61 protein-coding genes and 1 other RNA gene (2 of these 62 only partly in view) are annotated in these 55,308 nt (G+C 57.8%); 18 read left to right on the top strand and 44 right to left on the bottom strand.

The window, feature by feature from the left end; all coding sequences use genetic code 11:
- Positions 1-271, bottom strand: the beginning of a protein-coding gene (gene ctrA / locus GOW60_RS07080; protein WP_152457936.1) for a response regulator transcription factor CtrA. 446 nt of this gene lie to the left of the window's left edge; the window shows 271 of its 717 coding nt (coding positions 1-271); it begins with the start codon at positions 269-271; its stop codon lies beyond the left edge, outside the window.
- A gap of 86 nt (positions 272-357) precedes the next feature.
- Complete coding sequence (locus GOW60_RS07075) at positions 358-651, bottom strand: DUF1153 domain-containing protein (protein ID WP_170344350.1); 294 nt, start codon at positions 649-651, stop codon at positions 358-360.
- A gap of 128 nt (positions 652-779) precedes the next feature.
- Here GOW60_RS07075 and mnmA point away from each other — a divergent pair, with 128 nt between their 5' ends.
- Positions 780-1,925: a tRNA 2-thiouridine(34) synthase MnmA gene (mnmA, locus tag GOW60_RS07070; protein ID WP_171228731.1), complete on the top strand. Its 1,146-nt coding sequence runs from the start codon at positions 780-782 to the stop codon at positions 1,923-1,925.
- Here the strand turns inward: mnmA and GOW60_RS07065 are convergent.
- The 19 genes from GOW60_RS07065 to GOW60_RS06980 form a co-directional block, all read right to left on the bottom strand.
- Positions 1,922-2,467 carry a carboxymuconolactone decarboxylase family protein gene (locus tag GOW60_RS07065; RefSeq protein ID WP_171228730.1) on the bottom strand — a complete coding sequence of 182 codons (546 nt, stop codon included), beginning with the start codon at positions 2,465-2,467 and terminating at the stop codon, positions 1,922-1,924. The genes mnmA and GOW60_RS07065 overlap by 4 nt on opposite strands.
- Before the next feature lie 99 nt (positions 2,468-2,566).
- Complete coding sequence (locus GOW60_RS07060; protein ID WP_171228729.1) at positions 2,567-3,142, bottom strand: hypothetical protein; 576 nt, start codon at positions 3,140-3,142, stop codon at positions 2,567-2,569.
- A complete protein-coding gene (gene lpxB, locus GOW60_RS07055) occupies positions 3,135-4,301 on the bottom strand; it encodes a lipid-A-disaccharide synthase (protein WP_171228728.1) in 1,167 nt (388 codons plus the stop codon). The genes GOW60_RS07060 and lpxB overlap by 8 nt, the downstream gene beginning before the upstream one ends.
- On the bottom strand, positions 4,301-5,095 hold the full coding sequence (locus tag GOW60_RS07050; protein ID WP_171228727.1) for an LpxI family protein: 795 nt from the start codon (positions 5,093-5,095) through the stop codon (positions 4,301-4,303). The genes lpxB and GOW60_RS07050 overlap by 1 nt, the downstream gene beginning before the upstream one ends.
- Positions 5,096-5,099: 4 nt before the next feature.
- The gene (lpxA, locus tag GOW60_RS07045; protein ID WP_171168239.1) at positions 5,100-5,885 is read right to left on the bottom strand and encodes an acyl-ACP--UDP-N-acetylglucosamine O-acyltransferase; all 786 of its coding nucleotides are present in this window, start codon (positions 5,883-5,885) and stop codon (positions 5,100-5,102) included.
- On the bottom strand, positions 5,882-6,355 hold the full coding sequence (gene fabZ / locus GOW60_RS07040) for a 3-hydroxyacyl-ACP dehydratase FabZ (protein WP_152457928.1): 474 nt from the start codon (positions 6,353-6,355) through the stop codon (positions 5,882-5,884). The genes lpxA and fabZ overlap by 4 nt, the downstream gene beginning before the upstream one ends.
- Before the next feature lie 73 nt (positions 6,356-6,428).
- Positions 6,429-6,950 (bottom strand): OmpH family outer membrane protein, encoded by a 522-nt coding sequence (locus GOW60_RS07035; RefSeq protein ID WP_171228726.1) that lies wholly within the window; start codon positions 6,948-6,950, stop codon positions 6,429-6,431.
- Positions 6,951-7,013: 63 nt separating this feature from the next.
- Entirely contained in the window at positions 7,014-9,266 is a 2,253-nt protein-coding gene (bamA, locus tag GOW60_RS07030; RefSeq protein ID WP_371813332.1) for an outer membrane protein assembly factor BamA, read from the bottom strand.
- Between the two features lie 235 nt (positions 9,267-9,501).
- Positions 9,502-9,630, bottom strand: coding sequence for a hypothetical protein (locus GOW60_RS21310; protein ID WP_256367495.1), 129 nt, complete (start codon positions 9,628-9,630; stop codon positions 9,502-9,504).
- A gap of 78 nt (positions 9,631-9,708) precedes the next feature.
- Positions 9,709-11,061, bottom strand: a complete 1,353-nt coding sequence (gene rseP, locus GOW60_RS07025) for an RIP metalloprotease RseP (protein WP_171228724.1) — start codon at positions 11,059-11,061, stop codon at positions 9,709-9,711.
- 4 nt (positions 11,062-11,065) lie between these two features.
- A complete protein-coding gene (dxr, locus tag GOW60_RS07020) occupies positions 11,066-12,238 on the bottom strand; it encodes a 1-deoxy-D-xylulose-5-phosphate reductoisomerase (protein WP_171228723.1) in 1,173 nt (390 codons plus the stop codon).
- Positions 12,238-13,020 carry a phosphatidate cytidylyltransferase gene (locus GOW60_RS07015; protein WP_171228722.1) on the bottom strand — a complete coding sequence of 261 codons (783 nt, stop codon included), beginning with the start codon at positions 13,018-13,020 and terminating at the stop codon, positions 12,238-12,240. The genes dxr and GOW60_RS07015 overlap by 1 nt, the downstream gene beginning before the upstream one ends.
- Positions 13,017-13,748 carry an isoprenyl transferase gene (locus tag GOW60_RS07010; RefSeq protein ID WP_171116012.1) on the bottom strand — a complete coding sequence of 244 codons (732 nt, stop codon included), beginning with the start codon at positions 13,746-13,748 and terminating at the stop codon, positions 13,017-13,019. Before GOW60_RS07010 ends, GOW60_RS07015 begins: the two co-directional genes overlap by 4 nt.
- 9 nt (positions 13,749-13,757) lie before the next feature.
- Positions 13,758-14,321, bottom strand: a complete 564-nt coding sequence (gene frr, locus GOW60_RS07005) for a ribosome recycling factor (protein ID WP_152457921.1) — start codon at positions 14,319-14,321, stop codon at positions 13,758-13,760.
- Positions 14,322-14,503: 182 nt separating this feature from the next.
- Positions 14,504-15,499, bottom strand: a complete 996-nt coding sequence (acuI, locus tag GOW60_RS07000) for an acryloyl-CoA reductase (protein ID WP_171228721.1) — start codon at positions 15,497-15,499, stop codon at positions 14,504-14,506.
- An 89-nt stretch (positions 15,500-15,588) separates the two neighbouring features.
- Positions 15,589-16,692, bottom strand: coding sequence for a dimethylsulfoniopropionate demethylase (locus GOW60_RS06995; protein ID WP_171228720.1), 1,104 nt, complete (start codon positions 16,690-16,692; stop codon positions 15,589-15,591).
- Positions 16,693-17,223 (bottom strand): DinB family protein, encoded by a 531-nt coding sequence (locus tag GOW60_RS06990; protein ID WP_371419736.1) that lies wholly within the window; start codon positions 17,221-17,223, stop codon positions 16,693-16,695.
- The gene (locus GOW60_RS06985; RefSeq protein ID WP_152457918.1) at positions 17,220-17,924 is read right to left on the bottom strand and encodes a DUF1326 domain-containing protein; all 705 of its coding nucleotides are present in this window, start codon (positions 17,922-17,924) and stop codon (positions 17,220-17,222) included. Before GOW60_RS06985 ends, GOW60_RS06990 begins: the two co-directional genes overlap by 4 nt.
- A 4-nt stretch (positions 17,925-17,928) precedes the next feature.
- The gene (locus tag GOW60_RS06980; RefSeq protein ID WP_171228884.1) at positions 17,929-18,693 is read right to left on the bottom strand and encodes a DUF2182 domain-containing protein; all 765 of its coding nucleotides are present in this window, start codon (positions 18,691-18,693) and stop codon (positions 17,929-17,931) included.
- A gap of 115 nt (positions 18,694-18,808) precedes the next feature.
- On the opposite strand from GOW60_RS06980, the gene GOW60_RS06975 reads away from it, so the two are divergent.
- The 10 genes from GOW60_RS06975 (at position 18,809) to GOW60_RS06930 (ending at position 26,458) form a co-directional block, all read left to right on the top strand.
- Positions 18,809-19,540 (top strand): FadR/GntR family transcriptional regulator, encoded by a 732-nt coding sequence (locus tag GOW60_RS06975; RefSeq protein ID WP_171116021.1) that lies wholly within the window; start codon positions 18,809-18,811, stop codon positions 19,538-19,540.
- A gap of 117 nt (positions 19,541-19,657) precedes the next feature.
- Entirely contained in the window at positions 19,658-21,058 is a 1,401-nt protein-coding gene (locus GOW60_RS06970) for a selenium-binding protein SBP56-related protein (RefSeq protein ID WP_171228719.1), read from the top strand.
- Between the two features lie 13 nt (positions 21,059-21,071).
- On the top strand, positions 21,072-21,725 hold the full coding sequence (locus GOW60_RS06965) for a hypothetical protein (protein ID WP_171228718.1): 654 nt from the start codon (positions 21,072-21,074) through the stop codon (positions 21,723-21,725).
- A gap of 59 nt (positions 21,726-21,784) precedes the next feature.
- A complete protein-coding gene (locus tag GOW60_RS06960; RefSeq protein ID WP_171228717.1) occupies positions 21,785-22,435 on the top strand; it encodes a TenA family protein in 651 nt (216 codons plus the stop codon).
- A 17-nt stretch (positions 22,436-22,452) separates the two neighbouring features.
- Positions 22,453-22,815: a DUF4345 family protein gene (locus tag GOW60_RS06955; protein WP_171228716.1), complete on the top strand. Its 363-nt coding sequence runs from the start codon at positions 22,453-22,455 to the stop codon at positions 22,813-22,815.
- Positions 22,816-22,851: 36 nt separating this feature from the next.
- Positions 22,852-23,199, top strand: a transfer-messenger RNA (tmRNA) gene (gene ssrA / locus GOW60_RS06950).
- A gap of 101 nt (positions 23,200-23,300) precedes the next feature.
- Positions 23,301-23,732 (top strand): ester cyclase, encoded by a 432-nt coding sequence (locus GOW60_RS06945; protein ID WP_171228715.1) that lies wholly within the window; start codon positions 23,301-23,303, stop codon positions 23,730-23,732.
- Positions 23,733-23,857: 125 nt separating this feature from the next.
- Positions 23,858-24,673: a sulfurtransferase/chromate resistance protein gene (locus tag GOW60_RS06940; protein WP_171228714.1), complete on the top strand. Its 816-nt coding sequence runs from the start codon at positions 23,858-23,860 to the stop codon at positions 24,671-24,673.
- A complete protein-coding gene (gene chrA, locus GOW60_RS06935; protein ID WP_171228713.1) occupies positions 24,670-25,923 on the top strand; it encodes a chromate efflux transporter in 1,254 nt (417 codons plus the stop codon). Before GOW60_RS06940 ends, chrA begins: the two co-directional genes overlap by 4 nt.
- Positions 25,924-25,999: 76 nt before the next feature.
- Positions 26,000-26,458 (top strand): SspB family protein, encoded by a 459-nt coding sequence (locus GOW60_RS06930; protein WP_171228712.1) that lies wholly within the window; start codon positions 26,000-26,002, stop codon positions 26,456-26,458.
- A 27-nt stretch (positions 26,459-26,485) separates the two neighbouring features.
- On the opposite strand, the gene GOW60_RS06925 is transcribed toward GOW60_RS06930, so the two are convergent.
- On the bottom strand, positions 26,486-27,049 hold the full coding sequence (locus GOW60_RS06925) for a hypothetical protein (RefSeq protein WP_171228711.1): 564 nt from the start codon (positions 27,047-27,049) through the stop codon (positions 26,486-26,488).
- Positions 27,050-27,254: 205 nt separating this feature from the next.
- On the opposite strand from GOW60_RS06925, the gene fumC reads away from it, so the two are divergent.
- The 4 genes from fumC to GOW60_RS06905 are packed head-to-tail and all read left to right on the top strand — an operon-like array spanning position 27,255 to position 29,704.
- The gene (fumC, locus tag GOW60_RS06920) at positions 27,255-28,649 is read left to right on the top strand and encodes a class II fumarate hydratase (protein WP_171228710.1); all 1,395 of its coding nucleotides are present in this window, start codon (positions 27,255-27,257) and stop codon (positions 28,647-28,649) included.
- Positions 28,649-28,825, top strand: coding sequence for a DUF4169 family protein (locus GOW60_RS06915; RefSeq protein WP_171228709.1), 177 nt, complete (start codon positions 28,649-28,651; stop codon positions 28,823-28,825). Before fumC ends, GOW60_RS06915 begins: the two co-directional genes overlap by 1 nt.
- Positions 28,822-29,043, top strand: a complete 222-nt coding sequence (locus GOW60_RS06910) for a ribbon-helix-helix domain-containing protein (RefSeq protein WP_152457905.1) — start codon at positions 28,822-28,824, stop codon at positions 29,041-29,043. Before GOW60_RS06915 ends, GOW60_RS06910 begins: the two co-directional genes overlap by 4 nt.
- Before the next feature lie 58 nt (positions 29,044-29,101).
- Entirely contained in the window at positions 29,102-29,704 is a 603-nt protein-coding gene (locus GOW60_RS06905; protein WP_171228708.1) for a DNA-3-methyladenine glycosylase I, read from the top strand.
- Between the two features lie 4 nt (positions 29,705-29,708).
- On the opposite strand, the gene GOW60_RS06900 is transcribed toward GOW60_RS06905, so the two are convergent.
- The 4 genes from GOW60_RS06900 to GOW60_RS06885 form a co-directional block, all read right to left on the bottom strand.
- Positions 29,709-30,590, bottom strand: coding sequence for a fructose bisphosphate aldolase (locus GOW60_RS06900; protein ID WP_171228707.1), 882 nt, complete (start codon positions 30,588-30,590; stop codon positions 29,709-29,711).
- A gap of 73 nt (positions 30,591-30,663) precedes the next feature.
- Complete coding sequence (locus GOW60_RS06895; protein WP_171228706.1) at positions 30,664-32,019, bottom strand: cytochrome P450; 1,356 nt, start codon at positions 32,017-32,019, stop codon at positions 30,664-30,666.
- Complete coding sequence (locus tag GOW60_RS06890) at positions 32,016-33,218, bottom strand: hypothetical protein (protein WP_171228705.1); 1,203 nt, start codon at positions 33,216-33,218, stop codon at positions 32,016-32,018. The genes GOW60_RS06895 and GOW60_RS06890 overlap by 4 nt, the downstream gene beginning before the upstream one ends.
- A gap of 62 nt (positions 33,219-33,280) precedes the next feature.
- Positions 33,281-34,033, bottom strand: a complete 753-nt coding sequence (locus GOW60_RS06885) for a cytochrome c biogenesis CcdA family protein (protein ID WP_171228704.1) — start codon at positions 34,031-34,033, stop codon at positions 33,281-33,283.
- Between the two features lie 106 nt (positions 34,034-34,139).
- Here GOW60_RS06885 and GOW60_RS06880 point away from each other — a divergent pair, with 106 nt between their 5' ends.
- The gene (locus GOW60_RS06880; RefSeq protein ID WP_171228703.1) at positions 34,140-34,373 is read left to right on the top strand and encodes a sulfurtransferase TusA family protein; all 234 of its coding nucleotides are present in this window, start codon (positions 34,140-34,142) and stop codon (positions 34,371-34,373) included.
- 49 nt (positions 34,374-34,422) lie between these two features.
- Here GOW60_RS06880 and GOW60_RS06875 read toward each other — a convergent pair whose 3' ends face one another.
- From GOW60_RS06875 to purC, 8 genes are all read right to left on the bottom strand, one after another.
- Entirely contained in the window at positions 34,423-37,293 is a 2,871-nt protein-coding gene (locus GOW60_RS06875; protein ID WP_171228702.1) for a ribonuclease E/G, read from the bottom strand.
- A 508-nt stretch (positions 37,294-37,801) separates the two neighbouring features.
- Positions 37,802-39,136 carry a sigma-54 dependent transcriptional regulator gene (locus GOW60_RS06870; RefSeq protein ID WP_050603452.1) on the bottom strand — a complete coding sequence of 445 codons (1,335 nt, stop codon included), beginning with the start codon at positions 39,134-39,136 and terminating at the stop codon, positions 37,802-37,804.
- A 12-nt stretch (positions 39,137-39,148) separates the two neighbouring features.
- The gene (locus GOW60_RS06865; protein WP_371813335.1) at positions 39,149-40,831 is read right to left on the bottom strand and encodes an ATP-binding protein; all 1,683 of its coding nucleotides are present in this window, start codon (positions 40,829-40,831) and stop codon (positions 39,149-39,151) included.
- Positions 40,832-40,963: 132 nt separating this feature from the next.
- Positions 40,964-41,632, bottom strand: coding sequence for a phosphoribosylformylglycinamidine synthase subunit PurQ (gene purQ / locus GOW60_RS06860; protein WP_171116059.1), 669 nt, complete (start codon positions 41,630-41,632; stop codon positions 40,964-40,966).
- Positions 41,633-41,643: 11 nt separating this feature from the next.
- A complete protein-coding gene (locus tag GOW60_RS06855; RefSeq protein WP_171228700.1) occupies positions 41,644-42,687 on the bottom strand; it encodes a zinc-dependent alcohol dehydrogenase family protein in 1,044 nt (347 codons plus the stop codon).
- Positions 42,688-42,691: 4 nt separating this feature from the next.
- Positions 42,692-42,922, bottom strand: coding sequence for a phosphoribosylformylglycinamidine synthase subunit PurS (gene purS, locus GOW60_RS06850; protein WP_171228699.1), 231 nt, complete (start codon positions 42,920-42,922; stop codon positions 42,692-42,694).
- A gap of 115 nt (positions 42,923-43,037) precedes the next feature.
- Positions 43,038-43,703, bottom strand: coding sequence for a MarC family protein (locus GOW60_RS06845; protein ID WP_171228698.1), 666 nt, complete (start codon positions 43,701-43,703; stop codon positions 43,038-43,040).
- A gap of 139 nt (positions 43,704-43,842) precedes the next feature.
- On the bottom strand, positions 43,843-44,598 hold the full coding sequence (purC, locus tag GOW60_RS06840; RefSeq protein WP_117869044.1) for a phosphoribosylaminoimidazolesuccinocarboxamide synthase: 756 nt from the start codon (positions 44,596-44,598) through the stop codon (positions 43,843-43,845).
- A 187-nt stretch (positions 44,599-44,785) separates the two neighbouring features.
- Between purC and GOW60_RS06835 the strand changes: the two genes are divergently transcribed.
- Positions 44,786-45,103 carry a DUF1476 domain-containing protein gene (locus GOW60_RS06835; RefSeq protein ID WP_152457893.1) on the top strand — a complete coding sequence of 106 codons (318 nt, stop codon included), beginning with the start codon at positions 44,786-44,788 and terminating at the stop codon, positions 45,101-45,103.
- Positions 45,104-45,224: 121 nt separating this feature from the next.
- Complete coding sequence (gene bmt / locus GOW60_RS06830; protein ID WP_171228697.1) at positions 45,225-46,238, top strand: betaine--homocysteine S-methyltransferase; 1,014 nt, start codon at positions 45,225-45,227, stop codon at positions 46,236-46,238.
- Positions 46,239-46,249: 11 nt separating this feature from the next.
- Here bmt and GOW60_RS06825 read toward each other — a convergent pair whose 3' ends face one another.
- The 10 genes from GOW60_RS06825 to GOW60_RS06780 form a co-directional block, all read right to left on the bottom strand.
- Positions 46,250-47,026, bottom strand: coding sequence for an enoyl-CoA hydratase-related protein (locus tag GOW60_RS06825; protein WP_171228696.1), 777 nt, complete (start codon positions 47,024-47,026; stop codon positions 46,250-46,252).
- 75 nt (positions 47,027-47,101) lie between these two features.
- Positions 47,102-47,557, bottom strand: coding sequence for a cytochrome c-type biogenesis protein (locus GOW60_RS06820; protein ID WP_171116069.1), 456 nt, complete (start codon positions 47,555-47,557; stop codon positions 47,102-47,104).
- A complete protein-coding gene (locus GOW60_RS06815) occupies positions 47,554-49,518 on the bottom strand; it encodes a heme lyase CcmF/NrfE family subunit (protein WP_171228695.1) in 1,965 nt (654 codons plus the stop codon). The genes GOW60_RS06820 and GOW60_RS06815 overlap by 4 nt, the downstream gene beginning before the upstream one ends.
- Before the next feature lie 75 nt (positions 49,519-49,593).
- On the bottom strand, positions 49,594-50,172 hold the full coding sequence (locus GOW60_RS06810) for a holin family protein (RefSeq protein WP_171228694.1): 579 nt from the start codon (positions 50,170-50,172) through the stop codon (positions 49,594-49,596).
- Entirely contained in the window at positions 50,163-50,774 is a 612-nt protein-coding gene (locus GOW60_RS06805) for a holin-associated N-acetylmuramidase (protein ID WP_171228693.1), read from the bottom strand. The genes GOW60_RS06810 and GOW60_RS06805 overlap by 10 nt, the downstream gene beginning before the upstream one ends.
- A gap of 118 nt (positions 50,775-50,892) precedes the next feature.
- Positions 50,893-51,339: a cytochrome c maturation protein CcmE gene (gene ccmE / locus GOW60_RS06800; protein WP_171116077.1), complete on the bottom strand. Its 447-nt coding sequence runs from the start codon at positions 51,337-51,339 to the stop codon at positions 50,893-50,895.
- Between the two features lie 7 nt (positions 51,340-51,346).
- The gene (gene argC, locus GOW60_RS06795; protein ID WP_171228692.1) at positions 51,347-52,375 is read right to left on the bottom strand and encodes an N-acetyl-gamma-glutamyl-phosphate reductase; all 1,029 of its coding nucleotides are present in this window, start codon (positions 52,373-52,375) and stop codon (positions 51,347-51,349) included.
- Positions 52,376-52,469: 94 nt separating this feature from the next.
- A complete protein-coding gene (locus GOW60_RS06790) occupies positions 52,470-53,279 on the bottom strand; it encodes a glutamate racemase (RefSeq protein WP_171228691.1) in 810 nt (269 codons plus the stop codon).
- An 8-nt stretch (positions 53,280-53,287) separates the two neighbouring features.
- Positions 53,288-54,166, bottom strand: coding sequence for a lysophospholipid acyltransferase family protein (locus tag GOW60_RS06785; RefSeq protein WP_171228690.1), 879 nt, complete (start codon positions 54,164-54,166; stop codon positions 53,288-53,290).
- Between the two features lie 78 nt (positions 54,167-54,244).
- On the bottom strand, positions 54,245-55,308 hold the 3' end of the coding sequence (locus GOW60_RS06780; protein WP_171228689.1) for an indolepyruvate ferredoxin oxidoreductase family protein. 2,356 nt of this gene lie beyond the right edge of the window; only the last 1,064 of its 3,420 coding nucleotides appear in the window; its start codon lies off the right edge, out of view; the stop codon is at positions 54,245-54,247.

Raw genomic sequence — 55,308 nt, 5'->3', positions numbered from 1 at the left:
ATCCCTTGATCTTGCTTTCGGTATCATCAGCACCGGACAAAATCAGAATCGGCGTTTCCACCCTGGCGATCCGCAACTGGCGCAGAACCTCATGCCCGTTCATGTCCGGCAGGTTCAGATCCAGCAAGATCAGGTCGTAATCATAGAGTTTCGCCAGATCAATTCCTTCTTCGCCAAGATCCGTCGCATAGACGTTCAGGTTCGCATGCGTCAGCATCAGTTCGATGCTTTTGGACGTGGTCGGATCATCCTCGACAAGAAGTATGCGCATTTTTCACTGCTCCAATTCGGGTCAATAATTCCAATTAAAATTAAACCTGACCAAGAATGGTTAATCTGACGTTATCGTTGAATCATTTATTCACGCTCTCCTTTAGGTTGTCGATACTTTTTTAGCGCCGTCGCCTTCAACGCCTCGACGCCGTGTTCCGCGACCAAAGAAACCCAACCGTTGAATTCTTCGTCGCTCAGGCCGTATTTCTTTTTTGCGTCAGACAGGCTGATCAGCCCGTAAAGCACGCCACGCACGACAAGAATCTTGCGTGACGCCACCCATCGCCTTGTGTTCGCGGGCGGTAAATCCGCATGCGTCAAAATGGATCCATCCGGCAGAGCAACAGACCTTGGCCCTTCAACTTTGTGCAAATACATCGCTTTACCCTTCTTGCTGCACCAAAGCTGCCCTCAGCCTACTTAAAGTCGCGTGAAACCGCCCCTTGAGAGTGTGTAGAATTTTCCTATATTCTGCCGGTCTTTCTTAACCCGGACTGGAATCTGCAATGGCCCTCGATACCGAGACCCCGCTGAACTCGCTTGGCTTTGCCAAACCACCCTCGGAAACGCGGGTCGTTGTGGCGATGTCGGGGGGCGTCGACAGTTCCGTTGTCGCGGCCTATCTGGCCGATCAGGGCTATGATGTGGTCGGTGTGACTTTGCAGCTATATGACCACGGCGCGGCATTGGCCAAGAAAGGTGCCTGTTGCGCTGGAATCGATATCCATGATGCGCGACGCGTGGCGGAAGAGCGGGGATTTCCGCATTACGTTCTGGATTACGAGAACATCTTCAAGGATGCCGTGATCGACGAGTTTGCCGACAGCTATCTGGCAGGCGCGACGCCGGTTCCCTGCATCCGCTGCAACGAACGCGTGAAATTCAAGGACCTTCTGGAAACCGCCAAGGATCTCGAGGCAGACTGTATGGCCACCGGCCATTACATTCAACGCAAGATGGGCGCCAAAGGACCGGAACTGCACAGCGCCGAAGACGCCAATCGCGATCAGTCCTATTTCCTGTTTTCGACCACGCCAGAGCAACTGAGTTTTCTGCGCTTCCCGCTGGGCCACCTGCCGTCAAAAGACGCAACGCGCGAGATGGCGGCGCAGTATGGGCTATCGGTGGCGGACAAGCCCGACAGCCAGGATATCTGCTTCGTGCCCGACGGCAACTATGCCAGCGTCATCGAAAAACTGCGCCCCGGAGCCGCGGAACCCGGCGAGATCGTTCACGCCGATGGCCGCGTACTGGCGCAGCACAACGGCGTGATCCACTATACGATCGGGCAACGTCGCGGTCTTGGCATCGGCGGCCTCAGCGAGCCGCTTTACGTCGTCAAACTGGACGTCGACAAAAAGCAGGTCGTTGTCGGCCCGAAAGAGATGCTGGCAACGCGCGTCGTTCCGGTGCGCGAGATCAACTGGCTGGGCGATGAACCCTTTTCGTCACGCGATGAATGGCATCTGTCCGTCAAAGTCCGCTCGACCCGCCCGCCGCGCGAGGCAATCATTCGGCCGCTGTCGGACACCACGGCCGAGGTCGAACTGCTGACCCCCGAGGAAGGCATCTCGCCCGGGCAGGCCTGCGTATTTTACGCAAACGAAGGCAGTCGCGTGTTCGGCGGCGGCTGGATCTGGCGTGGGTATTAGGCTGAAACCGGCTCGACCTCGGGTTCGATCTGAATCTGCAATGCATCGTTGAACCGATTGAACGCACCGCACAAGGCGATGCGCCAAGTTAGCTCGACGATCTGGGCATCGGTGAACCATTCCCTCAGATCCGCCACTTCGGCATCCTTCATACGGCCCGACCGGATCGTCACGGCTTCGGCATAGCGCACGACCGCCTTGTCACAGGCATCCAGCTCCGGATGATCCTCGACGTCCGGCAGACGCGCCGCCCCTTCGGGGCTCAGCCCCGCCACGGTCAGCAGCGGTGTGTGATGCGAGACGCAATAATCGCAGGAATTCAGTTTTGAAACCGTCACCATCGCCAGCTCCAACGCACGGCGCGGCAGGTTTTCCTGCTCTCGCAGGGTTGTCAGCATTCCCGTGACATGGTTCAGAACCGGAGGGCAATACGCTGCGACGCGGGCCCAGTTGTCAAATGGTCCATAGGCGCCCAATGCAGCGTGGGACGCGCGCGTGTCGGCGGTCATTTCCTGATCCGACAAAGTGGGGATGCGGGTCATGTCGAAAACTCCTTTTCTGGGTCACGATACCTTGGACCTGCGCCCCAGCAACAGACCTTGCAGGTCACATATGCGAGACGAAGCGCTCTCTTTGTCGGGTCACAACATATCGGTGGGAGAATTGAAGAGAATATAGAGCCCGACGCAGACCATTATATAGGGCGCAATCCGATCCAGCCGGGCAACGCGCGGGCCAAGGCTTTTGGCGTGGGGTGCCCCCCATGCCGCAACAACAACCAGCAAGGCGGCCGCGCCGGCGGCACCGATCAACGCCACGACCCGAAAAGACGGCGCCGAATCCGCAAGCAGAGGGGTCATTACCGCAAAACTGTCTATCGAGAGGCTCAGGAAAAGCGTCACCACCGAAGTCACCGCCCCTTTTGACTCCGCACCTTCGGCGTCCGCCTCGCGAAACTGATGCCAGATTCCGCGCAACCCAAACACCAGTGGGACAAGGCCAAGATAGCCGATCCAAAACGGAAGGCCGCTCTGGTTCAGGCCCACGGCCACGGTCATGGCCAGGGATAGTACGATCGTCTGAGCGACGGCAAAGCCCACGATCGCACGGCGCTGTTCCATCACCAGAATCAAGCCCAACAAGACAGCCAGATTGTCCAGATTGGTAGAGATCATCGCGATCCCGGCAGAGACTGCAAACAGCGCGTGATCAAGCATTGCGTGGCTGCATTCTGTTCAAAACCGCCCGCGCCGCGCGCAAGCCGGGTGCTTCGCCCCCACGCCCCAACCTGTCCATGGTCAGGTTCATGGCTTGCTGTTGCGCATCGGGGGCGTCGGCGACATTTCGCAAGGCTTCGGCGATTTTTTGAGGCTGACAATCATCCAGCAGACATTCCGGCACGGCGCGTGTTTCCGAAACCAGATTGACCAATGTAACGGTGTCAAGCTTGACCATCCGTTCCGCCATTTTCTGCGTCAGCCAGTTGAGTTTGTACGCAATGACCATCGGCGTATTCTGCGCCGCAAGTTCCAGCGAAACCGTTCCCGAAGCAGCAAGGGCAAGATCTGCGGCGCCAAAGGCGGCTCGTTTGTCGGCCATGGCTTGTTCTGCACCCACCTTGCGGGGGTCCAGCACCACGGGGGTGCCTGGCCATTCTGGTACCAAGTCGTTTATCAGATCGGTTGTCGCACCTACGGTCGGGATCACCACGCGGTAATTCGGGTGGTCATCGAAAAACAACCGCAACGCGCCGCCGAAAGACTCTGCCAGACGTTCGATCTCACCCCGCCGAGACCCGGGCAAGGCCAGCAGGATCGGCGCATTACCCAGATCAAAGCGGTGGCGGAAGGCGGCGATCTCGTCAGGTGTTGCAATCGGTTCGCCAACCACTGGATGGCCGACAAAGTCGCATTCCATCCCTGCCCGCTCCATGTACGGAGGTTCAAAAGGAAGAAGCGCCAGCACATGGTCGATGACCTTTGCCATCTTGTCCGCACGCCCGGGGCGCCAGGCCCAGACACTGGGGGCAACATAATGCACGGTTCGGATGTTGCTGTTGGCTTTTACGATTTTGGCGACGCGCAAGCTGAAATCCGGGCTGTCTATGGTGATTAGAACATCCGGTTTCGTGTCCAGCACCGCCTGTGCCGTCTCGGATATCCGCCGTTTCAGGTGGAAAAACTTCGGCAGCACTTCGACAAGCCCCATGACCGAGAGTTCGGACATCGGGAACCGGCTGCGAAGGCCCTGCGCTTGCATCAGCTGGCCTCCCACACCGTCGAATTCAACCTCGGGCACCAGGGTTTTCAACCCCTCCATCAGCGCGCCGCCCAACCGGTCGCCCGAAGGTTCACCGGCGACCAGAAAGACACGCATCAGACCGCCCGCTCGCGGATATAGAGAAACAGACCCAGACGGTTGCATTCAGCGATGACACGCTCTTTTTCCAGAACCAGTACACCGCCTTTTTCCAAAACGATCCCGGACAAACCTGCCGCAACCGCGTCGGCAACGGTTTCCGGCCCGATGGCGGGCAAATCGGCGCGCCGATCCTGATCGGGTTTGGGGCCTTTGAACAGAATGCCCCCGCCAGCGTCGGGGCGTTGGGTCAGGGATTGCAGCATCCACGCAGTACCGAACACCCCCTCGATGGCCAGCGCCTGCCCTTTGGACACGGCACAGGCCTGCCCCGTATCCGCCGCCCCCATTGCCCGAAGAATCCCGGCGGCGCGGTCAGCGTCGGCCATGTCGGCGTCCGAGGGCTGGGCTTCGGTCAGACATCCCACAGGCGGCAACAAACCGGGCGCGATCTCATGCGCGGCCCTGAGGGTGAGGCCGGCCCCTTCAAGAATTCCGATCACCGCGCGCAAAGCTCCGTCATCCCCGGACAGGATGGCCTTTTGGATGATCGGAACCAATGGCAGCGTCGCGGCGTCGATGCGCGATGGGTCGATTGGCGGGCGCCGAACAGCGCCGGCCAGACAGATATCGGTCACGCCCCGCGCCTTCAGGTCAGCGATGAAACTGCCCAGCTGTTCCAGAGCAAACACGACATCCGCGCTCAGGGTGTCCGGCAGAACCCCCTCCATCGCGCAGATCAAAGGGCGTTCTGTCAACTGCGCAACAACTTCGGTTGGCAGCGCCCCGGTTCCCGCAATCAACGCAAGCATGACCCTATTTCCTCGGGGTCAGGAAGGATCGGTCACTGTGGCCGGTGACGAAATCCACGATCTGCTGCACATAGTCGCTTTCGTTGCCTTCACCGATCCGGCTGGCGCGATCCATAAAGGTGCCTTCGCCGTCGGACAATTCCTTGAAGGCCGCGCGCAGCGCCGAGATATCTTCACGCGATACACCCTTGCGCTTGAGACCGACGAGGTTCAGGCCATCCAGCTCACCCCTCGACGCCTGTACCAGACCGTAAGGAATAACATCTTTCGGCACCATGGTCAGCGCGCCAATAATGGCCCCGCGTCCAACGCGCACCCATTGATGCAACCCCGAAATGCCACCGACGATTACGTCGTCTTCGACGATGCAATGCCCCGCCGCGCCGGCATGGTTCACCATGATCACACGGTTGCCGATCTGAACGTCATGGGCCACGTGAACACCCGCCATCAACAAGCAGTCGTCACCGATCCGCGTGACCCCTCCGCCACCTTCCGTACCGGTATTGATTGTAACATGCTCGCGAATGCGGTTGCGTTTGCCAATCTCAAGCCGGGTGTTTTCACCGCTGAATTTCAGATCCTGAGGGATCTCACCAATCACCGAGAAATTGAACACAACGGTATCGTCGCCGATAGAGGTGTCGCCCGTCACGACCACATGCGATTTCAACTCGACCCGATCGCCCAGTTTCACCTGTGGGCCCACGTGGCAGAAGGGACCGATGATACAATCCTGTCCAATCTGCGCGCCATCTTCAATAATTGCGCTGGGATGGACTCCGTTCATGTTGTTTTTTCCATATCCCAGTCGACATATGCCGAGAATTCCGCCTCGGCGGCGACTTCGCCTTCGACAGTTGCACGGCCGCTGAATTTGAACAGCTTTCCGCCTTTTTTCCCACGCACGGTTTCCACATGCATTTCCAGCACATCACCGGGCACGACCTTGCGGCGGAATTTGCACTTGTCGATGCTCATGAAGTAAATCAACAACTCGGTGTCGATGACGTCCATTCCCACACCCAGCATCACACCGGCGGTCTGCGCCATTGCCTCGACAATCGTGACACCCGGCATGATAGGCGTACCGGGGAAATGCCCCTGAAAATGCGGTTCGTTCATGGTGACATTCTTGATTCCGCGCGCCGACTGATAGCCCGAGATATCTACCACCTTGTCGACCAGCAAAAACGGATAGCGGTGCGGCAGGATCCTCTGGATCAGCTGAATGTCTGCGCTTTTGGTTTCAGTGCTCATGATGCAGATATCCCGTTTTGGATGTTTCTTTTTTTGCGTGGTTAGCAATACAGCAATGCAAGGGCAAGCGAACCTATTCGCCCTGCCCCTCTTGCAAATCGCTTCCGTCACCTATCGCAGCGTTTATTCGGATGATTGCGGCTTCGGTGATGTCGGACGTGCTGACGACGACATTGGATCGCTCGATCATCACGCTGGCCCCAATTTCGCGCAACAGATCGACAAGCACCGGGCGCACAATCTCGGAAAAGGTCTGCTGGGCTTCTTCGCTGCGACGGGCCAGAACGTCCAGCTTTGCCCTTTGCCCCTCGCGATGGGACTGAACCTTGAGATCAAACGCCTCGGCCAGGGGGCGGAACTCGTCGGCCGACATGGTGGCGCGCTGCTTGGTGAGTTCTTTTTCTTCGCGGCTCAGTTCCGCGACAATCCGTTGGTTTTCTTCGGCCAGTAGGGCGCTTTCCTTTTCAATTTCGCGAAAAACGCGCTGTCCAAAGGCGGACTTGGCAAACAGCTCTTCACTGGACAGGGTGACAACACTGGCTTGTGGCACACCAAGCTGCTGTGCATTTGCCAAAGGCGCCGAGACCATCGTCATAAATGCACACAGGGCCCAAAGCGGGCCCCGTGTTCTGCCAAGCAATCTGTTCAGCATCGCGGATCAGAACCGGGCCTGGATCGTGAAGTCAAAGTTCTGCTCCTTGTCGAAAGATTCTTTCTTGAGAGGCTGCGAAAAGTTGAACTGCAACGGCCCGAATGGAGTTTCCCAGAGCACCGAAATCCCAATCACGTGCCGGATCGATCCGTTTGCACCAACAATAGTTGCACCTGCCGTATTGACGTTGTCGATGTTGTAGAGATTGCCAACATCATAGAACAAGCCACCGCGCAGACCGAGTTCCTCGGGAAGACCCAGCGGGAAGTCGGTTTCGAAACGGGCAACCCAGTAGTAATTGCCCCCGATCGCGTCATCCTGACCGTTGGACAGGTCACGCGGTCCGATACCCGCAGGTTCGAAACCCCGGAAAGTATTGGGGCCCAGCACAAACCGGTCAACGGTACGGCTGAAATCGTTTCCGCGCCAGTGCAGAGCGCCCAGTTCCATAGTTGCCCGAAGCACCACCTCTTCGTTCCAAACCCGGGTTTGCGCGATGCCTCGTGCCGTGGTCTTGAAGAATTTGTTGTCCCCACCAAGTCCAGCGGCATCAACACCTACTTCAAACAGAACGCCAGTGTTGGGGTCCAGGCCGCCGAGACGGCTGTCATAAATGTAGGACAGTCCCAATGAACTGGACGTCCGTTTGCCCTGCGCAATTTCAGAAGAAATCACCGCACCGTTAACTTCATTGTCCTGCTGCGTCATCTCGCTGCGGTCCCAGCCATAGCGAACCCGCAGAGCCGACAATTCACCAATCGCGTAGGTCAGCTGCGGTGCAAAGAAAAGACTGCTTGTGTCGTAGCTTGCAAAGCCGGAATTGGTAGCCGACAGCCCCAGACCAAGGTCAAAGCGCAGCTTGCGGCCCAGCAGATAGGGCTCTGTAAAGCTGAGCGTATATTGTTCCGAGTCCTGCGCGGTGGAGATCGAGACACCAAGGTTCTGGCCACGGCCCAGGAAGTTGGATTCGTTCAGACCAATTGCAATCCCGAAACCGTCCGTAACCGAGTAGCTGCCTCCGAGGCTCAGCGAGCCGGTGGGTTGTTCTTCAACGTCTACATCCAGAATGACCTGGCTAGGCGACGATCCCTCGCGTGGTTCGACTTCGGCAACAGCAAAGAAGCCCAAGGCATTGATACGCTCCGCAGCCTGACGGATTTCGCGTGGATTGAACGGGTCGCCTTCGACAGTGTCAAACTGCCGGCGGATCACTCGGTCCAGGGTGGTTGTGTTGCCTTCAATATCGATCCGCTCGACAAAGATCCGAGGACCTTTAGTCAGAACAAATTCGACATCCAAAGTCAGATCGCGGTCATTGCGCGTAACACGTGGTTCCACCCGAAGGAAATCCACGCCTTGCTTCAGGCCCAGTCGCTCTTGTCTTGTAATCGAGTTTTCAACAAGCGTCGGCGTATATGTCACGCCGGGTTTGATCTTCAGCGCGTCCTGATAAGGTGCCGGATCGACGCCCGGAATCTCACTGACGGTCGTGATTTTACCGAACGAGAATTTTTGGCCCTCGGTTACATTCATTACCAGAAAAAACGCATCCCTTTCACGGGTAAACTCGACGTTGGCGCTGTTCACACGGAAATCGACATAGCCTCGTGAAAGGTAGAAATCCCGAATGACTTGCTTGTCGAACTCGATACGATCGCCGATGAACGTGTCGTTCCGGAAGAACGTCCGCAGGAAGGTTGCCTGCTTGGTTTCCAGAACACGGCGCAAACGACGGTCCGAAAAGGCACGGTTGCCAACAAAACTGACACGTTCCACTTCAATGGTCGTGCCTTCTGCCACTTCAAAAACCAGATCAACTCGGTTGTCGCTACGGCGGATAATCCGAGGGATTACGGTCGCGGCAACTCGGCCTTGGGCTGAATACACTTCAGCAATCATGTCAGCGTCAGACTCGGCCAACTGCGGGGTAAAGACGCGGCGCGGCTGAGATTCGATAGCGTCCAACAACACGTCGTCTTTGACACGGGAGTTACCCTCGATGCTGATCTGATTGATCGTCGGATATTCCTGAACCGTGATGACCAGCGTAGACCCCCGCGGCGTCAGCTCAACTGTTTCAAATACACCACTGTCAAGCAAACGCTGATAGGCATCATTGAGCTGGCCGGCAGTTACGGTCTGGCCAGGTTCGATTCCCGTTCGGGCGATGATCGTACCGGTTTCAATCCGGCGATTGCCCTCAACATCAAACGAATTGATCGTATAGTTTTGCGCCTGTGCTGCATGCGGAAAAGTCATTAAGCTTGCAGCAACAAAAAGGAAAAGAACCGCTAGCGCCTGCCACAAAATATTGTTTGTTGGCATTTTTTGCCCGCAGGATGTGCCCGCCCCTCGCCTGTCAGTCATTTTATGCTCTACCCAGAATTTAAGACTTTAAAGCTGAGTAGCGGGATTGAATGAGCTTGTCAAAAGGCGAAATAGAAGCAGCCGCCAAGACTGCCATTCAAATTGACGACGTTAATTTCGGTAAGAATCACATGGCCGCCAGATAGGCGGCACCTGCCATAGCCAAAGCCGTAACCGCAAAGCTCAGCAGAACATCCCAATTCAGCACGAACAGGAAGCTAAAGCTCTGATACGATTTTTTCAGCGTTTTGGTCATGGCTTTTCCCTCAGACGGAAAAATCATAACGTCAGAATGAGGCAATATTGCGGCCCAATCTTGCGCCGCGCGCCACAATCAGCAAAACAGATCGTTGCTCACTGAAAACAGCATGAGGGTGAGAATTAAGGTGATCCCTACCCCCATGAGCACCCGCAAGGCCCCATCACTGGGTGGTTTCCCTGCAATGGCTTCATAGGCGTAGAACACGAGATGCCCGCCATCCAATGCCGGGATCGGAAATAGGTTCAGCAATCCGACCGCTGTCGACAGAACTGCGATGAAGAAAATGAAGTTCTGCGCCCCCTGGCTGGCCATTGCCCCCGAGGTTTCGGCAATTCCGATCGGCCCCGAGATGTTGCAGGTGCTGATTGCCCCCGTCACCATGTGCCACATACCCGACAGCGACCCTTCGATAATGCGGCCCGTCTGTCTGACACCGCCGGTCAGTGAATCCAGAATACCAGCCGGTTCAGTTGCCGGCTCCAGCATCATGCCTCCGATGATCCCAATCCGCCAATGGGTGACGAAACCGCCATCCGGCTGAGGTTCATCCGTGCGTCGCGGGGCCAATGCGAATTCCAGCTCGGATCCATCCCGCCAGACGTCCAACAGCAGAACCCGGCCATCGGACCCTTCGACAAAATCCTTCAGCTGCTCGAAGGCAAAGATCGGCTCCCCGTTCACCGCCGTGATGACATCGCCTTGTTTCAGCTGAATATCCATCGCCGCGCTGCGTGGGGCCACTTGGCGGATCAGGGGTGGAAACATCCATGGTGCTTGTACATCCAGGGTTTCACCGTCCCGGATCACCGTGTAATCCAGAACCGGTTCCACAGGCAGCGCCTCGATAAAGTCCTGCCAGGCGCCCTCTTCATCATAGTCAGGTGTCGGGATACCAGCGATGGCCGTGATCACATCACCTTCTCTCAGCTCCTGCACAGTGCCCGGCAAGGGTTGCAACGATCCAACTGTAAGCGGCTCTTTTGATACGCCCTGTGACCAGAAAATCAGGCCAAACACCAGAATGGACATGACGAAGTTGAAGACAGGTCCGGCCGCGACCGTTGCGGCCCGTGCCCACAAAGGGGCACCGTGCATGGTGCGGCGCAGCTCTTCCGGGCTTTGGGTAGCGATGCCTTCCATCGCCTTTTCATCCTTGCCCGATGCTGCATTGGCATCGCCCAGGAACTTCACATACCCCCCAAAAGGCAGCAACGCGATCTGCCATCTGGTCCCCCGTTTGTCGACACGGCTCCAGAGAACCGGGCCAAACCCGATCGAGAAGACCTCGGCATGGATACCGGACCAACGCCCCACAATGTAGTGGCCGTATTCGTGCACCGCGACGATGACCGACAATGCGATGACAAACGCGACAATCGTCCAGAGAAGATTGCCAAATTGCGGGATTAGGGAAAGTACGTCCAAAATTCTATCCTGCTCGTTCCACCACAGCGTCATCGACCCACTGACGTGCCAGATGGTCTGTTTGCTGTACGTTATCAAGGGTCATCGAGGCATCAATAAGGCTGTCTGACGCGTCGAACCTGTCGAGAACCGCGGCGACGGCAGCGGCCATATCCAGAAATCCGGTCCGGCGCGCGATGAAATGATCCAGCGCACGTTCCTTCGCGGCGTTGAAAACAGCACCCGCCAGGCCGCCACGCGCCATCACGTCTCGGGCCAGTTTCAATGCGGGATAGCGTGCCAGATCCGGCGCGTTGAAACGCAACTGCCCCAGCTTGGCCAAATCAAGGCGCTGTATCGGCAATTCCCGTCTTTCGGGCCAATGCAGCGCGTAACCGATGGCGTGGCGCATATCGGGCGCCCCCATATGAGCCATCATCGCGCCATCACGATACCCGACCAGGGCGTGTACTATGGATTCCGGATGAACCAGCACTTCGATCTGATCCGGCTCGACACCGAAATATTCTTTTGTTTCTATGACTTCCAACGCCTTGTTGAACATGGATGCACTGTCGATGGTGATACGCTGCCCCATATCCCAATTCGGATGGCTGGAGGCTTGTTCAACAGTCGCGTTCACCAGTTCACTCAGGGGCCAATCTCGGAACGCCCCGCCGCTGGCGGTGATGATCACACGCTCGACTGTTTCGATGTCTTCACCGACCAAAGCCTGAAACACCGCCGAATGTTCGCTGTCGACCGGCAGCAATCGCGCACCATGCCGTTTGGCCGTTTCCAGAACCAATGATCCTGCACAGACCAATGTCTCTTTGTTGGCCAGTGCCAGGGTTGTGCCCTGTTTCAACGCCTCGATGCCCGGCGCCAACCCGGCCGAGCCGACAATGGCCGACATGATCCAATCCGCCGGACGTGCCGCAGCCTCGACGATCGCACGCCGGCCCGCAGCCGCCTCGACGTCACTGCCGGCCAAAGCGGAACGCAGGTCATCAAGCCGGTCTTCATGAGCGGTGACGGCAATATCGGCACCGAGCCGACGCGCGTCATCCGCAAGCCTTTGAATATTGACACCACCGGTCAAGGCCACGACGTCATACTCGGACGGTGCGCGCGAAATCAGATCAATCGTGTTCTGCCCGATCGACCCCGTGGCTCCAAAAACAGATACCTTTCGCATTACATTTCACCCGGCGAATAGATCAGCCCCGCGATAAGAACAAACAGCGCGGCACCCATCATGCCATCGAACCGATCCAGAAAGCCGCCATGGCCCGGTATCAGGTTCGAACTGTCTTTGACACCGAACTTGCGTTTGACCGCGCTTTCGACAATATCACCGGCTTGGCTTGCCATTGAAGCCAAAACAGAAACAACGACAAAAGCGAATCCAAAGCCGGCCAGGCTTGCAAAAACCGCGCCGACACATGCCGCGGCGGCCCACCCGCCGGCGGTTCCCGACCACGTCTTCTTCGGGCTGACCTTAGGCCAGAATTTCGGGCCACCGAACGCCTTGCCCACGAAATAGCCCGCGACATCCGTGGCGACCACGACAGCAATCAGCCAAACCATCCAGCCAAAACCGGAATTTTCCCGGATCGAAATGAAACCCAGCCCGGCCCCGACGATCCAGACCACGAACATCCCGAACAGAACCTTCGAACGACTGATCTGCCCCACTCCCACAAGCGCAGGCGCAAGCACGACCGGCAAAGTGTAAATCGGCGGCAGATGATAGCTGAGAACCACGGTGACGCTTGTCAGAATCCCCAATTGAACAGCCACGCCGCGGGACTGCGGGTCGATCATTCGAACCAATTCCCACGTCATCAGACCACAGGCTGCGGCGATGAAGGTCTCGAACCACCACCCGCCAAGCCAGACTTCGATTGATCCGATCACGACCAGAACCGCAGCAGAAAGAACCCGTGTTGTCAGGTCAGACCATCGGCCGTCTCTCATGCCAGAACCGCTCCGAACCGCCGATCTCTGGTGCCGTAATTCTGGCACAGACGGGCCAGTTCAGCAGCAGTGAAGTCCGGCCAGAGAGTGTCGATGAATTCATATTCCGAGTAAGCCGATTGCCAAAGAAGAAAGTTTGAAATCCGCGCTTCACCGCTGGTTCGAATAACAAGGTCGGGATCAGGAAGAACACGCGTATCCAGATATTTAGGAAGAGTTTCTTCATCCACCTCTTCGGGTTTCAGCCGCCCTTCAGCCACATCCCGCGCCAGACGCTTTGTGGCGCGTGCGACCTCGTCGCGCCCACCGTAATTCAGCGCGACGGTCAAATGAACCAGATCGTTGTTCTTGGTTTCTTCTTCCAGCGAATCCATCAACTCGATCAACTTGGAATCCAGCCGGACCCGATCTCCGATGAACCGAACGCGGATGCCATTATCCGCAAGTGTCCGGGTTTCCTTGATGATATAGCGGCGGAACAGGTTCATCAGGCCGGCCACCTCGACCTGGGTCCGCTTCCAGTTTTCGGTCGAAAAAGCGAACACTGTCAGGTACTTGATCCCCAAACCTGGGCAGGCCTCGACAACCTCGCGCACGCGCCGCGCACCGGCATGGTGGCCGAACAGCCGGGGACGGCCGCGCGCCTGCGCCCAACGACCATTGCCATCCATGATGATGGCCACATGGCGCGGGCCGGACTCCAGCTCGGTTTGCGGGTCTTTTGGCATCAGTTCGGCTCAGACCTGCATGATTTCGGCTTGCTTGGTTTCGAGCGCAGCATCCACGGCCTTGATCATCTCATCCGTCATGTCCTGAACTTCACTTTCCCAAAGCTTCTGGTCATCTTCCGACATGCCGTCCGCCTTGGCCTTCTTGATCTGATCCATGCCATCGCGACGCACGTTCCGGATCGCAATGCGTGCGTTTTCCGCGTACTGACCGGCGACCTTGCTCAGCTCGCGGCGACGTTCTTCGTTCAACTCGGGTATCGGCAGCATTATGATGGTGCCGTTCAATTGCGGATTGATCCCAAGGCCGCTTTCGCGGATGGCCTTTTCCACCTTACCCACCAGTGACTTGTCCCAGACGTTTACAGTGACCATTCGCGGTTCGGGCACGTTCACGGTGCCCACCTGGTTGATCGGTGTCATCGAGCCGTAAGCGTCGACCATGACGGGTTCCAGCATCGAGGCCGAAGCACGCCCTGTTCGCAATGATGCAAATTCGGTTTTCAGATTGGCCATTGCGCCATCCATGCGGCGCTGCAGATCATCGGTGTCCAGTTCGAAGTCGTCAGACATTCTGCTCACTCCCCGTCTTCAGGTACTCTTTGGATGGGTCTTACGCCATCGCAATTGGGATGTATAGCAATCATGATCGGGAATTGTATCAATGGCCAGAGGTGTTGCGACCAATTTGGACAAACATCGATTTCCGGAACCTGGCCGAGTTTCTCCGGCCAGGTTGAGTTCATGGGTCAGCCTCAGGCGTTCACATCCACCACGACGCGGCCCTTGACCTGACCTTTCAGAATGTCGGCGCCCAGTTGCGGCAGATCGGACAGACCAGCCGGTTGAACCATCGCCTCAAGCTTGTCCATCGGCAAATCCGTGGCGATCCGTTTCCACGCGCGCACCCTGTTGTCATAGGGCTGCATCACGCTGTCGATGCCCAAAAGGTTCACGCCGCGCAGCAGGAACGGAATCACCGTCGCAGGCAAAGCAGCGCCCCCGGCCAAACCAACCGCAGCAACTGAACATCCGTATTTCATCTGGCCAAGAACACGCGCCAGCATGGCACCGCCCACAGCGTCAACGCAGCCCGCCCATGTTTCGCTTTCCAGAGGGCGTTTTGTCGTCTCGTTCAGGTCGTCGCGCGGCACGATGGTCGTCGCACCAAGTGATTTCAGATAGTCACCGGTTTCGGGCCGTCCTGTGACCGCGGCGACCTCATAGCCCAAATTGCCAAGAATGGCCGTGGCCACCGACCCGACACCGCCCGCGGCCCCGGTCACCAATACCGGTCCACGATCCGAGGTCAGCCCATGATCCTCCAGCGCCATGACCGCCAGCATCGCAGTAAACCCGGCGGTGCCCACAGCCATTGCCTGACGCGTTGTCAGCCCATCGGGCAGCGGCACCAGCCAATCGGCCCGCGCGTTGGCTTTTTGCGAATAGCCGCCCCAGTGTGCCTCACCGACGCGCCATCCGGTCAGAACAACCTTGTCACCGGGTTTGTAGCGGTCATCCGATGAGGCCTCGACCGTGCCGGCGTAGTCAATGCCCGGGACATGCGGATAGGCCCGCACCAGCCCGCCCCCTTTCGCAGACAGGCACAGGCCGTCCTTGTAGTTCACCGTGGAATATTCGACCGCAACCGTGACGTCACCATGCGGCAGATCATCCACCGACAATTGTTTGATCGAGCCGGTAGCAAGTCCGCTCTCTTCATCCTTGTCCATCACAAGTGCATTGAACATCTGTCATTCCTTTCGTGTTCAGCGACCAGCCCATGTCGTCAGCTGGTTCAAAATATCCCGAGGTCGACGCGGCAGCGTCCTTGATTCTGCTAGATCCAGAAATGCGACTGCACGGTCGCGCGGCGCATCCCGGCCGGTGTTTCCACTTCCAGTTCCGTCCCGGCATCCCAATGGCTCAGGCGCACCATACCGATCGCCACATTGGTTTCAAAATCCGGAGACCAGGCCGCCGAAGTCACCTGCCCAACACGCTTTCCGTCCGCAAACATACCCCAGGGACGATCGCAACCCGGCACCGGATCACCATCAATGGCGATAGGTCGGATTTGCTGCACCGGCCCTTCCTTGGCGACACGCAACAGAGCGTCCCGACCGATGCAGCCGATTGCGGTGTTCGTGTTGCAGAATTTTCCCAGACCGCATTCATGTGGTGTATTGTCGTCGGTCATGTCGTTCCCATAGGACAACAGACCGCCCTCAATGCGTTCGATCAGGTTTGGGCAGCCCGCGCGCACGTGCAGGTCTTCGCCGGCGACAAACAGGGTGTTCCACAAAGGCATGCCGATATCGCCACCTTCCACGTATATCTCGAAACCACCCTGTTTCGAATAACCGGATCGCGCGACGGCCAGATCACGCCCCTCGAACTGGAACATGTCGAATTTGAAGAAACGGATATCGCGCACTCGGTCCCCGAAGACACGCGCCATCAGCTCGTCCGCCTTCGGGCCCTGAACGGCAAGCGGCGACACGTCCGGTTCATCCACCAGCACATCCAGACGGTACCCAACGGCGATACCCTTGACCCACAGCAACAGATCACTGTCGGCAATCGAGATCCACCAGCGGTCTTCGGACAGCTTCACCGCCACCGGGTCGTTCAGCATGCCGCCGGTTTCGTCAACGATCGGCACATAGAAACATTGCCCGGGCAGCATACCGCGCAGATCGCGCGGGGTCAGCATCTGCATCAGACGCGCAGCATCAGGGCCGCGCAATTCAACCTGCCGCTCGCACGACACATCCCAGACCTGCACATGGGTCTTCAGATGCCGGTAATCGGCTTCAACACTTTCAAAAACCGTCGGCAACAACATGCGGTTGTAGACCGTATAGCCCTTGACCCCGGCAGCTTCGACTCCTTCAGAGAACGGAGTGCGCCGCAAGCGGCGTGAGGCGGAAATCTGCGGCATTCATACCTCCTGCGGCATAAAGACGATATCACTGACAGGCGCTTCCGAGCCCGTCTCGGTCAGCATTTTGTGCACTTGTCCCCTGTGATGGGTCTGATGATTGAAGAAATGGATCACGCACAGCGCGTAAGGCATTGTGACATCAGCCTCTTTTGCGGCGGAATACCACGTGAACGAGCCGGTCAGCGGATCATCCCCCAGCCCTTCTGCCCAGTTCAGGATACGCGCATCGATCTTTTCGCGTAACGCCAACCAGCTTGGCAGATCCGGGCACAGGTATACGCTTTCATGGATACCTCCGCCTGCCTTGTGAATATTGCCATCTGGCCCGTCGCGCTTTTCGAAACGCGACATCCACATCCAATCGCCCCACAGCAGATGGTTCACCGTGCCCAAAATCGAGCCAAAGAACGCCCCGCGTTCAAGGGTCAGCTCCTTCGGTGTCAGAGATTGCAAAAACTCTGCCAACTGTTTGTTCTGCCAGTGATTGTAACGCGCCATTTCCTGCGCATACCCACCCGTGATCATCATTTGGGCCCGTGCCAGTCGATCGGGCAGATTTCAGCGGACTTGCCGCCAAAGTCCCAGACCCGGCCATAGTCGCGCACCTTCGATTTGGTGCCACGCGCCACGATGATGTCAGGTCCCATCCAGTATTTGGAATTTGAGACCATCACCGGATGCTCCGGGTCCTTGCCCGCAAGCATCTCGATCTCTCCCTGGATTTTGCGACCAATCGCGATCCGACGCTTGTTTCCGTCGCGCTCGATCTGGACAGGTGCCCGTTCCGCACCGATGATCTCGCTGACCAGCATGGTAAACAGACCGGTCGTGCCGCCCGCCTGACCGCTGAAGATTTGTAACAAACCGTTGTAAGCCTTGCCGCTTGCGCGCTCGTCGACATAAGCGGCGACTTTCCACTGGCCTTCCCCCATCCGGCCCGGAATATCGACCAGCAATCCGACATTCAGACCCGACAGATCCTCGCCTTCATAGTGGCCTTCATCAACGATGATGCCCATCCAAGCATGGCAGTGACCTTCCGTCGGGGGATGTGCGCCCAGCGACACCACGCAGGGGCAAAACACGTCACATGAACAGTTCAGGATCAACTCGCCCTTGATGGCCCATTCCGTCGGGCTCATCTCTCGCCGCTTGGGATTGGGCATGCGGCTGTCGATGCGCTGGCTGACGGGCAGCCGGTCGGCGTCTGGTTTTCTGTTTTTAGCCATTGGCTTATCCTCCGTAGCTAATTGGATACACGAGCAGGACAAGACCGCCCGCAATCAACACAAACCCCATTGGACGGGTCACGGCGTGCCCGATCTGAGGAAGTTTCTCCAAAACCATGAACAGGGTCGCGAGCCCCATCCACAACAGGCTCATGACACCGCCGACAAAGCCAAGTGCCATGAAGCCCCAGCAACAGCCGACGCAAAAGGCGCCAAGACCCAGGCCCATGCGCACGCCACCTGCAAAACCGGTTCTCCAATGTCCCAGGAAATAGGTCATCGGGGCATGGCAGACACCGTGGCACACCTCTTTGGCGCGGGAAAACTGAAAGGCGCCCACGGCAATCATCAAGCCGCCCGCGACCCGTCCGGATTTGGCAATTCCCAGCATATCGACAACACCGCCAAACAGTAGAACCAGCTGAATTCCTGCGATCACGGCCGCAAACCCGACCCAGACGATGGAATACCCGGCCAGAACCCCCAGCCAGCCGGCGCGGCTGCCATTTGCGCTGCGGATCAGGTCATCGTAGCTGCGCAGGGTCGGGATCAGGGTCGGCAGCATCATGGCCGCCATCATGATCGCCCACATTGAAAACAGCGGCCCGAACTCGGCCATGGGCATGTACATGTCCATGCGCGGATCCATCGCGGCCATCGCCTGCCCCATCGGCCCCGGACGGCCGATCAGATCAAGGTCCATGTCCCGGCTCATCGAGAACATGACCCACCACGCCCACAAGATCAGAACATAAAAGCCCAGCCACATTCCGCTGCGCAGCCACGTACGACTCACTTCGGCCTCCCGACTCAACTCTCTTGCTTTTCAAATGTCAGACTTTTAAATGTCAGACAAATAAAAATTTGCCCAAGGTCGTCTGAAGATGAAAACCGCGCCCCGGAAAACCGCAGACCTGTCTGCCCAGATCGCCCAGGCCATTCGGGATGCGATTGTATCGGGCGAACTGATCGTGGACGCGCGCCTGCCTTCCGAAGCCGAACTGTCGGATCAGTTCCAGGTCTCTCGCCCGACCGTGCGTGAGGCATTGAAACGGCTGGCCGCGCAATCCTTGATCCGCACGCAACGCGGCGCTTCTGGCGGAGCGTTCGTGAATCGCCTGAGCTTTGAGGATGCCTATTCTCAGCAAGTCACGACTTCGACATTGCTGCTGTCGATGAATGCGGTCAGCTTCGATACCGCATGCGAGGCGCGATATGCCCTGGAAAGGGCCTGTGCGCCTTTGTCAGCGCAGCGGCGCACGGCAGATCACCTGGCGACCATGCGGGCAGAAATATTCCGCCAGTCCCAACCGGGCCTGACGGACGAAGCATTTTGCGCCTCGGACGTGACTTTCCATCGCGCGCTGGTGGATGGGGCTGGCAACCCGGTCCTGTCCTATCAGCTGGCAGGCGCCGTGGAAGCGATGCAACCGTTGATGAACATGATCACGTTTACCGCGCGATCCCGCGAAGAGATCATCGGACTGCACAGCAGAATAGTGGACGCGCTTGAGGCAAAAGACGCAGACACCGTAGACACCGCACTTATTGATCTGGAACATTACACACGACGGCTGGCCCATGACGTGGCCGAAAGCAAACGTAAACCGACCTGAGCGCCGCATTCGAAACAAGATCAGAACAAGGGGCATACGAACGGGCAGATTGTCATCCGGCGCCAAGACCGGAACTCTCAATATGAATTGAAGTTCAATGACTTACGGGAGGACGTTATGAACCAAAGACCGGACCCAAGTTTTTATCCATCCGCGAAACTGGCGATGGAGGGCCCCGCTGAGACGCTTGCATTCACGCTGATGCTCAGCCCTGACTTTTCTCAACCCGACGGGCTAGCGGTTGTGAATGTCGATCCAAGCTCGGACGATTTCGGAAAGATCGTGCATCAGGTGATAATGCCCGAAAAGGGCGACGAATTTCACCATTTCGGCTGGAACGCCTGTTCTTCTTCCCTGTCGCCGCTGAGCGGTCACGCGTTTCTGGAGCGGCGCTATCTGATCATTCCGGGCATCCGGTCCAGCCGGATTTATGTCATTGACGTGAAAAACCCGCTTGAGGCCAAGATTCACAAGATCATCGAACCCGAAGAAGTCTTTGCAAAGACAGGGTATTCCCGTCCGCACACGATCCATTGCGGGCCTGAGGGCATCTATGTCAGCACCCTTGGCGGCGGCGGCCCCGGCGGCACAGATGGCCCTCCGGGCATATTCATCATGGATTGCGAGACCTTCGATATCATCGGGCGCTATGAGATCGAGCGCGGCGTGCAGGACAAGCATTATGATTTCTGGTGGAACCTGCCGCGTGACTACATGGTCAGTTCCGAATGGGGGCTGCCGCCGCAATTCGAAAACGGGCTGGTGGCCGAGGATCTGCTGTCCAACAAGTACGGCCACCGGATCCATTTCTGGAACCTTCGGAACCGGACGAATATTCAAACCATCGATCTGGGCGAAAACCATCAGATGGCCCTGGAAATCCGCCCCGCGCATGATCCCGTAAAACAATACGGGTTCTGCGGCGTTGTCGTCGATACGACCAACCTGCAAGGGGCGATCTTCACCTGGTGGCGCAATGATGACGGCACGTTTGAAGCCAAGAAGACCATAACAATTGATCCGCAACCCGCTGATCCTGATGATCTTCCTGACCTTCTGAAGGGCTTTTCTGCCGTTCCGCCGCTGGTTACTGATATCGACCTGAGCCTGGACGACAAGTACCTCTATGTCGCGTGCTGGGGAACCGGCGAGATGCATCAATACGATGTATCCGACCCGATGAACCCAACCCTGGCAGGCAAGGTCGAGATCGGCGGAATCGTCAAAAAGACAAAGCATCCAAATGGTCAAACCTTTGGCTATGGTCCACAGATGGTCGAAATCAGCCGCGACGGCAAACGCGTCTATTGGACCAATTCGCTCTATTCCACGTGGGACGATCAGTTCTACCCCGAGGAAGGTGGTGCGGCCATGGTCAAGGCTGATGTCGGCGAAAATGGTGGTCTGACATTGGATCCGAAGTTCTGGGTAGAGTTTCCCAAGGGCTATCGCAGCCACCAGATCCGGTTGGAGGGCGGAGACTGTTCAACCGACAGCTTCTGCTATCCGTCGGTCTGAGTTGGAATTTTTGATGTCATCAACGGCTGGCCTGTGGCTGGCCGTTGTTCTGAGCGGCGCCTATCACGGCCTGAACCCCGGCATGGGCTGGCCGCTGGCGGTGTCTTCGGCTTTGATGGAACAACGCCAATCCGCGCTTTGGGGTGCACTCGCGGCTTTGGCTGGCGGGCATTTCGTGGCCATGCTCGGCGTACTACTTCCTTTTGCCCTGATGGCCGTGCTGGTCGATTATCAGAATGAAATCCGCATCGGTGCGGCTCTGGTCGTGATTGGCATGGGCCTGTACATCGCGATAACCCGCCGTCATCCCCGCTTTCTTTCGCGGATCCCGCCAAGCAGGCTCGCGCTGTGGTCTTTTCTTGTGGCGCTTGCCCACGGGGCTGCCCTGATGCTGGTTCCAATCTATCTGGGCTTGTGTGCCGTGGATGAACTGGACGCGGGCCATAAAGCGATTTCTCAGATCATGACCACGAACACCCTTTTGGTTCTGGGCGTCGCCGCGCTGCATACGGCCGCCATGGTTCTGGGGGGCGGTTTTTTGGCCTTTGCGGTCTATCGTTGGCTCGGACTGCAATTCCTGTCGCGCAGCTGGTTCAACCTGGAGCTCATCTGGGCCCTGAGCCTCATTCTGGTCGGTGGTCTGGGTCTTTGGTCCGCACTTGGCTGACCTTGTACTTTGTTTTGAAACGCGCTTTGTCTGCATCGAAACAAAACTGGAGCTTCCGAATGCAGGACCAATCCCGCCCAACCGAAGTGCTGCGTCAGAGCAAAATCGACGACTGGACGGCCGCCACAACCCATGCTTTCACCCGCGAACTGTCTGACGGCACCCTGCCCGAGAACAAGATGCGCTGGTATCTGCAACAGGATTATCAGTTCGTCGACGGTTTCGTACGTCTATTGGCCAGCGCCATCGCGCATGCGCCAACCCTTGCTGACAGCGTTCCGGCCGCGCAGTTTCTGGCGGTGATCACTGGCCCCGAGAACACCTATTTCCTGCGCGCGATGGACGCTTTGGGCACTGAACCCAGCACCGAGCCCGCGCCCGCCACACGCGCCTTTCAGGATCTGATGGCCGAAGCCGCAGCCTCTGGCCGTTATCAGAACATGCTGGCGGTACTCGTCGTGGCGGAATGGGTTTACCTGAGCTGGGCCAGCCCGGAAAACCCGCCCAAGTACGGCTTGCCGTTCTGGTTTGCGGAATGGATCACGCTACATGCGGGCGAAGGGTTCGAAAGCGTCGTGGAATATCTGCGCAGTCAGCTGGATAACGTCTGGCCGACGCTGGATGCGGCCGAACAGGCCGAGGTCACGCGACTGTTCCATCGCGCTGTCGAACTGGAACGTGATTTCTTTGACGCCGCCTACGCGGCCTGAACCATAAGGGGGCCGGAATGGTCGCAACTCTGAACGTCATCGCGGCATTGCTGACCATCGGGTTCGGCGCGTTTGGGTTTCTGGCGCCGGCCCACACCGCGTCGGCCCTGGATCTGGCCCCGACCAACAGCACGATGGGGTTGTCCGAGATGCGCGCCTCGGTCGGTGGTTTGTTTGTTGTGACGGGGATCGCCGTTATCTGGCTGAACAACCCAATGGCCTATGTCATGCTGGGCATTGTCTATTCCGGTGCGGCGCTAGGCCGGTTTGTGTCGGTCGCGCTGGACAATCCCCCCTTGGCCAAGGCGTTGATCTTTGGGGGAATCGAACTGGTTCTGGCCGTCTGGTTGATAGCTGCAAACTTCAACAAAACCACCTAACAGATTGGAAATGTTAAACACGGCTGCGTTCATTCTGAGTTTGCATCCACCCATCACCTCACCTATATAAGAGTCGTCCTTCGGGACTATGGACATAAACGCGCTCGTAATAAGCGGATCGGACCCGGGGGCGGTACCCGGCGGCTCCACCAACCATCCTTCGTTTGGGGATTTTGGGGCCGAAACAGGATCGACGAACGTCTAAAGGGGTTAGCTTTGTCTCGGCTGTCTGCCACCGTTACCGGCGAAAACAGTACAATTGCAAACGACAATCGTGCTCCGGTTGCAGTTGCTGCGTAAGCAGTAGCAAGACCGAAACTTAAGCCCTTGCGCCTAGCCGCGTAAGGCGGGGTTCGCAGGTACCTGGCAACAGAAACCTGCATTAATCCCCCACATGTCTGAATTTATTCATCCGGCCCTACGCGGATTCAGAGTTTATTCATTCCTATTTGCCATCTTGCCAGCACTTGGACAGGAGAACTGGGATGACGAATTCAGAGATACTCAGAAAGTGGTACTCCGAGGTTTGGGAAAATGGAAACACCGAAGCAATTGATCAGTTCTTCGCACCCGAAACGATGGCCGAGGGGCTGATTCCGGAAATGCAGGTCGGTGCGGACGATTTCCGGGATCTGGTCATGGCCTTCCGTCATGTTCTGGGGGACATCAAGGTCGAATTGCCCAAGATCATCGAAAACGGCGACTGGGTGTCCGCCATTCTGCATGTGCGTACTTTTCGGGCTGACAATGGCGCTCCGCTGGAAGTCACCGGCCAGGTCATGGCGCGGTTCAAGGACGAAAAGATGGTTGAAGCCTACAACCATTTTGACTTCATCTCGTTTTTTGAAGAACTGGGCCAGTTTCCATCGGACACCCTGCCCGTATGCATGACCGGGCAACGCCTGGACTGGGCGTGAACCCAAAGCAATCTTGACCCCCATGACCCTTGCGCGCTAGCAAGTGCCATGGGGTAAGATTGCGAACGCCCCGTGAGGCGACAGCCCAAGTTTCGCATGTATCCGCGGTCACAAGGAAACATGCCATGGCATCGCCCAACTCTATTTCTCCCAAACAACTCCTGCGTCTGATCGGTACTCCGAATGCGCCCGTTCTATTCGACGTCTGCCTGAATGACGATTTTGAAGAAGATCCCTATCTGATCCCCGCATCAATCCGGCACCCGGCCACGGATCTTCGGGGGCTTTCGTGCAAGATCTCCGATCGCCCGGCCGTGATTATCTGTCAGAAAGGCAAAAAGCTGAGCCAGGGCGTTGTCTCCTGGTTGCGCGGCGAAGGGCATCAAGCCGAATTTCTGGAAGGTGGAATGCATGCCTGGCGCGACATGGCCGATGCACCACGTGTGCCCGCAGCGCGCATTCCTGATCGAATTGGTGGCCATACGCTGTGGGTCACGCGTCACCGGCCAAAGATCGACAGAATCGCATGTCCCTGGCTGATACGCAGGTTCGTTGATCCCGACGCCAAGTTCCTGTTTGTGGCACCCGGCGAGGTCGAAAGCGTTGCGACTGCTTTCGGGGCGTCACCTTTTGATATCGAGAACACGTTCTGGAGCCACCGAGGCGACAATTGCACGTTTGACACCATGCTGGATGAATTCGGGCTTCACTCCCCCGCACTGGACCGGTTGGCGACGGTCATCCGGGCAGCGGACACGAACCGGCACGCGCTTGCACCCGAAGCGGCGGGATTGTTGGCGGTGTCCGTCGGGCTTTCAAGGCAGTACCGCGATGACCATGAAAACCTGAAGGCCGGGATGAACCTTTACGACGCGATGTATCGCTGGGCGCGCGATGGGTTTGACGAAAACCATGACTGGCCCACCGGGCGAACGTCATGACACCGACACTGGCCGAGATTTTCAAGGTTTTTGGCAGGATCGGTCTGCTGTCTTTCGGCGGTCCTGCGGCTCAGATTTCCTTGATGCATCAGGAATTGGTCGAACGCCGACCCTGGCTGGATGAACAGACTTACCTGCGCGCCCTGTCTCTGTGCATGTTGCTGCCGGGCCCCGAGGCGATGCAGTTGGCAACCTATGCGGGGTGGCGTCTGCGCGGCGTTGTCGGCGGGCTGATTGCCGGCAGCTTGTTCGTGTTGCCCGGCGCGTTGGTGATTGCGGTTCTGGTCGCGCTCTATTCAGCGTTTGGCGATGTTCCCTTGGTGCAGTCTGCTTTCACGGGCATCAAGGCAACCGTCATCGTCATCGTTTTGCAGGCGCTCCGCAATCTTTCGCGCAAGGCATTGAATGATCGCGAGCATCGAACAATCGCAATCCTGTCCTTCCTGGCCATTTTTCTGCTGAACCTTCCTTTTCCGGCGATCATATTCGTTGCCGCAGCCTGGGGGTACGTGACCTTCAAAGGACCCGTAGAATCTCCCCCGCGAGAAGGAACACCACATCTGGCGCGGTCTCTGCGAACGATTGCTGTCTGGTTGCCCCTTTGGTTGGGCCCACTCGTCGCTCTGAGCGTCACAGGCCATCAACTGCTGAGCGATCTGGGGTGGTTTTTTGCCCGGCTCGCCGTTGTAACCTTTGGCGGCGCATATGCCGTATTGGCCTACATGACTCAAACGGTTGTCGACCAGTACCACTGGATCAGCACGGATCAGATGATTGATGGGCTGGGGCTGGCGGAAACGACTCCGGGGCCGCTCATACTTGTCACACAGTTTGTCGCCATGCTGACCGGGCAACTGACCGGCGGGTTCACGCTGGCGCTTGCAGCCGGTGCAGTTGCATTGTGGGCGACGTTCGTTCCGTGCTTTCTTTGGATTTTTCTTGCGGCCCCATATCTCGACCGTCTGGCCGCGCGTCCCCGCCTGTCTGCGGCCCTGCATGGAATCACCGCGGCCGTCGTCGGGGTGATTCTCAACCTTTCCGTGTGGTTCGCCCTGAATGTTCTTTTCGAATCGGTGTCTGAAAAATCATGGGGTCCTCTGGCAATCCCCATGCCGCAGATTTCCGCGTTGAATTTTACCGCATTCGGTCTAACTATCCTTGCTGGGGCCTTGATTTTTCGACTGAAATTAGGGATGGGAACCGTGCTTGCCCTGATGTCGATTGCCGGCCTGGCTGCACACAATATCTGATCAATCCGGTCGTACCCGCCCTTTCGTTTCCGAACAAAACCCCTATGCTGAGCATAACCACTTTTGAGGATCACACATGTCGCAAGGCATCGATTATGGAAACCTAATGCACACCGCCATGCGCGGCCTGATCAAAACAGTGCTGAAGGACGTTTCTGAAACCGGTCTACCCGGGACGCATCACTTTTTCATCACTTTCGACACACGTGAAGATGGTGTGGAAATCGCCGACTGGCTGCGTGAACGATATCCCGAAGAAATGACCATCGTCATGCAGCACTGGTTCGAGAACCTCGAAGTTGGTGACCTCGGCTTTGGCATCACTTTGAACTTTGGCGATGCCCCGGAACCGCTGTACGTCCCTTATTCTGCAATCAAGACTTTCGTGGACCCATCCGTGGAATTCGGCCTTCGCTTCGAAAGCCCGGAAGACGAAATCGAAGAAGATCAAATCATCGAAGACGACATCGAAGTCGAAGAAGAAGAAATACATCACGATGCGGATATCGTATCGCTTGACAGCTTTCGGAAATGAACCTTCAAACCCCGCCCGGCGCGGGGTTTATCGTTTCATCAGGAAAGTCTCGACCGATCGTGATTTTTGACCATCTATGAATCGTGAAAACGCGAGGTTCAGCCCGCCTTGGGCAAGCGTGCGGTCGAATTGCTGCAACTCATATCCTCCGTCCTCGTCAATGAACAAAGAAAACACGGTCAGTGTTTCGCCGACGATGCGGCCCCATACAAATGGCTCGCCCTTCATCGGGTCCAGCGGGACTTCGTGACCAAAGACATTGCGTTTCATCGCCGCCGAAAACACATCCGGGCGGTCTGACGGAACAAAATCAATCGAGAACTTCTGTTCCTTTACGCGTCCATCCAGCTTGTATGTCGTCGTCCGCCAACTGACGTTGAAACCGTTCTTGGTCTCGACGATGGAAACGCTCATGTCGCGGGGCGTTGTCGTGCCATCCGCGTCCACGACTTCGGCTGAACCGATATAATCTCCTATGAACGGTGTAATGTCTGCCGCGCGGGCCGCTGCGCTCAGAACCGACAGCCACAAAGCGCAAACTGCAAGTATCGCGACTGCTTTTCCAAGCGTAAAGCGATGGAAATTTGGCATTTTGTCCTCCATGGCGTCTATTGCTCCATTGTAGCCCAGAGGTATCGGCAAACAATGCACATTCCCCGCCAATAACGATTAAAGTGACGCACCCCGCGCCTATACCTTTGACGCCCTTAAGTTTAAGGTGCGCGCAACTGGCCGATTGCGTCACGGCGTGGCTGCGGCTAAACGGCATACAACTGCATACCAGACGGAGTGACCGATGTCTCAAACCCGCACAGAATCCGACAGCTTTGGCCCGCTCGAGGTTCCTGCCGACAAGTATTGGGGCGCACAGACGCAGCGCTCGATCATGAATTTTCCCATCGGTTGGGAAAAACAGCCGGTCGCCATCGTGCGCGCGCTGGGCGTAATCAAGAAAGCCTGCGCCATGGAAAACAAGGCAACGGGCAAGCTGGACGCAAAGATAGCAGATGCGATCATCCAGGCCGCAGGCGAGGTGATCGAGGGCAAGTTCGACGACAACTTTCCGTTGGTCGTGTGGCAGACGGGTTCCGGCACCCAGTCGAACATGAATGCGAACGAGGTCATCGCCAACCGAGCCATCGAGATTCTGGGCGGCAAGATCGGATCCAAAGACCCGGTACACCCGAATGACCACTGCAACATGGGGCAATCGTCGAACGATACTTTCCCAACCGCCATGCATATCGCAACAGCGATGAGCGTACGCGACGTGCTGCTTCCCGGTCTTGAAAAACTGGCGTCCGGGCTCGAGCAGAAGGCCGAGGAATTCAAGGACATCATCAAGATCGGCCGAACCCATACACAGGACGCGACACCGCTGACACTGGGTCAGGAATTCAGTGGCTATGCCCACCAGATTCGTCAGGGGATCGCACGCGTACATGCGGCGATGCCGGGGATTTACGAACTGGCCCAGGGCGGAACGGCCGTTGGCACCGGCCTGAACACCCAGCACGGCTGGGACAAAGCCGTCGCAGGCCATATGGCCCAGATCACCGACCTGCCCTTCGTGACGGCGCCGAACAAGTTCGAAGCGCTGGCCGCCCATGATGCCATGGTCTTCCTTTCGGGCGCTTTGGCGACGATTGCCGGCAGCTGCTACAAGATCGCAAACGACATTCGTTTCCTGGGCTCCGGGCCTCGTTCCGGCCTGGGTGAACTGATCCTGCCGGAAAATGAGCCCGGCTCGTCGATCATGCCCGGCAAGGTAAACCCGACGCAGGCCGAAGCGCTGACGCAGGTCGCCGCGCATGTGATGGGCAACAACGCGGCGATGAATTTTGCCGGGTCGCAAGGGCATTTCGAATTGAACGTCTACAATCCGATGATGTCCTACAACCTGCTGCAATCGATCCAGCTGTTGGGGGATGCCGCCGACAGCTTTACCGAGCGGATGCTGATTGGCATCAAAGCGAACGAGCCGCGCATCGACAAGCTGATGAAGGAATCGCTGATGCTGGTCACGGCGCTTGCCCCCACCATCGGTTATGACAATGCGACCACAGTTGCGAAAACCGCCCACAAGAACGGTACCACGCTCAAGGAAGAAGCCATCGCGCTGGGCTTTGTGGACGAAGCGACCTTTGATGCCGTCGTCCGCCCCGAACAGATGATCGGCCCAAAAGACTGATGGGCAAGCCGGTCAATCTGAACCGGTATCGAAAGGAAAAAGCGCGGGCCGAAAGAAAGGCCCACGCCGACCGGAACGCCGTCGCGTTTGGGCGTACAAAAGCTGAAAAAGAAGTCGTGAAACTTCAACAGAAAAAACAAAAGCGCGACCTAGACGATCATGAGCTGGACGAATGAGCGGCCGTCCTGTCAAACGCTCTTTGACCCTGAAAGGACACCGAACCTCGGTATCACTCGAGGATGAATTCTGGCGTGCTTTTCGCGAGATCGCTCAGGAACAAGGTAAGCCAATCAATGTCTTGGCGGCTGAAATAGATGTGGCTCGCGACCCGGAAACGGGTCTTGCATCGGCCATACGCGTCTTTGTGCTGAACTGGTTCCGAAACCCTGATTGAGACTTGTCACGCCCTCTCCTCGACGTGTAACGTGAGTGGGAACAAAAAGGGTACAACCATGAGCGACACCATTACCGGGCCGGATGGGCAGCAAAGATGCGCATGGTGTCAGGCCGCGCCCGAATTCTTTGAATATCACGACAATGAATGGGGTTACCCTGTCGGCGACGACCAACGGCTGTTTGAAAAACTGTGCCTCGAAAGCTTTCAGTCAGGCCTTAGCTGGCGAACGATCCTGAACAAGCGCGAAAACTTCAGGAAAGCCTTTTGCGGGTTTGATTTCAACAGGATGGCCACGTTTTCTGATGCAGATGTGGAACGGCTGCTACAGGATTCCGGGATCATCCGTCATCGCGGCAAGATTGAAGCGGTGATCAACAATGCGCGTTGCGCGCAGGACCTTGTGGCGGCCGAAGGATCTCTGGCGGCCTATGTCTGGCGTTACGAGGCTGAAACGCCTCCGCCTCCGCAAACGGCGTCCACATCGCCCGAGTCGGTGGCCATGTCGAAAGATCTCAAGAAACGGGGCTGGAAGTTCGTTGGCCCTACAACCGTGTTTGCGTTCATGCAGGCCATGGGGCTGGTCAATGATCATGCCGAGACCTGCATCGGCAGAAAAAAAGCGGCACAGATGCGCCGCTCTTTCACCAAACCTGTCTGAAAGGTTAGACGGAGGCTTTGAAAATCTTGTCGATGTTCGCACCCAGCGCCGCGTTGAATTCGGCATCTGACTGCTGCTTCGACAGGCCTTCAGTCAAGGCCCGCGAGAAGGATGCAATCATCTTGCCGTTCCGACCCAGCAGATCACAGGCTTCTTCCGTCGAATAACCGCCCGACAGGGCCACAACGCGCAAGACCCGCGGGTGGTCAGCCAGCGCGTCATACAGGTTTGCCTGTGTCGGGATCGTCAGCTTCAGCATCACGTCCTGGCCCTCGGCCAGTTGATCGAGGTTTTTGAGGATTTCAGCCTTCAGGATGTCTTCCGCCTCGGCCTTGGTTGCCGAATGGATGTTCACTTCGGGCTCCACGATCGGAACCATACCGGCATCGGTGACTTCGCGGGCGACGTCGAACTGTTGGGCAACCACCGCCGCGATGCCATCGGCATTCGCTTCGTGAATGACCGAGCGCTCCTTGGTTCCGAACACACCATCGGCCTTGGCCAGGGTCTCGGCCAGACCGGGGATCGGTTTCATCATCTGAACGCCATTTGCCTGGTCTTCCAGGCCTTTGTCGATCTTCAGGAAAGGAACGATACCTTTGACCGACCAAAGGTAATCGGCAACCTTGCGGCCTTCGATCTCTTCGCCCAGGGTACGTTCGAACAGGATTGCGCCAATCACTTTGTCCTTTGTGAAATCGTCGGCCAGAATGATGCGGGCACGCATCTTCTGGATTTCACCGAACATCTCTTCCTCCGAGCTGTAGTCGGATGCCTCGACGCCATACAACGCAAGCGCTTTCGGGGTTGATCCGCCGCTTTGATCCAGTGCCGCGATAAAGCCCGTGCCGTTGATCATCTGCGCGCGCTGTTCTGCTTTGGACATATTGTTTTCCCGTTCAATGATGATTCCGATGTTCTTCCCCGCATACAACAGGGCGTGAACCGATGGTAGGTTGTTAGCGCTCAAACAGGCGTAACCATATGCCATCTTTGGATCGAACCGTCAGGTGAGCGACCGGAACAGGTGTTTTTCCCGGGATTGTTTCGAACCGGTAGCGGCGCAAGAGCATCGACAGGATCAGCGGCCCTTCGACCATTGCAAACCCGGCCCCGGTGCACACTCGGGGGCCTGCTGAGAACGGGATGTAAGCGTCGCGCTGGCACCGCTTGCCGTTCTCCGTGCCCCAACGGTTGGGATCAAAACCGTCCGGATCGTCCCACAAACGCGCCTGACGGTGCAAATGCCACGGGCTGATCACGATCTGCGCGCCAACCGGCACATCCCGGTTACGGAACCGTTCGGGGCACGTGGTCTCGCGGACCATCATGGGCACCGGAGGATAAAGGCGCAGCGCTTCGCGAAACACATCCCGGCTGATCCGAAGTTTTGAAACAGAGGCAAATGAAGGATCATCCAGAGCAGCGGCCTCCTCTGCAACCTTCTGCTGCCATTCCGGGTAAAGGGCCATCAGGTACAGCGTCCAGGCCAAGGCTGACGCGCTGGTCTCATGCCCGGCAAGAAAAAAGATCGCCACCTGATCAACCATTTCCTCGGGGTCGAAGAACTGCTCGGTTTCGGGATCAGCCGTCGTCATGATCTTTGTCGCAAGATCATCAGGTGCCGTTCCGTCCTTGATGGCCTTTGCGCGTGTTCTGGCCAGTTCGGCAATCAGCGCCCTGATATCCCGCGCGTTTTGTTTGGTCGCCCCGGAATGAAACCGGGGCAGCCACTTTGGCAAGGGAACAAAAGCTGCCAGATTCAGCAAAGGTTGCGCGCGTTGATAGGCCCGGAACTTTTCGAACACCCGGCTGGCGATAGCGTTGTCGATAGGAACGGAAAACAGGGTGCGAAATATCACGTCCGCCGCCGCATGGCTTGTCTGTTCTTCGAATTCGAGTTCCCCGCCGACATGAGGCCGCAGCCGTTCCACACACGCCTCGGCAGCGGCCAGCATGGCAGGGAATGTATCCTTCAGACGGCCCCCTTCGAACGCGGGATCGATAATCCGCCGCTGTCGTTTCCAGGTCTCGCCATTGGCCAGAAACACCGAATTGCCAAGCAACGGGCGCAGGCCTTCGCTGATCCTGCCGGATTTGGGAAAATCGTCAGGCCGTTTCTTGAGGACGGTTTGAACCAGATCCGGTTGATTGATCAGGAACGACCGGAAGAACGGAGTTTTGAATTCTGCCATCCACGCGCGATACAGCCGGGCTGGCTGCGCCGACAGCAGGTCTTGTCTGAACAGTTTCACATAGCGCAGCAACGAAACCTTCTCGGGGCGCGGGTCTGGCTTGGGCGGCGTTTTGGTCATGGGTGTACCGAGGTGAACTTGGAGACAGGCATCTCGATACGGCTGCGAGAAGCCTCACGATCCGCAAACCTTTGCCCCAGCGTCAACGGGCCAGCCGTTATCCGGAAATAATCATAGCTTTCCGGCTTATCGAAGGCGCAAAGATACTGAAAATGAAGCCGAAAAAATCGCCATCGCAAAGCTTTCCAGCGTTCCGGAGACAAGGTTTGCGAAAAAGCCGCCGACAGGACCAGCGGCCAGCGTTTATCAGCATCGGCCACCCCCGTGACCGCAACCGGATCGCAAAGCGCAAAGGCGCAGCCATCGCCGGGGGCCGAGACATCGATCCAGCTGAGCTCGGACCGCGTGGACAGGAAATGCAGATCGGACCGCAAATCGTGTGCCTGGGACAGAAACGAGACCATGGGAACCACCTGTCCCAGACTTAGAAACGACAGCACCGCGCCTTGCTCGTGCACTTTCGAATTTCGAACCAGCTCGGCCAGAACAGACACCCCCAGATGCGCGCCCGAGCTGTGGCCAACGATCAGCACCTCATCCACATCGGAATTCAACGCGTCTTGGATCGCTTCACGAAACGAAGACAACCTTTCCCGTAGCTCGACCGGCATTTGCCCGCTCAACTGCGCTGAATAGGCGTAATCATGCATCAGGTAATACGCAAACAACCGGTTATCGACCTTGCGAAACCACAGCAGTAACGCGACGGCGATGGCCGCTCCGGGGAATACCCCCCACCAACCAGCCATGGCTATGCATGCCCATGCCAACGCAAGCGCGATCAGCAGCTGAGACACCAACATCGCCACTGGATACAACGCAGCGATCACCGGGCCCTTGCGCAATCGCATCAGACGCCACAACGTACCGGTTGATGTGTAAATCCACGCCGTGCGGGCCAATTGCCAATAGGTCGCCGGGATCGAGACCGACATGCTGTCGCGCACGATGTCGGACCACACCAGAACCTCGAATTCCGTTTCAACAGTCAACCCATCTTGTTCCGAGGTCACACGCCACCCAAAACGCCCGTCCGTTGTCTTTTGGGATATGGCGATCTCGTACCCCGAGATCCGGGCCTGCTTCTGCGATTCACTGCGATATAGCTCGCGATATCGCCGGGGCGGCATCGGATCATAGCCGGGTATATAGAACACCCGACGTCTGCGCACCTGCGGCTGATTTGTGTGACTGCTCATGCCCTTACCTTCTGATGCGCAGGTTAACGCAGGCTTGAAGCCAAGGTAAGAGGGTCAGTTGATCACCCGAAACTTGCCAGCGCCGGAAAAGTCTCCAGCAACCACCAGCTGAAACGGGTGAAAAGCCCGGTTATCAGCATGATGCCCACAAACAGCAACAGCCCACCCATGATCTTTTCGATCGTGCCCATATACGGTTTGATCCGGTTCATCACGGTCATGGAGCGATTCAGGAACATGGCCGCCAACAGGAACGGAATACCCAAACCCGCAGCGTAAACCCCCAGCAGAAACGTGCCGCGCGCGACAGACGCTTCGTTCGCCGCCAGTGACAGGATCGCACCCAGTTGAGGACCAATGCACGGGGTCCAGCCGAATGCAAAAGCCAGGCCAAGGATGTAAGCGCCGAAGACCGACCCACCGGAATCACCGGTTTCAATCCGTGCTTCGCGATCCAGAAAAGGAATCCGGAAGACATTCAGAAAGTGAAGGCCAAAGACGATGACAACGGCACCGGACAACTTGGCGAACAGCACCTGATTTTGCAGCACAAACGCGCCAAAGGCCGATGCGGTAAAGCCAAGCAGCAGAAACACGGTCGACAGGCCCATGACAAAGAACAGCGCCGACATGGTCGCCTTGCGCCGCGCGCGGGCCTCGTCCTGCATCTCATGTATGGTAACGCCACTCATATACGCCAGATAAGGCGGTACGATTGGCAATACGCAAGGCGACAGAAAGCTGATCAGGCCACCCAGCAGCGCGACGAACATGGCGGGCAGCAGTCCCGCGTCTATGATTTCGATTCCGAACATGTTTCTGCACATATGTGATGAAGAGCGATCCGTCACGGGGCCAAACAGTCACATCCTCGTGCTCGAAATCTGGACAATATTACAACTTCACCCTATCCCGAAAATCATGTCAGAGAATACAGATACCCTGGACGCTTTGGGCCTGTTGTGCCCCTTGCCCGTCCTGAAAGCCCGCAAACGACTGAAATCCATGCCGGAGGGTGCCGTTCTGCGGGTGCTGGCCGATGATCCTGCGGCTATCGTGGATGTTCCGCACTTTTGTGCTGAGGCCGGGCATACACTGCTTTCGCAGGACACTGACGGCGCACATCAGATCTATCTGATCCAAAAATCCAGCTGACCTTCGTTGCAGGTCAAAAAAAGGCGGGCCAATCAGCCCGCCTTTTTCATTAACTTCCCAGCGACCACCAACCGCGTCGTTTGGGCTTGGCGGGTACGGGTTCAGGCTCTTCCGCCACGCTTTCAAGTACCGGCTCGGGCGTTGCTTCCGCTGGCCCGGCTTCGGCAGGATCTTCGGTTTCTGCAACGTCAGCGGCTTCTAAGGCGTCCGCAGATTGCTTTTCCGCCTCATCCGCTCCTTCAACCGCTTGTGCCGCATCCACACCGTTTGCAGGTTGCTCTTCCGACGGAGGAGCGTCAGCCTGGGCTTCGGCTGGTTCAGCGGCCTCCTCAACCGGCTCTGCCGCTACCTCGGCGCTTTCGCCCGCGATGCTCTCGCCGGTTTCCTCGGCTGCCGGCTCTTCCGTTGCAGCGTCGGCCGTCGTGGAAGATCGCTCTTCAGGCTGATCCGCAACTTCTTCGGCAACCGCATCTTTCTTGCGACGGCGCGGGGCGCGTTTGCGCTTGGGCTTTGCCGGTTTTTCTTCCTCCGAAGCCTCAGCTTCAGCCGGCTCAGCACTTTCGACGTCAGGCGTATCGCTCTCTGCGTCTTCTTGTGCTGGCGCGTCACCCTCTTCCGCGGCCTGCTCCGGCGCATCGCCATTGCCCGAACCTTTCTTGCGACGACGACGACGGCGCTTGCGTTTGGGCTTTGCCTCTTCTTCGGTCTGAGCGATTTCCTCTTCGGTCTCTTCCGCGTCCGATGAATCGACAAGATCCATCAGCGACGCATCGACAGAAACAACAGGCGCCGTGGCCTCGGGAACAATCCGGCTGGCCGTCTTGAACTTCTCCATCGAGAAGTCCGGGCTGACTAAATGGATATCCCCTTCGATCCTCACTGAAAGCCCATAACGCGCCTCGATCTGCGCAATATGCTCTCGCTTCTGGTTCATCAGGAAGTTGGCGATGCTGACAGGGCAGCGCACCAGGACTTCGCGTGAACGGCGGCGGGTACCTTCTTCTTCGATCTGACGCAGGATCGACAAGGCCATGTTGTCGTCCGAGCGGATCAGACCGGTGCCGTGACAGGCCGGGCACGGCTGTGTCGTTGCCTCGATCATGCCGGGGCGCAGACGCTGACGGCTCATCTCCAGCAGACCAAAACCCGAAATACGACCAACCTGGATGCGGGCGCGGTCCGTTTTCAGTTTGTCTTTCAAACGCTTTTCGACAGCCGAGTTGTTCTTGCGCTCGTCCATGTCGATGAAGTCGATGACGATCAGACCGGCGAGATCGCGCAGGCGCAGCTGACGTGCAACCTCTTCAGCGGCCTCGAGGTTGGTCTTGAGTGCGGTTTCCTCGATCGAACCTTCCTTGGTGGCACGGCCCGAGTTCACGTCGATCGCCACCAGTGCTTCCGTCACGCCGATCACGATATAGCCACCGGATTTCAGCTGTACGGTAGGATTGAACATCCCGGCCAGATAGCTTTCCACCTGATAGCGCGCGAACAGAGGCAGCGCATCTTCGTACCGTTTGACGTTCTTGGCGTGCGACGGCATGATCATCTTCATGAAGTCCTTGGCGATGCGGTACCCGCCCTCGCCTTCGACCAAGACCTCGTCGATATCACGGTTGTAAAGATCTCGGATCGACCGTTTGATCAGATCGCCTTCTTCATAGATCTTTGCCGGCGCGATGGATTCCAGTGTCAGCGCCCGGATCTGCTCCCACAAACGCTGGAGGTACTCATAGTCGCGCTTGATCTCGGATTTGGTTCGCTTGGCTCCGGCGGTTCGAATGATCAAACCTGCCCCGGTCGGCACATCTATATCCGTTGCGATCTCTTTCAGCTTTTTCCTGTCCGCCGCGTTGGTAATCTTGCGGCTGATGCCACCACCACGTGCGGTATTGGGCATCAGAACACAATACCGTCCTGCCAGCGAAAGATAGGTGGTCAGCGCAGCACCCTTGTTTCCGCGCTCTTCCTTGACAACCTGCACCAGAAGGACCTGACGTACTTTGATGACTTCCTGTATCTTGTAGCGACGCGGGCGCGGTTTGCGCGGCGGACGAATGTCTTCGCTGTCATCATCATCAGCAACCGATTCAATCGATGCGTCTTTTGATGCAGCGTCTGTGCTTTTGGTTTCGTCAACGTCCTCATCAGGGTCTTGTTCATCATCCGCAGCTTCAACAGGTTCTTCTGCTTGCTCCGGCTCGGATTGGGCTTCATCCCCCTCCGTTTGAACGTCTTCAACGGCTTCCAGTGGCTCTTCGGCCTGATCCTCCGCGTCGTCACCCGACGCCTCAATGGCCTGTTCAGTGGCTTCCTCGGCAACGTCGTCTGACGCAGCCTCATCCGATGCGGTTTCGGTTGCTTCTTCAGTGGCCGGCGCGTCATCGTCAACCGGCTCCTCTACCGGAGTTTCAGCAACGACTTCCATCGGTGACGTTCCTTCCGGAACCTCAACATCTGCTTCTTCACCCTCGTCCAGATCGATGGTTTCCATGCCGGTTGGTTCGGTCGAAACCTCCATCGTTTCAACCGGATCATCCGATTTCACGTCAGCAGCCTTCGCGCGAGACCGGGTCCGCCGCTTCTTGGATTTGGCCTCCTCAGCCTCATCCCGCGCCTTCATGGCCTCGGCATAGGCGCGCTCTTCCTCCATCAACGCCTCACGGTCGGCGACGGGGATCTGGTAATAATCCGGGTGAATTTCAGAGAATGCCAGGAAGCCATGCCGGTTCCCGCCATAATCCACAAAGGCCGCCTGAAGCGACGGCTCAACCCGCGTTACTTTTGCAAGATAGATGTTGCCGGCAAGCTGGCGTTTGTTTTCGGATTCAAAATCGAACTCCTCGACCTTGTTTCCGTCAACCACCACGACGCGGGTTTCCTCCGCGTGGGTGGCATCGATAAGCATTTTCTTAGCCATTTGTCCTTGGTGCACCGCGCCAAACGCGTTGTCCTGACCTGTCCAGGCGGACAGGCGCTTTTGGGGAGGTGTCTTGTCAGGGCGATATCAGACGGCGCGCGGCAGGGTCTGGCGCTGTGGCCCCCTGCCCGTTCTCTCAATCGTTGCGCGCGCGTCATCGCGGTTCTTCTCCGACAGGCGCGTCTGAACGCAGCCTGCCCATTTATTCCTTTCGCCCAGAGATCCCGGGCTCAGGTACTCCACTGCCCCTTGAGGGGCATAATCGGTCTGCTGAACCGCGAGGTCTTGACCCTCACCAACGGATCAGCAGCGAAACTCAAAGATTCGGGACTTGCAGGCGTCAAAATCGCCCGGCCCGTTCCGACACAATAAAAGCAACCCTGTGGAAAAGACAATGGGCAAACTTCATTCCGTGCCCAAACCAGCGTCGCCGCCCCCTTCTTCTGGCCAAAAATATCCCGGGGGAGGCGCCATAGGCGACGGGGGCAGAGCCCCCAAATCGCATCGCTTACAAATAGTCCGAACGCTGAAGGCCGTATTTGGCCATCTTCTCGTTCAGCGTCCGGCGAGGAAGGCAAAGCTCGTCCATGACTGAGGCGATAGAGCCTTTGTGCCTGCGCATCGTATTATCAATCAGCATTCGTTCGAACGCTTCGACATATTCCTTCAGCGGCTTGCCCTCGGTGGTCATCACCGGCTGCATCTCTTCGTGATCGGACATCAACAAAGACGCGATGGTGCCCGAACCACGGCGCGATTGCAGCACCGCCCGTTCGGCAATATTGATCAACTGGCGCACATTGCCGGGCCAAGGGGCCTGCAACAGTTGCGCAGCTTCCTGCGCGCTCACCTGGGGGGCATCGCAACCGTATTCTTCGGCAAACTGCTCACTGAGACGGGTGAACAGGGTCAGGATATCTTCGCCCCGCTGCCGCAACGGCGGCATGGTGATGCGCAGCGCGGCCAGGCGATAGAACAGGTCCGGGCGCAGCACGTCTTCCGACGTCTTGCCCGCCTCCTGCAAGTTCGAGATGGCAACGATCCGGGTCTCCGCAGGTGTGCCCTGCTCGTTCATCACGCTCAGCAGCTTGGCCTGCAACGTATCGCTCAACGCTTCCACATCTTCCAGAACCAGCGTGCCGCCACGCGCCTCTTCGATGGCGGGCAGTTGCGCATCTTCGGGCATCATGGGGCCAAACAGACGCTTGGCCAGTGCGTCTTCTTCAAGCGCGGCGCAGGACACCAGAACAAACTTCTTGCCGGCACGGCTGCCAACGGCATGAAGCGCGTGAGCCACAAGCGTTTTCCCGGTACCGGTTTCACCGTCGATCAACACATGGCCGTCAGCCTGGCCCAGATCCAGAATATCCTCACGCAGCCGCTCCATGACCGGGCTGGCACCGATCAGCTTGTTCATGATCTGGGTGCCGCCGGACAGCTCGCGCCGCAAGGCGCGGTTGTCTAGAGTCAGACGGCGCGCATTGCTGGCGCGTTTGGCCAGTTCGGACATCCGATCGGGGTTGAACGGTTTTTCAAGGAAGTCGAACGCGCCAACGCGCATCGCTTCAACCGCCATCGGCACGTCGCCGTGCCCGGTGATCATGATCACCGGCAGGGTACTGTCGGCCCCCATCAGCTTTTTCAGAAGCTGAATGCCATCCATTCCGGGCATCTTGATGTCCGAGATCACGATTCCCGGATAATCCGGCCCCAGAACCTTGAGCGCGTCCTCGGCGCTGGCAAAGGTTTCCGTGTCATATCCGGACAAAGCAAGCCATTGGCTGATCGATTGGCGCATGTCCTGTTCGTCATCCACAATGGCGATTTTCATGGCCTGTGCCATAGTCATTCCTCGTTATTCCGCGGCCTCAAGGCCGTCGCTTCCCAGTGCTGGCAACTGCATTTCAAACACCGCGCCACCGTATTGGCCGTTGCGCGCAGTCAGCCGTCCCCCATGGTCGTTCACGATCCCCGATGAGATGGCAAGCCCCAAGCCCACCCCGTCTCCGGGCTGTTTGGTGGTATAGAACGGCTCGAACAGGTTCTCGATATCCTCGATCCCATGCCCGTTGTCGCGTACCGTCAGGACAGCCGTGTCACCCGCCGCCAGGATGATTTCCACATCCGGCTCTGCCACTGATTTGGTGGCGTCCAGCGCATTGCGCAAGAGGTTGACCATGACCTGCTCGACCCGCATCCGATCCCCCATCACCACCACCGGTTCTTCCGGCAGGATCTGGGTGATCTTCACATGGCGCTGACGCAACTGCGGTTCCATCATCGACAAAGCCGAGGCCAGCGCTTCGCCAAGATTTACAGGTGAAAACGCATCCGCCCCCTTGCGCGCGTAAGATTTGAGCTGCCGCGTAATCGCCCCCATCCGCTCGATCAGACCATCGATGCGACCGAAACTTGCCAGCGCTTCTTCCGGCCGGTTTCGACGCAACAGCAGACGGGCGCCGGCCAGATAGGTTTTCATTGCAGCCAGTGGTTGATTCAGCTCGTGACTGACCGCCGCTGACATCTCACCCAGAGCTGCAAGTTTCGAGCTTTGGGCAAGGGTCTGTTCGGCCAAATCCAACGTCTTTTCAACCCGTTCGCGTTCAGCGATTTCCCGCTGTAGCCTGGCGTTCAATGCGCGAAGCTCTGCCGACTCGCGCTGAAACAGGGTCATGCGCAAGGTCGCGCGTCTGCTCAGCGCGTAGAACGCCAGCGCCAGAAGAATCGCAAAGCCCATGATCTCGAGCGCCAGAACGCTGTTCACTTTCTCGCGGATCGAGGCATAGGTCGTGAATGAAGTCATTTGCCAGCCGCGGAACGGGATGCGCGTTTCCAGACGCATCACGGCCTCGCCTTGCAGGTAGGCGTCAGGTGGCAAAGCGGTCCAATCGGTCGTCGCGCGAATGGCCCGCTGGATCGCCCCTTGCGGCGGTTGACGCAGCAGGGCCGCCCCCTCATCCAGACCCCGCCAGCGCGGTTCGGTGGACAGAATGATGGTTCCGGTGCTGTCAGTGACCATCACCGCATCCGAAATGCCGGCCCATGCCTGTTCAAACTTTTGCAGATCAACTTCGACAACGATAACGCCCAGTATTTCCGCGCTGTTTTCAAGCCGGCGGGAATAGACAAAGCTGTATCCGCCGGACTCCTTGGGAATAACGGAAAAGATCGTCGCATTTGACCGGATCGCGTCCACAAAATACGGAATATTCCTGTGCGCCTCGCCCAGTCTGTTCCGATCCGTCGCCGCAACCGTTCGCCCGTCACCATCCAACAGCATCAACGACGCCGCACCGATTTCCTCCACGAACGAAATCAAACGCTGCGTCGACAACGAATAGTCCCTGGATTGCAGCGCCGAAATCAGTGTCGGATCCCGCGCCAGCAACTGGGGCACGATCGAGTTGCGGCGCAGTTCGCTCAGCAAATTGCCGGAATACAGCGCAAGGCGAAGCTCGGCCCGGTTGCGGGTGGATTCGGTGAACCTGTCGGTCAACAAGCGGTTGGTGATCCAAACCGTTGCGATTGTTGCCACCATCAATACAATAACAGCCAGCCGCAGCCGCCACCCCAACGGGGCGCCGCGAAACGGTTTCAGCAGCTTTGACCAGCCTGATCGCACGTCCGAGTTCATGATCAAACGTTACGCGCGGGCGCGCGTGACCTCAAGTCACGCCGCTTCAAACACACCTGACAATGCGCGGAACAGCGCCGCCCCGTCGGTGCCGCCATGCCCTTGATCGGCCGCGCGCTCGGGATGCGGCATCATACCCAGAACACGACGGTTTTCGGAAAGGATCCCCGCGATATCACCGACCGAGCCGTTTGGGTTCTCGGTATAGGTGAATGCGATCCTGTCCTGATCTCTCAACGCCGCCAGCGTTGCGTCATCCGCGAAATAGTTGCCGTCGTGATGCGCGATCGGAATACCGATCACGTCGCCTGCGTTATAGCCACCGGTAAAGACGCTGTCGCTGGTTTCAACTTTCAGGCCCACAGTCTTGCAGATGTATTTCAGCCCGGCATTGCGCAGCAGCGCCCCCGGCAGGATACCTGTTTCCGTCAGAACCTGAAATCCGTTGCAGATCCCGACCGCATAGCCGCCGCGTTCGGTGTGGTTGACCACGGCCTTGCAGATCGGCGACTGCGCGGCGATTGCACCGCACCGCAGATAGTCACCGTAAGAAAACCCGCCCGGAACGCCCACGATATCAACACCGTCCGGCAGCGCCGCATCCTTGTGCCAGACCATGTCGACCTGAAAACCGGCCTGCTCAAAGGCGACCGCGAGGTCTCGGTCACAGTTTGATCCGGGGAAAACGATTACGGCTGCGCGCATGGCGGGCCCTCCTACGAGACAAAATCGGTGACGACCGCAACGCCCGGAGGGGTTGGGTGGTCAAAGGCGGCAAGCTCGGCGCTCACCTGGTTGAGAGATATTTTTCGCGTGACCAACGGGCTCAGGTCAATTCCACCGCCCGCGATCAGCGACAACAAAGACGGATAGCGCCAGCTTGGCATTCCGCGTGTGCCAAAGACAGAAAGCTGGCCAGAGTAAAGCACATCCATCGGCAACGCCATCTGGGTGTGATCTCCAGCAGGCATCCCGATCTGCACCATGCGCCCCATTTTGCGCAGGGAACGCATCGCGGAAACGGTCGTTGCTTCGACGCCAAGCGCCTCGATCGCAACATGGGCGCCGCCACCAGTGATATCCTTCACCGCCTGCGGCGCGTCGCAGGTTGCCGCATTGACCACCACATCTGCGCCCAGAGCCTTGGCATAGTTCAGTTTGTCATCCGTGATATCGACAATTACCACACGTGCGCCAAGCGCCTTGCCCAGCAGCAAAGTGGAAATCCCGACACCGCCACCGCCGAAGACGGCAATCCATTCACCGCCCTGAACCTGTGCCCGACCAACCAATGCCTGCCACGCTGTCGTCACGCGGCAACCCAACGCGGCCGCGATGTCCGGCGCGATACTGTCCGGCAAGGATGTCAGGTTCGCGTCGGCATGGGCCACCGCGACATATTCCGCAAAAGCGCCGTCACAGGTGAACCCCGGCACAACCTGATCCGCGCAGATCGTCTGATGACCCTGCGCACAATCCGGACACCGGCCACAGGCCAGAATGAAAGGAGCAATCACCCGATCCCCGACACGCCACCGGGTGACGCGCGCGCCGACGGAAACCACCTCGCCGCAATACTCGTGCCCTGGGGTCATGGGCAGGATGACGTCCGGGTCCGAACCAGACCACGCGTGCCAGTCAGACCGGCACACGCCGCAGGCCAGCACCCGCACGACCACGCCGTCTTCCGCAGGTGCGGGATCCGGGATCGTCGTTACCTCAAGCGGCTGACGGTAGGTGATCAGACGCGCGGCCCGCATTCCATCAGACCAGTTCGATCTCGTAGCGTTCGATAACCGTGTTGGCCAAAAGCTTTTCGCACATCTCGGTCACATCTGCTTCGGTCGCGCCGTCGGCCAGTTCAAGGTCGATCACCTTGCCCTGACGCACACCTTCGACCTGATCAAAGCCCATTGCGCCCAATGCGTGCCGAACCGCTTCGCCCTGCGGGTCCAGCACCCCGTTCTTGAGCATCACATTAACCCGTGCTTTCATTTTGGCAACTCCACCTGCGGGCCGCAATCCGAGGCCCATTTCGTTGCGCGGGGGATAGCGCGCCAAATGGCTTTCGACAACCCTGTTTGCAAAGCAGTTTGCCGCAGCAATCCAACTATCCGCCTTCTTTGGCCAATCCCGGATAATGCGCGTCAATCGCATGGAACGTGCCAGTCAGAACCATCTCGACCGCGACGGCGACCAGCAGGATGGCCATGATCCGGGTCAGGACGTTGATCATTGTCTCACCCAACAGGCGCGAGATCTGATCTGCGAACAACAATCCCAGCCCCACGATCACGCAGGCAATCAGGATCGCCGAACCCAGCGTCACGATTTCGGCGCCGTTCGACAGTTGGTGCGAAAAAACGATCGTGATGGCAATCGTGCCCGGCCCTATGGTCAAAGGTATCGCCAGCGGTACGACCGCAAAATTCAGTTTCCGCTCGTGCCCGTCGTCCATCGCGGCCTGATCGCCCGGCGGCCGGTCCTCGGCCTTCAACATCGACATCCCGATTCCGAAAATGATGATCCCTCCGGCAATCCGGAAAGCCGGCACATCAATGCCAAAAACCCCAAGCACCTCTTCCCCGATCACGACAGCGGTCAGCGCAATGACGGTAACCGAGATCATGACAACAACCGCAACGTGCCGCCGCTCTGCCGCAGTGCAGTTCTTGGTCATGCTCAGAAAAATGGGGATGTTGTAAAGCGGATTGAAGATTGCAAGCACGGCGGCCAGAAACTTCAGAAATACTGTCTGATCAAACAGTTCCGCCATTTGACACCCATCCTGAAACTTTTGTGCCTGCCCGAGGCAAACATGCTGGGGAAACGAGAAACTGTCAATTTCAACCGCGAACGAAAAAGCGCCGCAAACACGGTTGCGGCGCTTTGGCAAACTTGTGGTCCGGCCGTTCCTAGTTGATCAGCGTCGGCTTGGTGACATTGTTGCTGGGCAGGACACCCAGTCGGCGTGCAACTTCGGAATAGGCGTCGGTCAAACTGCCCAAATCACGGCGGAACACGTCCTTGTCCAGTTTCTGACCGGTTTCGATATCCCACAGGCGGCAGCTGTCGGGGCTGATTTCGTCAGCAACGATCAGGCGCTGATAATCGCCTTCAAACACGCGGCCGATCTCGATCTTGAAGTCGACCAGACGAATGCCCACCGCCAACATCACACCGCTCATGAAATCGTTCACGCGCAAGGCAAGGCTGAGGATATCGTCCATGTCCTGCTGGCTGGCCCAGCCGAACGCGGCGATGTGTTCTTCGGTGACCAGCGGATCACCCAGCGAATCGTCCTTGTAGCAGTACTCGACGATTGGGCGCGGCAGTTGCGTGCCCTCTGCAATGCCCAGCCGCTTGGACATCGATCCGGCAGCATAGTTGCGCACAATCACTTCCAGCGGAACGATTTCGCAGTTGCGAACCAGCTGTTCACGCATGTTCAGGCGGCGAATGAAGTGGTTCGGAATGCCGATCTGGGTCAGGCCGGTCATGAAGAATTCCGACAGGCGGTTGTTGAGCACACCCTTGCCGTCGATCACGTCCTTCTTTTCCGCGTTGAAGGCGGTGGCGTCATCCTTGAAATACTGGACAATCGTGCCCGGTTCGGGGCCTTCGTACAGAATCTTGGCCTTGCCTTCATAGATTTTCTTGCGACGCGCCATAAGCGACCTTTCCACTCTGCACAGAGGGATTGAGTCCCCTCACGTTGGCGTCCTCATAGTCCAAGCACCCTTTTCCCGCAAGTTCATGTACCCGAGAGGCTTTGACGCAGCGCAAATCCCTTGCGCATGGGACGTCGTATAGTCATATCATCAGGAAAGAAGACATAACCCAAGAGGTCCTTGCCCTATGACGACGTTCGACGAACGCGAAAACGCCTTTGAAGCCAAGTTTGCCCATGATGAAGAGATGCAGTTCAAGGCACAAGCCCGCTGCAACAAGCTTTTGGGTCTGTGGGCTGCTGAAAAACTGGGTAAATCCGGTGCCGACGCCGAAGAATATGCAAAAACGGTCGTGATTTCCGACTTCGAGGAAGCCGGGCACGAAGATGTTGTTCGCAAGGTTTCCGGCGATCTGGGCAACCTGTCCTCGGACGAGGAAATCCGCGCGAAAATGGCCGAGCTTCTGCCCGAAGCCAAGGCGCAGGTCCTGAGCGAGACCAACTGAGCCTAGGGCGTCCGACTCATGATCTTCATGAGTTTTATGAATTTGATTTGACGCCTTGGTCATGAGACACGGGGCGTCTCTTTTTTTAACGGCGTTTTGCGCCTTTTCCTGGAACAACCCTATGACAAACGCGCTGAGCAAGCTTCTGGAATCCAATGACGCCATTCTGGCCGATGGTGCCACGGGAACGAATCTGTTCAACATGGGCCTGCAATCTGGTGACGCTCCCGAGCTCTGGAACGTGGATGCCCCGGACAAGATCCGGGCTCTGTATCAGGGGTCGGTTGATGCAGGCAGCGACCTGTTCCTGACCAACACATTCGGCGGCACAGCGGCACGGCTGAAACTGCATGACGCGCACAACCGCGTGGGCGAGCTGAACCGCATCGGCGCCGAGCTGGGACGTGAAATCGCCGACAAGGCAGGACGATCTGTCGTCGTTGCAGGATCGGTCGGCCCGACTGGTGAAATCATGGAGCCGGTCGGCAGTCTGTCGCACGCGGAAGCCGTGGAAATGTTCCACGAACAGGCGGAAGCGCTGAAAGAAGGTGGGGTGGATGTTCTGTGGGTGGAAACCATCAGCGCCCCAGAAGAGTTTCGCGCCGCCGCCGAAGCCTTTGCCCTGACTGACATGCCCTGGTGCGGCACAATGAGCTTTGACACGGCCGGACGCACGATGATGGGTGTCACCTCTGCCGATCTGGCCCAGCTGGTCGAAACTCTGCCGAATCCTCCCATCGCTTTCGGTGCCAATTGCGGCACCGGCGCATCCGACATTCTGCGCACGGTGCTTGGCTTTGCAGCGCAAGGGACTGAGCGCCCGCTGATTTCGAAGGGCAATGCAGGAATTCCGAAATACGTGGATGGTCACATCCATTATGACGGTACGCCCGAACTGATGGGGCAGTATGCCGCCATGGCGCGGGATGCCGGCGCGACCATCATTGGCGGGTGCTGCGGAACCATGCCCGACCACCTGCGCAAGATGCGTGAGGCGCTGGATACCACGCCTCGCGGTGAACGCCCGACGCTCGATCAGATCGCTGATGCGCTGGGTCCGTTCACATCCGCCTCGGACGGGACGGATGACGATGCGGCACCGGAACGCCGCACACGCCGCCGCCGCCGCGCATGATGTCAGCCTGATCAGCGCCCTTCGAATTTCGGAGGGCGTTTTTCCATGAAGGCCACGACACCTTCGGCAAAGTCCCTCGAACGGCCGCATTCGCCTTGCAGGTGCGCCTCGGTCGCAAGCTGCTGTTGCAGAGTGTTTTCATACGTTCCCCGAATGGCTTGCTTGATCGCGCCATAGGCGGCCGTGGGGCCTTTTGCCAGATACTCTGCCCTTTTGCGCCAATGATCGGCGAAAGCGTCATCCGGCACGGCTTCCCAGATCATGCCCCATTCATCCGCCTGCTTTGCCGTGATCTTTTCGGCAAACAAGGCCGCGCCCATTGCTTTGGCCAACCCCATCTGACGGGGCAAGAACCATGTTCCCCCGGCATCAGGCAGTAGACCGATACGGGCAAATGCCTGTAGGAAATAGGCGCTTTCGGTGGCAATCACCACATCGGCACAAAGGGCAAGGTTCGCGCCTGCCCCGGCCGCCGGTCCGTTCACTGCGGCAATCGTGGGCACCGGGCAATTGTGGATCGTCTCCAGCATCGGTTCATATTCATCGCGCAGCGACCGTTCCAGATCGATCTTGCCGGTTGAAGACGCATCGCCCAGATCCTGCCCGGAACAAAACGCAGGGCCCGAACCGGTGATGACGACACAGCGCGCCTTGATCGCTGCATCTTTCATGGCGTGCGTAATTTCTGCCCGCATCTGGGTGGTCAGCGCGTTCATCTTGTCCGGCCTGTTCAGCGTCAGAACTGCCAGACCGTCTGCAATCTCCAGAGCAACCGTTTCGTAATTCATGAAAACCCTCCCGTCGCGCCATGTGTTTTTGCACACTTACTGGCCCGGACGGGACGGGAAAAGCAGAACCACGCGTCAGTCTTCAAGAATTTGACGCAGACGTTCTTTTTCGTCCTCGCTCAACGCGGCAGAGTCCACCGAAGCACGGGCCTTGGCCCGGGTACGGAGAAAGTTCAACCCAACCGCGGCAGCGATCAACAGCATGATTGGCCCGGCCAGCCACAAAAACAGGTTCGAGCCGCTGGCAGTCGGTTTCAGAAGTACGTATTCGCCATACCGATCAACGATAAACGCGATCGCCTGTTCGTCCGTATCCCCAGCCACCAACCGTTCCCGCAACAACACGCGCAGATCGCGCGCGAGATCCGCGTTGCTTTCGTCGATGCTCTCATTGCGGCACACAAGGCAACGCAGTCCGGCGCTGAGATCCCGCGCCCGTTGTTCCAGTACCGGATCATCCAGAACCTCGTCAGGCTGCACCGCAAAGACGGGTGTTGCGAGCATCATCAGAATCAGAACAAGGCGTTTCATTCCGCAGGTACTCCGCCGACCGGGGTTTTTCTTGCGCCTGCGGCCACGCGGAATCGCCTGTCACACAGGCTCAGGACACCGCCAAGCGCCATCAGGATACAGCCGCCCCAGATCCAGTTTGCAAGCGGCTTGATATAGGTTCGCATCACCCAGCCGCCATCTGCCTGTTGATCTCCGATCACGACGTAAAGGTCGCCGAGGAAACGATAATCGATCGCCGCTTCGGTCGTGGGCATCCGCGCAACGGGGTAGTCCCGTTTTTCCGGGTGCAATGTCCCGATCGGGCGGCCATTCTTTTCAACCAGAACATCCGCCGTGGTCGAAAAATAGTTCGGCCCCTCGACCCGACGTACATCTTGCAGCGTCAGCGTGAACTGTCCCACTTCGAAAGGTTGGTTGGGTTGGGCGACGCGAATATCCTCGTCCTCCCATGCAGTCAGGCCTGCAATGGCAAAGATGGTGACACCCAGCCCGGTATGAGCAACGGCTTTACCCCAATCCGCCCCCGGCAGGCGGAACAAGCGTTTCAGGCTGCCATTGCGCCCCGTACGGCTCCACAGATCAACGATGGCACCAAACGTTATCCACGCCCCAAGGAACAGACCCACCGGCCCCAAAGCGCTGCGGCCGGTCTGCATCGCCCAAACCAGCAGGGCAATCGCCAGGGCCAGACCAAAGGCATAGCGCAACGACCACGCCGTTTTTCCGATCCGCCCCCGTTTCCACGGCAACATGGCCCCGATGGGAAGGATCAATCCCAGCAAAACCATGAATGGAGAGAATGCAGCGTTGAAAAACGGCGCCCCGACCGAGAGTTTGCGATCAAACATCATCTCGGCCACCATCGGCCACATGGTACCGACAAAGACCACGAAGCAGCTGACCGCCAGCAGGACGTTGTTTACGACCAGCGCGCTTTCGCGGCTGACCATGCCGAAGACACCCTTGGCCTCCATCGCCTGCGCCCGCGCGGCAAACAAAGTCAGCGCCCCGCCGATGAAAACCACCAGAATGAACAGGATGAACACCCCGCGTTCCGGGTCATTGGCAAAGGCGTGAACCGAGGTCAGCAGCCCCGAACGAACGATGAATGTTCCGATCAGCGAAAACCCGAAGGCAATGATTGCCAGCAGGATGGTCCAGCTTTTCAGCGCCTCGCGCTTTTCAACAACGATTGCCGAATGCAGCAGCGCTGCCGCCAGGAGCCACGGCATGAAAGAGGCGTTCTCAACCGGATCCCAGAACCAGAAACCGCCCCAGCCCAGCTCGTAATAGGCCCACCAGGACCCCAAAGCGATGCCGATTGTCAAAAATACCCAGGCGGCCAGCGTCCATGGGCGAACCCAGCGCCCCCATGCCGCATCGATACGCCCTTCGATCAGCGCGGCGATGGCAAAACTGAACGCCATGCTCAGCCCCACATAGCCGAGATACAGAAATGGCGGATGGAAGGCCAAACCGGGATCCTGCAACAGCGGGTTCAGATCCCGCCCGTCAAACGGCGCAATTGCCAGCCGGTCAAACGGGTTCGAGGTAAACAGAATGAAAGCAAAAAATGCCACGGCAATGGCAGATTGAACCGCAAGCACACGCGCCTTCAGGCTTGGGGGCAACCCGCCCCCAAAGAACGCCGCCATCGCTCCGAACAGCGTGACAATCAGCACCCAGAGCAGCATCGATCCTTCGTGGTTTCCCCACGTCCCGCTGATCTTGTAGATCATCGGCTTGGCCGAATGACTGTTTTCGACCACGATCCGCAGCGAAAAGTCCGACACGATGAAAGCCCAGATCAGCGCACCGAAGGAAAACGCAGTCAGCAGAAACTGGACGATGGCAGCAGGCTCGGCAAAAGCCATCCAGCCGGTCCAGTTTTTTGACGCACCGATCAGAGGCACCACGCTTTGCACGATGGCGACGAAAAAGGCGAGGATGAGGGCGAAGTGGCCAAGCTCTGTAATCATGCCCCGGAATATACTGCGAGGCCGAACCGGGGGCCATTACCTTTCGCATGATCCGGGGGCACATAGTGTCGCGGGTCAAAGCCCCCGAAGCTTGCGCCAATCGGTCAATGCTGGATTCGCATCAGGACGCAAGGCGTTCTGTATCAGGTTGGCATCGGGGCCGGGGTCGGCGACGCCCGGGCTGTCGCTGCGCATGGCCCGCACCGTTTCTATGTTCCCCATGACCGTCGGCAACCGCTGCATGGCTGCGCCTATATCGCGCTGAAAATCCTGCATTTTGCTCTGATGGCGCGCGCCAAAATAGAAAGAGACGATCACGCCCAGCAACCACCAAAGAGGTTCCGGCACCAGCGCAATGCCCTGCATGCGTTCAGCGAACCAAAGCGGATCCACCATCGCGGCAACAAACAATCCCAGCGTTCCAAGCGCCAAAGCCGGGCGCGGCAACCGGTTCACGCCATCCATGACGCGGTCGAACAGGCCTTTTTGAGGAACCGCGAACTCTCGGCCGAACTGCGTCATTGCCTGACTTTGCAACTCGGTCGCGCGCTCGGCACGGGACTCGGCGTTTTCCCGGTATATTTCAACCGTCTCACGCACAGCGTTGCGACCGCCCCCGAACAACAGCGCCAATACCCCCGAGATCAACCCCATGCCGCAACCCTTTCCTTGAATTCACTTTCCGTCAGACGGTAGCGTGGCGACAGAAACTCTTCGGCCCGTTTGATCCAGCCTCCTTTGCCACCGGATCGGGTGCGCGCGTATTTTCTGGATGCCGGTCGTTTGTCGGCCAGCCGAAAGTAATAGTTCCGCCGCGCCACGCCATACGCATCGCGCAACGCGTTGGGATCCGGTTGGGCCGCGTCTTCGCACGCCTGCGCCGTTAGCGCGCCGATCACGCCATCTGCCATCACGTCAAACCCCATATCACGCAAAAGCCGTTGCAGGATTATTACTGCTTGCGCACCGGCATTGACATACATGTCAAAAACAGAGGCATGCAGAACATCCGGCAACAGCGCGATACGTGGCTTTTCAAAGTAGTGCTGAACAAAGATGTCGACTGCCTCGCGCTGAGTAAGCGCCCGGACATCCGCCACGTCAACCAGCCCATCCCCGGTCAGGTCCAGTCCAAGCCTGCGCATCGTATGGATCGTGACACCGAACTTGGTTGCCCCGCCCGGATCGTCCGGGTCATTCACATACCCGCCTTCCCGGCGCACAATTTCACTGGCAATCTGCCGAACCGTTTGCATAGCGCCCTCATTTCGTTGAATGGCGCTGACGATCCCGAAAAAGAATTAACAAGCCTGAACGACCAAGGGCGCTGCCCGCATCCCGCGCGCAACGCCCTCAACACGAATATCGGTCAGGTCAGCTTTCTTCAGCCTCTTTGTACACGCCCTGCTCTTTCAACGCGTCCACGACTTCCTTCGGCATATAGGTTTCGTCATGTTTGGCAAGAATTTCAGTGGCTTCGAATACACCGTTCACGTAACGTCCGGTGCCGACCATGCCCTGATTTTCCGAAAACAGATCAGGCAGAACCCCGGTGAAAGAAACCTTGACGCTTTCGCCGCCGTCGGTGACGACAAAATGTACGGTTTCGCCCTGCCCACGGATGATCGAACCTTCTTCGACCAGGCCGCCGATCCGAAAGACCTCGGTCGGTTTGGGCGGTTCGGCAATCACCTGGCTTGGCGAGCGGAAAAAGTTGATCCCGTCGCGCATGGCATAGCCAATCAACGCCGTCGATGCCACCAAGGCAACGACAGCTACCAGAATGACTTGTACTCGGCGACGTTTCTTGAGCGTTTTCATACCGTCCTCACGGGAATAACGGTGCCATCATCAGGCCCCGGGTTTCAATCTCACCTAACATCAGATTGGCGTTCTGCAAGGCTTGGCCACTGCTACCTTTTGTCAGGTTATCCAGCGCCGCGATCACGATCGCACGCCGTTCGATCCGATCTGCCACAACCCCGATATGACAGAAGTTGGACCCGCGCACGTGGTGGGTCGACGGTGTCTCGCCCATCGGCAGCATCTGAATGAAAGGCTCATCCGCATAAGCCTTTGCGAGCGTTTCATAGATGCTATTCGGGTCACCTTTCACGTAGGTGGTGGCCAGAATACCCCGGTTTGCAGGGATCAGGTGCGGAGTGAACTGCACATGAACCGTACGACCGGCCAGCTTGGAAAACTCCTGATCGAACTCGCCCAGATGCCTGTGGATGCCGCCGACGGCATAGGCGTTGGTGCCCTCGCTCAGTTCGGCGTGCAGCAGGTTTTCCTTCAGCGACCGCCCTGCCCCGGATACAGCACATTTCAGATCCAGCACGATATCGTCCAGATCAATCACCCCGGCAGAAACAAGCGGCCGCAGAACGTATTGACCGGTTGCCGCGTTGCACCCTGTGCCCGCCACCAGCCGCGCGCCCTGGATTTCGTCGCGATAGAACTCGGTCAGGCCATAAACGGCCTCTTCCTGCTGCTCGAGAGCGGTATGCGGGTTTCCGTACCACTTTTCATATTCATCCGGATCAGTCAGCCGGAAGTCAGCAGACAGATCGATGATCTTCAGATCCTTGGGCAGCGCGCTGATCACTTCCTGGCTGGTCTTGTGCGGAAGGGCACAAAAACACAGATCGATCCGGGAAAAATCGATCTCGGAAATCTTGCAAAGATCCGGCAGGTTCATGTGACGCAGATGCGGGAAAACCTGCGCCATGGTCATCCCCGCCTTGCGTTCGGCGGCCAGCGCGACGATTTCCATGTTGGGGTGTTCGGCGATCAGCCGCACCAGTTCCGCACCGGTATAGCCCGAAGCGCCCAGAATTGCGATTTTATGGGTCATGTCAGACCTCTTCTCAACGTGTGTCACATGTTACGACCGCCGATGCGACGGTCTTGAATTAATGAAAGCAGAGCGGCCGCGTCCTTGACCGAAGTCAGGCGGCCTCGAATGTGATTTGTCGTCGGAGGAACTGTGTCGCCCGATCGCTCACCACATTGGGTTTCCCCGTCGTCAGGAACCCTCCCGGGCCGCTACCCAGCATGTTGGGGTGGCGATGCAGATAATCCGCAAGGCTTTCCGCAACCAGCGCCCCCTGGCTGTAGACCTGCACATCAGGTCCCAATGCCGCCTGAAACACGTCAGCCATAAGCGGGTAATGCGTGCAGCCCAGTATGGCCGCCTGCGGTTCAGGCATCTTGCGCTTGAGGGCTTCCACATGGCTGCGCACCAGCGCCTCGGCCAGGATCATGTCACCGTCTTCAATGGCATCCACGACGCCACCACATGCCTGCGCCTCGACATCCACGCCAATTGCCCGGAACGCCAGCTCGCGCTGAAAGGCCCGGCTGGATACAGTGGTGGGCGTGGCGAACAAGGCGACATGCTTGACCGCCACTTCGCGAGGTGGGGAATTGTCGCCCCACTGCCGTTCGGTCAGGGCCTCGATCAAGGGAACAAAGACACCAAGCACACGTTTGCCTTCGGGCACGCCCTCTTCCTGCATCCGGCGCAGCGCCGCCGCGCTGGCGGTGTTGCAGGCCAGAATCACCAAGTTGCAGCCGCGATCCCAAAGGTCCTGCACGGCCTTTCGGGTCAGCTGATAGATGTCCTCGGCATCGCGCACACCGTATGGGGCATGCGCGCTGTCCGCGTAATACAGGAAATCAACGTCAGGCAGACGTGTCTGCGCGGCGCTCAGGACGGTAAGACCGCCCAATCCGGAATCAAAGATACCTACTGCCATTAGCCCCTTCAGGCGCGATGCCGTTCCTCAAATTCATAGCCATAGTCATAAGACTTCAGCGGTGTCGGAGACAGCTCATACGTCGCTTTGCGCAGGAAATCCATCATCTTGCGCGTATCCTTACCCAACGGGTTCAGAACGTCGCGCCCGATAGGTTCTCCGATCACCACTTTCACTGGGGTATCGACGCGTTTTTTGAATTCTTTGATCAACAGGCCCATGCGTAGCGTGTTGTGCAAATGGCTGGCGATCTGGAACAGCCGCGACGTGTGCCCATCAAAGAAAACCGGCACCACGGTGGCATTGGATTTTGCCACCATCCGCGCAGTAAAGCCACGCCAACCCGGATCCATCGGATGTGCAAACGGTTTGACGCCAGTGCTGACCGTGCCTCCGGGGAAAATGCCAATCGCCCCACCCTCGCCCAGATAGTTGAGAGCCGTTTTGCGCGTCTCCAAATTCAGCTTCATCGCTTCTTTGGTTTCATCAAACGAAATGGGCAAAATGATACGGTTCAGGTCTTCAGCCTTGCGGAACACCCGATGGGCCAGAATACGGAAATCACCGCGTGTCTCAGACAGGATATGCCCCATCATCAGGCCATCCAGAATGCCATAGGGATGATTGGCAATCAGGATCAGGGGGCCATCCGTCGGAATGTTTGCAAGCGATCCTCCCACAACATCCAATGTCAGGCCATAGCGTTCGACCATCACGGCCCAAAAGTCGCGCCCGTTGGCAACGTCTTTCTCGTATCCATCTGCGCGTTTGATCAGGCGCATACGGCCCGTGGTATTCTCCATAAGCTTAATAACCATTCGCCCGCCTTTGGTTTCGGCGGAATGGGCATAAGAGATGTCACGAACAGCATGACGACGAGAAGGCATTTGGGTCTCCGGTTTGTTGCTTGCAAAATAAGTGCAAGTAACAATTTTGCCTAGCCATCGTGACAGGGTTGTGACGAGTTACTCCGCCGCAGCCTTCATCTCGGGCCCGCCGCTGCGGATGGATGCCAGCAACTCCTCGCGCCGTTTGGCTGCTTTGGCCTCGTTTTCCTGCAAAACAGGTCCGAAACCACGGATATCCAATGGCAATCGAGCCAAGGCAGAAATCGCATCACGCGTGTCCTGCGACATTAAAGGCAGCACTTCGCGCATGTCCTTTTCGTACTGCCGGATCAAAGCGCGCTCCATCTTGCGTTCGGACGAATACCCGAAAATATCGAACGGCGTCCCACGCAGAGCCTTCAATTTGGTAAGCACCTTCAACGGTCCCATGACAGATTCGCTGAATGCGCGCTTCTTGGGCCTGCCATTGCTGCCTGTCCCACCGAAAATGGGCGGCGCCAAATGGAAGGTCATCCTAAAGTCGCCATCAAACTCGGCCGCCGCCTTTTCCCGGCTGGTCAGCAGAAGGCGGGCAACCTCGTATTCATCCTTGTAGGACAACAACTTGTGATAGCCCTTCGCCACCGCTTCGCGAACCTCGGTATCCTCAATGCTGTCGACCAACTTACGATACCGTTTCGCCAGCCGGGCACTTTGGTAATCGGTCAGGTGCTGCGCACGGAACGCGATGATCTGGTCCAGCGTCTTTGGCATCTCGGCCACAGTTGGCGACAGAATGGACTGCACCTCTTCTGGATGCAGTACGGCCCAACGACCGATATCAAACGCACGCTTGTTTCGTTCAACCGCCGTTCCGTTCAACTCGATGGCGTCAAAGATCGCCTGGTGGCTGACCGGCAACAATCCACGCTGCCAGGTCGCGCCAAAGATCATCATGTTGGAATAGATCGAATCCCCCATCACGGCGCGCGCCAGATCAGTCGCGTCAAACAATGAGACATCTTCTTTCAGTCGCGCCTGCAAGGCCAGCTCCAGTTGATCGGCTGGAATGCGGAACTCTGTATCGCGTGTGAAATCGCCCGTAACCGTTTCATGGCTGTTTACGACTGCGCCAGTACGTCCTGTGCGCGTCAGACCCAAGGTCTTCGCCCCGGCGGAAACAACCAAATCACCGCCGATCA

The sequence above is a fragment of the Ruegeria sp. HKCCA4008 genome (assembly GCF_013033125.1).
Lineage (GTDB): Bacteria > Pseudomonadota > Alphaproteobacteria > Rhodobacterales > Rhodobacteraceae > Ruegeria.
This window is presented reverse-complemented; position numbering and strand designations above follow the sequence as displayed.

Coding starts and splice junctions, on each gene's coding strand:
- GOW60_RS06875 (WP_171228702.1), bottom strand. CDS start 37,293: ATGGCTAAGAAAATGCTTATCGATGCCACCCACGCGGAGGAAACCCGC.
- GOW60_RS07065 (WP_171228730.1), bottom strand. CDS start 2,467: ATGACCCGCATCCCCACTTTGTCGGATCAGGAAATGACCGCCGACACG.
- ccmE (WP_171116077.1), bottom strand. CDS start 51,339: ATGAAAACGCTCAAGAAACGTCGCCGAGTACAAGTCATTCTGGTAGCT.
- GOW60_RS06930 (WP_171228712.1), top strand. CDS start 26,000: ATGTCGCAAGGCATCGATTATGGAAACCTAATGCACACCGCCATGCGC.
- GOW60_RS07050 (WP_171228727.1), bottom strand. CDS start 5,095: ATGCTTGCGTTGATTGCGGGAACCGGGGCGCTGCCAACCGAAGTTGTT.
- purQ (WP_171116059.1), bottom strand. CDS start 41,632: ATGCGCGCAGCCGTAATCGTTTTCCCCGGATCAAACTGTGACCGAGAC.
- GOW60_RS06845 (WP_171228698.1), bottom strand. CDS start 43,703: ATGGCGGAACTGTTTGATCAGACAGTATTTCTGAAGTTTCTGGCCGCC.
- GOW60_RS06900 (WP_171228707.1), bottom strand. CDS start 30,590: ATGTCCAAAGCAGAACAGCGCGCGCAGATGATCAACGGCACGGGCTTT.
- fumC (WP_171228710.1), top strand. CDS start 27,255: ATGTCTCAAACCCGCACAGAATCCGACAGCTTTGGCCCGCTCGAGGTT.
- GOW60_RS06880 (WP_171228703.1), top strand. CDS start 34,140: ATGTCAGAGAATACAGATACCCTGGACGCTTTGGGCCTGTTGTGCCCC.
- GOW60_RS06790 (WP_171228691.1), bottom strand. CDS start 53,279: ATGGCAGTAGGTATCTTTGATTCCGGATTGGGCGGTCTTACCGTCCTG.
- GOW60_RS06915 (WP_171228709.1), top strand. CDS start 28,649: ATGGGCAAGCCGGTCAATCTGAACCGGTATCGAAAGGAAAAAGCGCGG.
- GOW60_RS06965 (WP_171228718.1), top strand. CDS start 21,072: ATGTCATCAACGGCTGGCCTGTGGCTGGCCGTTGTTCTGAGCGGCGCC.
- GOW60_RS06820 (WP_171116069.1), bottom strand. CDS start 47,557: ATGAAACGCCTTGTTCTGATTCTGATGATGCTCGCAACACCCGTCTTT.
- lpxB (WP_171228728.1), bottom strand. CDS start 4,301: ATGCGTGTCTTTCTGGTCGCCGGTGAACCTTCGGGCGACCGGTTGGGC.
- GOW60_RS06785 (WP_171228690.1), bottom strand. CDS start 54,166: ATGCCTTCTCGTCGTCATGCTGTTCGTGACATCTCTTATGCCCATTCC.
- GOW60_RS06885 (WP_171228704.1), bottom strand. CDS start 34,033: ATGTTCGGAATCGAAATCATAGACGCGGGACTGCTGCCCGCCATGTTC.
- GOW60_RS06940 (WP_171228714.1), top strand. CDS start 23,858: ATGGCATCGCCCAACTCTATTTCTCCCAAACAACTCCTGCGTCTGATC.
- lpxA (WP_171168239.1), bottom strand. CDS start 5,885: ATGAACGGAGTCCATCCCAGCGCAATTATTGAAGATGGCGCGCAGATT.
- GOW60_RS07075 (WP_170344350.1), bottom strand. CDS start 651: ATGTATTTGCACAAAGTTGAAGGGCCAAGGTCTGTTGCTCTGCCGGAT.
- GOW60_RS06905 (WP_171228708.1), top strand. CDS start 29,102: ATGAGCGACACCATTACCGGGCCGGATGGGCAGCAAAGATGCGCATGG.
- GOW60_RS06980 (WP_171228884.1), bottom strand. CDS start 18,693: ATGTGGCTGGGCTTTTATGTTCTGATCTTGTGGGCGTGGTGGGTCATG.
- GOW60_RS06910 (WP_152457905.1), top strand. CDS start 28,822: ATGAGCGGCCGTCCTGTCAAACGCTCTTTGACCCTGAAAGGACACCGA.
- acuI (WP_171228721.1), bottom strand. CDS start 15,499: ATGTTCAATGCACTTGTGATGGACAAGGATGAAGAGAGCGGACTTGCT.
- GOW60_RS06855 (WP_171228700.1), bottom strand. CDS start 42,687: ATGCGGGCCGCGCGTCTGATCACCTACCGTCAGCCGCTTGAGGTAACG.
- GOW60_RS06970 (WP_171228719.1), top strand. CDS start 19,658: ATGAACCAAAGACCGGACCCAAGTTTTTATCCATCCGCGAAACTGGCG.
- GOW60_RS06805 (WP_171228693.1), bottom strand. CDS start 50,774: ATGCAAACGGTTCGGCAGATTGCCAGTGAAATTGTGCGCCGGGAAGGC.
- GOW60_RS06995 (WP_171228720.1), bottom strand. CDS start 16,692: ATGCCGCAGATTTCCGCCTCACGCCGCTTGCGGCGCACTCCGTTCTCT.
- GOW60_RS06990 (WP_371419736.1), bottom strand. CDS start 17,223: ATGATGATCACGGGTGGGTATGCGCAGGAAATGGCGCGTTACAATCAC.
- GOW60_RS06925 (WP_171228711.1), bottom strand. CDS start 27,049: ATGCCAAATTTCCATCGCTTTACGCTTGGAAAAGCAGTCGCGATACTT.
- GOW60_RS06810 (WP_171228694.1), bottom strand. CDS start 50,172: ATGGGGTTGATCTCGGGGGTATTGGCGCTGTTGTTCGGGGGCGGTCGC.
- GOW60_RS06835 (WP_152457893.1), top strand. CDS start 44,786: ATGACGACGTTCGACGAACGCGAAAACGCCTTTGAAGCCAAGTTTGCC.
- GOW60_RS06815 (WP_171228695.1), bottom strand. CDS start 49,518: ATGATTACAGAGCTTGGCCACTTCGCCCTCATCCTCGCCTTTTTCGTC.
- GOW60_RS06890 (WP_171228705.1), bottom strand. CDS start 33,218: ATGAGCAGTCACACAAATCAGCCGCAGGTGCGCAGACGTCGGGTGTTC.
- bamA (WP_371813332.1), bottom strand. CDS start 9,266: ATGACTTTTCCGCATGCAGCACAGGCGCAAAACTATACGATCAATTCG.
- GOW60_RS06895 (WP_171228706.1), bottom strand. CDS start 32,019: ATGACCAAAACGCCGCCCAAGCCAGACCCGCGCCCCGAGAAGGTTTCG.
- GOW60_RS06825 (WP_171228696.1), bottom strand. CDS start 47,026: ATGAATTACGAAACGGTTGCTCTGGAGATTGCAGACGGTCTGGCAGTT.
- fabZ (WP_152457928.1), bottom strand. CDS start 6,355: ATGAGCACTGAAACCAAAAGCGCAGACATTCAGCTGATCCAGAGGATC.
- argC (WP_171228692.1), bottom strand. CDS start 52,375: ATGACCCATAAAATCGCAATTCTGGGCGCTTCGGGCTATACCGGTGCG.
- GOW60_RS06945 (WP_171228715.1), top strand. CDS start 23,301: ATGACGAATTCAGAGATACTCAGAAAGTGGTACTCCGAGGTTTGGGAA.
- GOW60_RS07060 (WP_171228729.1), bottom strand. CDS start 3,142: ATGCTTGATCACGCGCTGTTTGCAGTCTCTGCCGGGATCGCGATGATC.
- GOW60_RS06865 (WP_371813335.1), bottom strand. CDS start 40,831: ATGGTGGCAACAATCGCAACGGTTTGGATCACCAACCGCTTGTTGACC.
- GOW60_RS06985 (WP_152457918.1), bottom strand. CDS start 17,924: ATGGCTAAAAACAGAAAACCAGACGCCGACCGGCTGCCCGTCAGCCAG.
- GOW60_RS06960 (WP_171228717.1), top strand. CDS start 21,785: ATGCAGGACCAATCCCGCCCAACCGAAGTGCTGCGTCAGAGCAAAATC.
- GOW60_RS06870 (WP_050603452.1), bottom strand. CDS start 39,136: ATGGCACAGGCCATGAAAATCGCCATTGTGGATGACGAACAGGACATG.
- bmt (WP_171228697.1), top strand. CDS start 45,225: ATGACAAACGCGCTGAGCAAGCTTCTGGAATCCAATGACGCCATTCTG.
- purC (WP_117869044.1), bottom strand. CDS start 44,598: ATGGCGCGTCGCAAGAAAATCTATGAAGGCAAGGCCAAGATTCTGTAC.
- mnmA (WP_171228731.1), top strand. CDS start 780: ATGGCCCTCGATACCGAGACCCCGCTGAACTCGCTTGGCTTTGCCAAA.
- frr (WP_152457921.1), bottom strand. CDS start 14,321: ATGTCTGACGACTTCGAACTGGACACCGATGATCTGCAGCGCCGCATG.
- purS (WP_171228699.1), bottom strand. CDS start 42,922: ATGAAAGCACGGGTTAATGTGATGCTCAAGAACGGGGTGCTGGACCCG.
- GOW60_RS07035 (WP_171228726.1), bottom strand. CDS start 6,950: ATGACGATGGTCTCGGCGCCTTTGGCAAATGCACAGCAGCTTGGTGTG.
- GOW60_RS21310 (WP_256367495.1), bottom strand. CDS start 9,630: ATGACCAAAACGCTGAAAAAATCGTATCAGAGCTTTAGCTTCCTGTTC.
- chrA (WP_171228713.1), top strand. CDS start 24,670: ATGACACCGACACTGGCCGAGATTTTCAAGGTTTTTGGCAGGATCGGT.
- dxr (WP_171228723.1), bottom strand. CDS start 12,238: ATGCGAAAGGTATCTGTTTTTGGAGCCACGGGGTCGATCGGGCAGAAC.
- GOW60_RS07015 (WP_171228722.1), bottom strand. CDS start 13,020: ATGAGAGACGGCCGATGGTCTGACCTGACAACACGGGTTCTTTCTGCT.
- GOW60_RS07010 (WP_171116012.1), bottom strand. CDS start 13,748: ATGCCAAAAGACCCGCAAACCGAGCTGGAGTCCGGCCCGCGCCATGTG.
- GOW60_RS06975 (WP_171116021.1), top strand. CDS start 18,809: ATGAAAACCGCGCCCCGGAAAACCGCAGACCTGTCTGCCCAGATCGCC.
- GOW60_RS06955 (WP_171228716.1), top strand. CDS start 22,453: ATGGTCGCAACTCTGAACGTCATCGCGGCATTGCTGACCATCGGGTTC.